We start from the raw sequence: 57671 nt of genomic DNA, 5'->3' as shown, positions 1-57671 counted from the left end.
TGCTCCAGCAGGCGTTCGGTGTCGTTGACCAACGTCTGAAAGTCCGCCATCAGTATTTCTTGAGCCGTCTGTGCTGTCTTGCTGGCCATCAGGTGTTCTCCGTGAAAAAGCGTCCGTGAAAAGTCTGTGCAGGTTTCGAGTGCGGGCCTTGTCTGAAGGTTCACTGCGATTGGCTGGTACAGCTTTTGCTTTGTGCTGGTGCGTTGTGCCGGGCAGGTGCGCTGTATTTGGGCGTCCTGAAGCCCCGGCCTGCGAAAACCATACCTCAAATAATCAAAAAACGCGGAAAAAACCCAAGGGCTCCTCGAGCTTCGTGTTTCGCCCTGCGCCAAAGCGGTTCGCTCTTGGCTCGGATGGCGCCAATCTGGTGCGAAATGCGCGGCAACCGAACTGCTTTGGTGCTTTTCCCTGACTTCAGGTCTGCCGTCTCCATGGAAAACTTGCAAAGCGCTGTGGACACTCTGGTCCATGGTTCCAACACCCTGTTCATTCTGCTCGGCGCGGTCATGGTTCTGGCCATGCACGCCGGTTTCGCCTTTCTCGAGGTCGGTACCGTTCGGCAAAAGAACCAAGTCAATGCCTTGTCGAAAATCCTCAGCGATTTCGCGATTTCGACTTTGGCCTATTTCTTTATAGGCTACTGGGTTTCCTATGGCGTGAGCTTTTTGCAGCCGGCGGCGCAAATCAGTGGCGACCACGGTTATGGCCTGGTGAAGTTCTTCTTCCTGCTGACCTTCGCGGCGGCGATTCCGGCGATCATTTCCGGCGGCATTGCCGAGCGCGCGCGGTTTGCCCCGCAGTTGTGCGCCACTGCCTTGATCGTGGCCTTTGTGTACCCGTTTTTCGAAGGCCTGGTCTGGAACGGTAATTTTGGCCTGCAAGCCTGGCTGCTGGCGCGTTTTGGTGCCAGCTTCCATGATTTCGCCGGCTCTGTGGTGGTGCATGCCATGGGTGGGTGGCTGGCGCTGGCGGCGGTGCTGTTGCTGGGGCCGCGTCAAGGCCGCTACCGCGAGGGGCGGCTTGTGGCATTCGCGCCGTCGAGCATTCCGTTCCTGGCCCTGGGTTCGTGGATCCTGATCGTCGGTTGGTTCGGTTTCAATGTCATGAGCGCGCAGACCCTGCAGGGCGTGAGTGGGCTGGTGGCGGTCAATTCGTTGATGGCGATGGTCGGTGGCACGGTGGCGGCGCTGATCATCGGCCGCAATGACCCGGGCTTCCTGCACAACGGCCCCCTGGCCGGGCTGGTGGCGATCTGCGCCGGGTCCGACCTGATGCACCCGGTGGGGGCGCTGGTGACTGGTCTGGTGGCGGGCGGGTTGTTCGTCTGGTGTTTTATCGCGGCCCAGAGCCAGTGGAAAATCGACGATGTGCTCGGCGTCTGGCCGTTGCACGGCTTGTGTGGGGTCTGGGGCGGAATTGCCTGCGGGATCTTCGGCCAGCAGGCGTTGGGCGGCCTGGGTGGGGTCAGCCTGGTCAGCCAGTTGATCGGTACTGCGTTGGGGGTGGTGGTGGCGTTGATCGGTGGCTTTGCCGTGTATGGCACGATCAAGGCGGTGCATGGCTTGCGCTTGAGCCAGGAAGAGGAGTACTACGGTGCCGACTTGTCGATTCACAAGATCGGTGCGGTGAGTCAGGACTAATCCGCCTCATTTCGCTATGCTCAACCCCCATCTGGGGGCGTGCGGCCAAATCCCGGCCGAGCGGAGAGGTCTATGGAGCGTCTGTATTCACTGCAAGGCTTGAGGGGCGCGGCAGTGCTGGGCGTGGTCTTGTTCCACATGGCGGCGGTCGAGCACAAATACTCCGGTGGCGATACCTTGCTGCCGGGGTGGGTGGATTTTTTCCAGCTGGGGGTGGACCTGTTTTTTGTCATCAGCGGCTTCGTCATGGTGATCGTCACCCGTGGCCGTTTCCAGGACCGGGTCCAGGCCCAGCGTTTCCTGTTCAACCGGGTCTCGCGGATCTACCCCAACTACTGGCTGTACTTCTTTATCACCCTGGGGGTCTATCTGGTCCAGCCGCTGCTGGTCAACAGTTCCCATGGTGGCTCCAACCTGTGGTACTCGTTCCTGCTGCTGCCCAATGACCGGGTGCTGCTGGTGATGGTGGCCTGGTCGCTGGTGTTCGAGTTGTGGTTCTACCTGGTGTTCAGCCTGCTGCTGGGTTTTCACGAGCGCGGCTTGCCGCTGTTGTTGCTGGCCTGGGCGGTGGCGCTGGTGGCGTTCAACCTGCTGGACTCCTGGCGCGACTACTCCTCGGCCCTGAAGATTATGCTGCACCCCTATGCCCTGGAGTTCATTATCGGCAGTGCGGCGGCGCTGTTCTTCTACGGTCGCCACAGTTCAAAAGTGCCGAGCGTCGGGCTCTGGCTGGTTCTGGCGATGGCGTTGGTACCGGGCTTTGCCGTGATCGGGCATTATGAACTGTTTTCCACCGAGGGCTTGCCGAGGATGCTGTTGGTGGGGCTGGTATTCGGTGCCCTGACCTTGTCCCTGGCCTTGCTGGAGCGGCGCCAGTTGATCCGTTGCCCGCGCTTTCTGGTTTTCACCGGTGATATGTCTTACACGATCTATCTCTCGCACTTGCTGGTGCTCGGCGTGGTGGGGAGGGCCTGGCAGATCATCGGCAACTGGCCGAACCATATCGGGGATAATCTGGTGTTCCTGGTCCTGATGATGTTCGCGGTGTGGGGTTACGGTTGGGTCGGCTACAGCTTTTTCGAGAAGCCGGTGCTCGATCGGGCGACGAGTTACTGTAAACGACGGTTTCGCACCGCCTCGTCCCGCAAACCGTCCGATCCGTTGGCGGACGGCAGGTGAGGACGGTGCCTAAAATCCTCAACGGCAATCTGGATGCCTTGAAAGTCCTGCTGGCGATATTTGTCGTAGTACTGCATTGCCATTTCATGGGCGGTAACTACACCGCTGTGGGTTACTTGCTGTGCAATGGCCTGTTCCGCGTGGCGGTGCCGACCTTTTTTATCATCAACGGTTACTACCTGTGGCAGACCCTCGCCTCCGGGCACTCGTTCGGGCTCTGGTTCAAGCGTGGCTTGCAGTTGTATCTGCTCTGGATGCTGGTCTACAGCCCGATCTACGTGAGCTTTGCCGCCCTGGGCAGTGTCGGCGGTGTGCTGGGAATACTGAAGCAGTTCGTGATCGGCTACTTTCACCTCTGGTATCTGGTGGGCATGCTCGGCGGCGGCCTGCTCCTGTACCTGTTGCGCAAACGACCCACCGGACAGTTGGTGGCGCTGGCATCGAGTGCCTTTCTGGTCGGGCTGGTGCTGCAATATGCACGGGTCTATTTCGAGCTGCCCAACGCCTTTCTCCAGCATTTCAACCAGAACGACTATACCGCCCGGAATTTCCTGTTCATGGGCTTTCCGTTCATGGCGCTGGGGTTTCTTATGGCCCGTCACGGGGTGCCGGAACGGGTTACCCGAGTGAAGGTCTGCCTGGCGTTGGCGATCGGTGTGGCGCTGCTGCTTGGCGAAGCCTGGCTGAATTACTCGTATCAGGCCGATGCCCGGCAGAACTTCGATTTCCTGGTGTCGTTGCCGCTGATCACGTCGGCGTTATTCCTGCTGCCATTCGTGTTCTTCCGCGCCTCCACCAGCCCCCTCAACGCCAAGCTTTCCTCGGCGCTCTACTACGTGCACCCATTGTTCCTCTACGGGGCGTTGTCGGCGGGACTGGAGTACGGCAATACCCTGACCGCGGTGGTGCTGCTCCTGGCTTTCGTCGCGGCACCGCTGCTGATCCTTGCCAGCCGGCGCGTGCGGTTCATTCTCTGAGGGCCGTGTGATCGGCTCGACTGGCCCGGGTGGCGGACCTAGAATAAGTCTTTATCTTGTCCCGGACGCCCTTGCCATGCTTCCTGAATGCCAACTGTTCGGCACCCTGGGTTGCCACCTCTGTGAAGTCGCCGAAGCCGTGCTGATGCCTCTGGTCGATCACGGCCTGCTGGTGGAACTGGTGGATATCGCCGACAGCGAAGCCCTGTTCGAAGCCTATGGCTTGCGTATCCCGGTTCTGCGCCGGGTGGACACGGGGGCCGAGCTGGACTGGCCCTTCGAGGTCGAGCAGGTCGTGACCTTTCTGCGCTGATCCTCTTTCCTCGCCTGAGCGGGCGCTTTTGCGCCATTGAGCGCTGGCCGCTGCGCTCGGCCCTTCTGTTTCATCAAATTACCCGCGGTTGCGCTGGAAAAACGACTGTGCTTACGTCGCTGCATGATGTTTGAGGCAGCACGTTCCAGTGCTGCAAGGGAGGAAATGAAATGAAAGGGAGGTCCATTCTGCTGGTCAACCAACTGGGCGGTCGCAAGTTCCTGGCCACCGTGGTGGTTGGCGTAAGCACCGCGGCGTTGACCTGGTATGGAAAGATCGATGGTGGGACCTATGCCATGGTCATCCTCGGCACGGTGGGCTCGTTCATCGGCGGCAACGTCTATGGCAAAGTCCATCCCAGGGAGTCATGAAGGCTGCCGGCAGGCGGCAATCGGTTGGCGGGCCATCAAAAAATAAGTTACTGTATGTTTATACAGTTTTCGTTCCGGTGTTGGGACAGGATGCCCACCCTGGCGTGCGCACCCGGGAACGGAATCCAGAGAGATAAAGAGGGTTAAAGCATGCTCAATGTCGAACAATTGAAATCCAGCGTGAACCGCATGTCCGCTGACGTGGTGCGTGAGGCGGTACTCGAGTTGCGACTCGACGGGCTGGTAACGGAAGGCAAGACACCGTTCAACAAATTGCATTTCAACACCTGTTTCGCGGAAATCGAAGCCCTGTTCCAGCGGGCGGGCTATCACCGGCAACTGGATGTGGTGGGTTACCAGGGCTTGTTGTACGCCCTCTACGATCCGGGACGCTGGGAGGCGGTGGATGTGTTGCGCTGGCTGAAGGACTACACCGAGGCGGCCGGTGCGAAGCGGCTGGGCAGCAAGATCGCCTCGGCCTGAGGCGCGGGCAGGGCGACTGGCACCTGGATTGCGTTATCGCAAGCCTAGGTTCTGCCGGGGTCTTGCGGGATAATGCCGGCTTGCCCAGCCGTCCGAGTCTTGTCATGTCCGCCTTGCCCTTCAATGCCGCCGAGCACCAGGCCAGCACCTTGTACCTGCCACCCGGTTCGTGGGTCACGGTGCTGGACTGCCTGTGCGAACACTTCAAGGCAATCAGTCGCGAGCAGTGGCTCGATCGTATTGCCCGCGGCCGTGTGCTGGACGCCGGGGGCGTGGCCATCAGTGCGCAGTTGCTTTACCGCGAAGGCTTGCGCATCCACTACTTTCGCGAGGTGCCGAACGAGACGCCGATTCCGGTGAGCGAGACGATTCTCTACGCCGATGAACATCTGGTGGTGGCGGACAAGCCGCATTTCCTGCCGGTCACGCCGGCCGGCGAGTATGTCGAGCAGACTTTGTTACGACGGCTGATCCACTGCCTGGACAATCCGCACCTGGTGCCGTTGCACCGGATCGACCGGCACACGGCCGGCCTGGTGTTGTTCTCGGCCAATCCCGCGACTCGTTCGGCCTATCAGTCGCTGTTTCCCACCCGGCAGATTGAAAAACGCTACGAGGCGATTGCCCGGGCCTTGCCGGACCTGTCGTTCCCGCTGGTACACAAAAGCCGCCTGGTGGAAGGCGAGCCGTTTTTCCGCATGCGCGAAGGGGTCGGTACCAGCAATACCGAAACTGCCGTCGAGGTCGCGGAAAAAAATGGCCGGCTGTGGCGCTACGGGTTGTATCCGGTTACGGGCAAGAAACATCAGTTGCGGGTGCACATGGCGGCACTCGGCGCGGGTATCTGCAATGACCCGTTTTATCCGCAGGTGCTCAAGGATGCCGTGGATGACCACGCCAACCCCCTCAAGCTGTTGGCCCAGGGCCTGCGCTTTCGCGATCCGCTCAGCGGCCAGGAGCGCCGCTTCGAGAGCGAGATCGTCCTGCACTGGTGATGCCGGCGGCCGTCAATGGCAGGTCTGGGCCGCGCTCACCGCCGCCCGTAGGCCAAGCAGGTAGCTGTCGACGCCGAAACCGCAGATCTGCCCGCGCGCCACTTCGGCCAGCACCGACGGCTGGTGCAAGGGTTCGTTGCGATGGATATTGGCCATGTACAACTCGATCACCGGGACCGACAAGTGCGCCAGGGCATCGCGAATGTCGTAGCTGCTGTGGGCCCAGGCGCCGGCATTGATCAGCACCGCGTCCACCTGTTCGCGGGCGCCCTGGCGGATACGGATGCACATCGCGCCCTCGCTGTTGGTCTGGAAACTGGTGACATCCACGTCCAACTCCCTGGCCAGCGTGCGCAGGCGTGCGTCGATCTGTTCCAGGGTGATGCCTGCATGGCGGATCGGCTCGCATTTGCCGAACAGGTGATGATTGAGACCGTGCAGCATCAGGACTTTCATGATTCAGCTCCCGGAAGGGGAATGAGCGCGGGTGGGGGATTCTCATAGAATAGGCCGTACCCGAGGGTTATGCCTGTGCGTTGTCGCGCCCGGGCAAAAACGACGAAGCCCGCGCAAGGCGGGCTCCGTGTTGAACGTTCGAGGGTTTACAGCTCTTTGACGGTACGCACCTGATCCTTGTTGATGCGAGTCTTTTTACCGTCCAGTTGCTTGAATTCGTAGAACCCGGAATCCTCGTCGAATTTCGGGGTGTCCACCGCCTGGATTTCGCGCCCATCATTCAAGGTGATCACCGTCGGTGACGAACAACCGGCGAGGGCGGCGAGGGCGGTGGTCAGCAGGAGTGCGGCAAGAGTCCGTTGCGTCATGGTACTTCTCCGGAAAAGGTGTTTTTTGAGGATAGCGTTGATTGATGTCAGCGCTGATGGATTACAACACTGATTGAAGTTTCTGACGGATATAGGCTCAGCAAGTTCCTTACGCAGGCCGATCAGGCGAGTGATTCACCGATTGCAGCAGCGCCGGGGTGTTCAGATTGGCCAATCTGGGATCATCCGGCGGACACTGCAGGGCCTGGGCCTGCAGTTGCAGCATGACCTTGCGCGGGCTGCGTTCGCCCAGGGCCCAGGCGCTTTCGAAGACCCCGGCGTGGGCCGTGGGGATCACGCACACCAACGGTTCCCAGTGTTCACCCTGGCGCAGCATCAGCGGCCGGGTCGGATCGCGGCGAACGGCATCGAGCATGGCCGTGAGCAAGCTGGCATCGATCTGCGGGACGTCGCAGGGCAGCACCAGCAGATGCCCATGGCGAGCCGCCGCCAGGCCGGCGCGAATGCCGGCCAGGGGGCCGGGGAAATCGTCGCTGTCGTCGTTCACCAGCCGGTCGGCATAGGCCGCATAGCGCTCCCGGTTGCGGTTGCAAGAGATGATCAGGTCATCGGTGAACGGCCGCGCCACGGCGTGCAGGTGGGCGATCAGCGGTTGCCCGCGCCAATCCAGCAGGCCTTTGTCCTGGCCGCCCATGCGCTGGCCGCGACCGCCGGCCAGGAGCAGAATGGAAAGGTCGTTCACGGGCATGGAGAGTCTCGACAGCAGCGGTGAAAAGGGACGCTGTGATATAACACCTGGCTGTTCCTCCTTACAACTGGACCGAGCCTATGAAAGCCAAGGCTGACACACCTTTCGTACCGCTGAACATCGCGGTCTTGACCGTCAGTGACACCCGTACCTTTGACACCGATACCTCGGGGCAGGTCTTCGTTGACCGCCTGACCGCCGCCGGACATCGACTGGCCGAGCGGGTATTGCTCAAGGACGACCTCTACCGGATTCGCGCTCAGGTCGCCACCTGGATTGCCGAAGACCTGGTCCAGGTCGTGCTGATCACCGGCGGCACCGGTTTTACCGGGCGCGACAGCACCCCGGAAGCCGTGGCCTGCCTGCTGGATAAACAAGTCGACGGCTTTGGCGAGCTGTTCCGGCAGATCTCCGTGGCGGATATCGGCACCTCCACCGTGCAGTCCCGGGCGCTGGCCGGCCTGGCCAACGGGACCCTGGTCTGCTGCCTGCCGGGCTCGACCAACGCGGTGCGTACCGGCTGGGACGGGATCCTCGCCGAGCAGCTGGACTCGCGTCATCGCCCGTGCAACTTCGTCCCCCATCTGAAACAGGCGGCGCCTTGTGAATCCCGTGGGTAAGCCGGGCAAGCTCGCAGCCCTGATGCCTGTGGAAGTCGCCCTGGCCCGCCTGCTCGAGCTGGCCGAGGCGGCGCCGATCCGTGAGGCGCAGCGCGTAGCCTTGGCTCAGGCCGACGGACGGGTGCTGGCCGAAGACCTGATTTCCGGCCTCGATCTGCCGCCCTGGCCCAACAGCGCCATGGATGGTTACGCCCTGCGCCTGGCCGATTGGCACGGCGAGCCGCTGCCGGTCAGCCAGCGCATTTTTGCCGGGCAGGCCCCGGAACCCTTGCAGCCGGGCACTTGCGCGCGGATCTTCACCGGTGCCCCGGTGCCGCTGGGTGCCGATTGCGTCGAAATGCAGGAAAACGCCGAAGTGCTTGCGGATGGGCGGGTGCGCTTGATCGAAGCGCTGGCGCTTGGGCAGAACATCCGGCCCCAGGGCCAGGAAACCACGCTGGGCGAAGTGGTCCTGAGCGCCGGGACCCGTCTGGGGCCGATCGAGCAGGGATTGGCGGCGTCCCTGGGCTGTGCTGAACTGAACGTGCGGCGGCGGGTGCGGGTGGCCGTGCTGTCCACCGGCGACGAGTTGGTCGAACCGGGCCAGCCGCTGGGGCCGGGACAGATCTACAACAGCAACCGTGTGTTGTTATGCAGTTGGTTGACGCGCCAGGGTTGCGAAGTGCTGGATGCCGGGATTTTGCCGGATGATCTGGAGGCGACCCGCCAGCGCCTGACGCAGTTGGCCGATGTCGACCTGATCCTGTCCACGGGGGGAGTGTCGGTGGGCGAAGCCGATTTCCTCGGGATCGCCTTGCGCGAGGCGGGCGAGCTGGAGCTCTGGAAGCTGGCGATCAAACCGGGCAAGCCGTTGACCTTCGGGCATTTTCGCGGGGTGCCGGTGATCGGCTTGCCGGGCAATCCGGCTTCGACCCTGGTCACCTTTGCGTTGTTGGCCCGGCCTTATCTGTTGCGCCGCCAGGGCGTACAGGCGGTCCAGCCGTTGCGGTTCAAGGTGCCGGCCGGTTTTGTCTGGCCCAAGCCGGGCAATCGCCGCGAATACCTGCGCGGGCGCCTGGAAAACGGCCGGGCGATCATCTACCGCAACCAGAGCTCCGGCGTGCTGCGCAGCGCGGCCTGGGCCGAGGGTTTGGTCGAGGTGTTGGAGGGCAGCACCCTGGTGGAAGGCGACTGGGTGAACTTCATTCCGTTGAGCGAAGTGCTGGGCTAGCCAACGAGGTCTTTGGCGGTCTTGCGGGCCTCTTCGCGGATAAATCCGGCTCCCACTATGTGCGTGTCGAACCCAGAGTTCGCATACGACTGCATATTTGTGGGAGTTGAGCTTGCCCGCGAAGCTCTTGGCGTCCTCCGAACGCTACAACCGCATCAGCCCTCCAGCGAGCCGCCAGCCAGCGCACAGAGCTGGATCGGGTCGAGGATATGCACTTCCTTGCCTTCGGCGGCGATCAACTCGCTGCTCTGAAAACGGGTAAAGACCCGGGACACGGTTTCCACCGCCAATCCCAGGTAGTTGCCGATCTCGTTGCGCGACATGCTCAAGCGGAACTGGTTGGCCGAGAAACCCCGGGCACGGAAACGCGCCGACAGGTTGACCAGGAAGGTGGCGATGCGCTCGTCGGCGGTCTTTTTCGACAGCAACAACATCATCTGCTGGTCGTCGCGAATTTCCCGGCTCATTACCCGCATCAACTGTCGGCGCAGTTGCGGCAGTTGCAGGGCCAATTCGTCCAGGCGCTCGAAGGGGATTTCACAGACCGAGGTGGTTTCCAGTGCCTGGGCCGAGACCGGGTAGGTCTCGGTGTCCATGCCCGACAGGCCGACCAGTTCGCTCGGCAGGTGAAAACCGGTGATCTGCTCTTCGCCGCCGTCGCTCAGGCTGAAGGTCTTCAGCGCGCCGGAGCGCACGGCATAGACTGAGCCGAAGGTGTCGCCCTGGCGAAACAGGAATTCACCTTTCTTCAGTGGTCGGCCGCGCTTGACGATCTCGTCCAGCGCGTCCATGTCCTCCATATTCAGCGAAAGTGGCAGGCAAAGAGGGGCCAGGCTGCAATCCTTGCAATGGGCCTGACTATGGGTGCGCAATTTCACGGGGTCGGACATTTCTTAAATCCTTGTGGGAAAACACACATAAGACGTAAGGGTAACCCAGCAAGGGGCGCTCCGACCAGCCTGTGCCAAAATGGCGCACCCAAGTAGGTAGGGTGATTGCCAAAAAACGCTCGACGTTTCAGATCACCCGTGAAAAGCGCTGACGGTTCTGCTGCTCCAGGTACGCATCGAAGACCATGCACACCGAGCGGACCAACAGGCGTCCCGCCGGCAGGACCGTGAGGCGTTCGTGGTCCAGTTCGATCAGACCGTCCGCGGCCATCTCCGTCAGGCGCGGCCAGAGCGCGGCGAAATAACCGCCGAAGTCGATATTGAACTGGCGCTCGATGCTCGCGAACTCCAGGGTCAGGTTGCAGATGATCTGCTGGATCACTTCCCGGCGCAGGCGGTCGTCGGCGTTGCACAGCAGGCCCCGGCTGGTGGCCAGTTGCGCGCTGGCGAGGGTGTTCTGGTATTGGTTCAGGTCACTGTTGTTCTGGCAGTAGAGGTCGCCGATCTGGCTGATGGCCGAGACGCCCAGGCCGATCAGGTCGCAATGGCCGTGGGTGGTGTAGCCCTGGAAATTGCGCTGCAGGGTCAATTCTTCCTGGGCAATCGCCAGTTCGTCGTCGGGCAGGGCGAAGTGGTCCATGCCGATATAGCGGTAGCCGGCGGCGGTGAGCTGCTCGATGGTGCGGTGGAGCATTTCCAGCTTGTCGGCCGGCGCCGGCAGGTCGGCGCTGTTGATCCGGCGTTGCGGCATGAAGCGCTCGGGCAGGTGGGCGTAGTTGAACACCGACAGGCGGTCCGGTTGCAGGTTGATCACCTCGTCGACGGTCCGGGCGAAATTGTCCGGGGTCTGCTTGGGCAGGCCGTAGATCAGATCGATATTGATCGAACGGAACTGCAGGGTCCGCGCCGCCTCGATGATCGCCCGGGTTTCCTCCAGGCTTTGCAGGCGATTGACCGCCCGCTGCACGTCCGGATCGAGATCCTGGAGACCGACGCTGACCCGGTTGAAACCCAGTTCGCGCAACAGGCCCATGGTCGACCAGTCGGCTTCCCGTGGATCGATTTCGATACCGTAGTCGCCGGAATCGTCATCCAACAGGTTGAAGTGCTGGCGCAGGCAGGTCATCAGTTGCCGCAGTTCGTCGTGGCTGAGAAAGGTCGGGGTGCCGCCGCCCAGGTGCAGTTGCTCGACTTTCTGCGCGGGATTCAGGTGGCAGGCGACCAGTTGGATTTCCTGCTCCAGGCGTTGCAGGTAGGGCAGGGCACGGCCACGGTCCTTGGTGATGACCTTGTTGCAGGCGCAGTAGTAGCAGATGTTCGCGCAGAACGGTATGTGCACGTACAGCGACAGCGGTCGCAGGGCCTTGCGGCTGTCGCGCAGGGCGTGGAGCAGGTCGAAGGTGCCGACCTGGCTGTTGAACTGCACGGCCGTGGGATAGGAGGTGTAGCGCGGTCCCGCGATGTCGTAGCGATGGATCAGATCAGAGTCCCAACGGATGGCGTCGAGCATGCGGGCATTCCCCCGGATTGGCTGCAATGTCCGGAGTCTAGGGGCTGCGCGCAATCGCCATCTTGACCTGTATCAACGGCCGTTAGTGGCCCATCAACCAGTGCTGGTGCGGCCCCGGCAGGGTCCACAGGCCGAACAGGATCACCAGCAGGCCGCCGCTCATGCGCACGCTGCGTTTGCGCAGCACGGCCGTGACCCGTTCCGCCGCCAGCCCGGTGGCCAGCAGCACCGGCCAGGTGCCCAAGCCGAAGGCCAGCATCAGCAGCGCGCTGTCGACGGCATTGCCCTGGCTAGCCGCCCAGAGCAGGGTGCTGTAGACCAGTCCGCACGGTAGCCAGCCCCAGAGCGCCCCCAGCAGCAAGGCGCGAGGCAGGCTCGACACCGGCAGCAGGCGGTTGGCCAGCGGCTGGATATGTCGCCACAGGCCACGGCCGAGGCTTTCAATACGGGTCAGGCCGCTCCACCAGCCGGCCAGGTACAGGCCCATGCTGATCAGCAACAAGCCGGCGATCACCCGTAGGAACAGCGCCGCCGGGCTGCTGGCCACGGCCCAGCCGGCCAGGCCGATCAGCAGGCCGGCGCAGGCATAGCTGAGAATCCGTCCCAGGTTGTAGGCCAGTAGCAGACGAAAGCGCCGGCTGCGTTGCTCCGCAGGAATCGCCAGGGTCAGGGCGCCCATCAGGCCACCGCACATGCCCAGGCAATGACCACCGCCGAGCAGGCCGAGAATCAGCGCCGAGACCAGCAGGGGCGCGAGCTCAAGCATGGGGCGGGGCCTTGTCGTGCTTGTCCGTGGTGGCTTTGCTTTCTTCGACGGCGGCGGTGTGCTTGGGATCCTGGTCGTCGAACAGGATGCTGTGGGCCGGGCCTTCGAGGTCGTCATACTGGCCGCTGTCCACCGCCCAGAAAAAGATATAGACGGCGATCGCCACGATCAGCAGCGCGGCGGGGATCATGATGTAGAGAGCTGGCATGGGAACTCCATGCCCGCGCGGCTCAGGCCGGCAACGGGCGGATATCTGGCGTGGCATTGAGCGCCGGAGCGCCGGGCAGGCGGGTCAGGCGCAAGGCGTTGAGGACCACGGTCAGCGAGCTGATGGACATGCCGACCGCGGCCCACACCGGGGTGATCCAGCCGAGGGCGGCGAACGGCAACATCAGCCCATTGTACAGGCTGGCCCAGATCAGGTTCTCGATGATGATCCGTCGGGTTCGGCGGGCCAGGTTGATGGCTTGCACCAGGGCGCCCAGGCGATTGGACAGCAGCACCGCGTCGGCACTGGTCTTGGCCAGGTCGGTGGCCGTGCCCATGGCCACGCTGATATCGGCGGCGGCCAGGACCGGGACGTCATTCACGCCGTCACCGAGCATCAGCACCTTGCGCCCCTGGCGATGCAAGTCCCGCAGTACCTGCAATTTGTCGTCCGGGCGCAAGCCGCCACGGGCTTCATCGATGCCCAGTTCGGCGGCGACACTGGCGACCATCGGCGAGCTGTCGCCGGACAGCAGCAGCGTGCGCCAGCCCCGCGCCCGGCAGGCTGCCAACAACGCGGGGGCGTCGTCACGCAGGCGGTCGTCGAGGACAAACCAGGCCAGTGGTCCCTGGCTGTCGCCCAACAGCAGCCATTGTCCGGCTTCGTCCGGCGTCGGTGGCAGTGGACAGGCGCCGAGTTCGCAGACAAAGGCCGCCTGGCCGATCCGCAGCAACTGCTCGCCGACCCGGCCTTCAAGACCCAGGCCAGGCGTGCTCTGGACCTCCTCGGCGGCCTGTGGGGCGCGGCCGAAGGCCCGGGCAATCGGGTGTTCGGAGCGGTTTTCCAGGGCGGCGGCGAGTCTCAGGCAGCGCTCGCTGTCCAGTTCGCGGAGCGGGTGGATGGCGCGCAGGGTCAGGCGGCCTTCGGTGAGGGTGCCGGTCTTGTCGAAAATCACCGTGTCGACCTGATTCAGGCCTTCGAGCACATGGCCGCGGGTCAACAGCATGCCGAGCTTGTGCAGGGTGCCGGTGGCGGCGGTCAGGGCGGTGGGGGTGGCCAGCGACAGGGCGCACGGGCAGGTGGCGACCAGCATCGCCAGCACGATCCAGAACGCCCGGGTCGGGTCCAACTGCCACCAGATCAGGCCGATGACCGCCGCGGCGATCAGCGAGAACAGCAGGAACCACTGCGCGGCGCGGTCGGCGATCTGCGCCAGGCGCGGTTTTTCGCTCTGGGCGCGGTCGAGCAGGCGGACGATGGCGGACAGGCGGGTGTCCTGGCCGAGGGCCAGGACCTCGACGGTCAATGCGCTCTCGACGTTCAGGGTGCCGGCGGTGACCGCGTCCCCGACGGTGCGCGGCTGCGGCAGGTACTCACCGGTCAGCAGGGATTCATCGATGCTCGACTGACCTTCGACAATCCGTCCGTCAGACGGCAGCACGGCGCCGGGATGCACCAGTACCCGTTCGCCCAGGCGCAGTTCGCTGAGCAGGATACGTTCGCTCTGGCCGTCGGCCCCCAGACGCAGGCAGGACGCCGGCAGCAGGTTGACCAGTTGTGCGGTGGCGGCGGCGGTGCGTTCGCGGGCACGGCGTTCCAGGTAGCGGCCGGCGAGCAGGAACAGGGCGAACATGCCCACGGCGTCGAAATAGAGTTCGCCGACCCCGGTGATGGCGGTCCAGATCCCGGCACAGTAGGCACTGCCGATGGCCAGCGAGACCGAGACATCCATGGTCAGGTGACGGGTGCGCAAGTCGCGAAAGGCGCCGCGAAAGAACGGCGCACAGCTATAGAACACAATGGGCGTGGTCAGGAACAACGCTACCCAGCGCAGGATGGTGTGCAGCTCCGGGCTGAGGTCGATATTGAATTCCGGCCAGGTCGCCATGGTCGCCATCATCGCCTGGAACCACAGTAGGCCGGCCAGGCCCAGTTGGCGCAGGGATTTGCGGTTTTCGCTGGCGAGTTGTTCGCTGGCCTGATCGGCCTGGTGGGGATGCGCGGCATAGCCGATATGGCGCAGTTCGCCGAGGATCTGGCTCAACGGCAGTTGGCTGTCGGCCCAGCGCACTTGCAGGCGGTGATTGGACAGGTTCAGCCGCGCCTCGGCCACGGCGGGCAGGCCGAGCAGGTGTTTCTCGATCAGCCAGCCACAGGCGGCGCAACTGATGCCTTCCATCAGCAGGGTGGCTTCGGCGAGTTCGCCGTCGTGGCGGACAAAGGGTTTTTGCACATCGGCGCGGTCGTACAGCGCCAGTTCGTCCAGCAGTTGCACCGGCAGGCTCTCGGGGTTGGCCGAGGTTTCGCTGCGATGGCTGTAATAGTGTTCCAGTCCACCGGCGACAATGGCCTGCGCCACCGCCTGGCAACCCGGGCAGCAGAACTCGCGGGGTTCGCCCAGGACGACAGCGGTGAAGCGACTGCCGGAGGGGACGGGCAGGGCGCAGTGGTAGCAGGGAACAGGACTGGTCATGGGCGCCATCGGTCAAGCAATTGTGGCAAGCGGGTTCGCCACAGGCGTTTGTCCGTCAGGGAAGAGGGCATTTATTTAGAGCGTTCTTCTGCGCCTTGCAGCGGTTCGTCGCCCAGCTTCAGGTCCTTGTCCTGGCTGATCTGCTCTTCTTCGAACAGGCGCCAGGTCTTGTCGCCTTCGACCCCGAGCAACTCGACGAAACGCCGACCTTCGATTTTGTCGGCCAGTTGCCCGATATAGCGCCCCGGTTGGCTGGCGCTACGGTTCAGGGTGACCTTGCGGTCCTTCTCCGGCTGGGTCGGCGAGATCAGGTTCAGCTCGACACTGGCCGGTTGGCTGTTGCCCAGCAGGCGCAGGTCGACCTCGCCGGTGACCTCATCCAGATGCACGCTGGCATGCAGCTTCAGGCTCTGGGCCAGCAGTTCGCGGTCCAGGGAGCGGTTGATACCCTTGCCAGCCTCATAGTAGTTGTCATTGACCAGGTTGTCCGGGTTCTTTACCGCAATGGTCACCATCGACAGGGTCAGGGTCACCGAGCAGGCCATGATCCCGATCAGGATCCAGGGCCAGAGGTGCTTGTACCAGGGGCTTGCGGCAGTGGCTGCGGGCATCGTGTCTTTCCTTAACGGATTTGCGGGCCGATGAATCGGCTCTTGGCTTCAATATGAACGCTGTTGTCATCGGCGTCGCGCAAGGTGAATTTCACCTCATTGGTACTCGACGGCAGCTTGTCGGGGGCGCTGGACAGTTCCATCGGCATGCTGAAGATTTCACCGGCGGCCAAGTGGATTTCGCGCTTGCCCTGCAGTTTCAGGTCAGGCAAGCCGCTGGCGTCCAGGACATAGGTGTGGTCGCGTTGGTCCTTGTTCATGATCTTCAGGCTGTAGACGTTTTCGATCCGCCCTTCGGCATTCTCGCGGTACAGCACACGGTCCTTGCTGACATCGAAGCCCACCAGCGGGCGCAGGAAGAAGGCTGTCACCAGCAGGCTGATCATGGTCAGCAGGACCAGCGCATAGCCGATCAGGCGCGGTCGCAGTTTATGGGTTTTCTGCCCGGAAAGATTGTGTTCGGTGGTGTAGCTGATCAGGCCGCGGGGGTACTGCATCTTGTCCATGATGCTATCGCAGGCGTCGATGCAGGCGGCGCAACCGATGCATTCGATCTGCAGGCCGTCGCGGATGTCGATGCCGGTCGGGCAGACCTGCACGCACATTGTGCAGTCGATGCAGTCGCCCAGGCCCTGGGCCTTGTAGTCGGCGCCTTTCTTGCGCGGGCCACGCTCTTCACCCCGACGCGGGTCGTAGGAGACGATCAGGGTGTCCTTGTCGAACATCACGCTCTGGAAGCGCGCATAGGGGCACATGTAGATGCACACCTGTTCGCGCAGCCAGCCGGCGTTGCCGTAGGTGGCGAGGGTGAAGAAGCCGACCCAGAAATACGACCAGCCATCGGCTTCGCCGGTGAAGAAGCTGATGACCAGTTCGCGGATCGGCGAGAAGTAGCCGACAAAGGTCATGCCGGTGACAAAGCCGATCAGCAGCCACAGGCTGTGCTTGGCGAACTTGCGCAGGAATTTGTTGGCGCCCATGGGCGCCTTGTCGAGCTTGATGCGCTGGTTGCGGTCACCTTCGGTGACCTTTTCGCACCACATGAAAATCCAGGTCCAGACGCTTTGCGGGCAGGTATAGCCGCACCAGACCCGTCCGGCATAGACGGTGATGAAGAACAGGCCGAAAGCGGCGATGATCAACAGGCCCGAGAGCAGGATGAAGTCCTGGGGCCAGAAGGTCGCGCCGAAGATGAAGAACTTGCGCTCGGGCAGGTTCCACCATACGGCCTGGTGTCCGCCCCAGCTCAGCCAGACGGTACCGAAGTACAGCAGGAACAGGCCGGCACCACCCACCATCCGCAGGTTGCGGAACAGGCCGGTGAAGGCGCGGGTATAGATTTTCTCTCGCGAAGCGTAGAGGTCGACGGTGGCGTTGGCGGGTTTGGCAGGTGGAGTGACGTCTTGTACCGGAATCTGATTGCTCATCATTGCGTCCCACGGCTGGGGGAAATGCCTCGGTCAGTACGTGCCGACCGCGATCAAAAGAGTAGTGCAGTGGCGCAATGATACGCCGGTCCCTGCGCTCCAAGGGTGCGACCTTTGGTCGCGTTGGGTCTGCGCTCAGTATGGTGTAGCAGATGTAACAAGACATGATCCAAGTCAATTGACTATAGATGATTGATCATGAACGGGGGGGGGGCGAGCGGACTTGCCCCAATGCCGTTCAATTAAGGGGAATGGGATATTGAAAACGCTACCTGACCTGTGGGAGCGGTGCTTGCCCGCGAAGCTTTCAGCGGCCTCAAGGGCCTCTTCGCGAGCAAGCTCTGCTCCCACAAGGATCGTGTTCGGCTCTCTCCCTCGAGCCGACAACATGGTGCTTATTCAGCCGGCTTGTTATCCCCATGGGACAGGCTGTAGACATAGGCGGCGAGCAAGTGAACCTTGTCGTTGCCCTGCAACTGCTCCTGGGCCGGCATCTGGCCCTGGCGGCCATAACGGATGGTTTGTTGCAGCTGCGCGAAGCTCGATCCGTAGATGAACGCCGCCGGGTGCGTCAGGTTTGGCGCGCCCATGGCCGGGGTGCCTTTGCCTTCAGGACCGTGGCAGGCCACGCAGTTGGCGGCGAAGAGTTTCTGCCCCGCCACCGGGTCGGCCTTGGCGCCTTCCGGCAGCTTGCGGCCGTCGAGGTTGGTCAGCACGAACGAAGCGACATCGGCCACGCCTTGCTCACCGATGACCTCGGCCCAGGCCGGCATCACCGCATGACGGCCGCCCATGATGGTGGTCTTGATGGTTTCCGGCTCGCCGCCCCAGCGCCAGTCCTCGTCGGTCAGGTTGGGGAAGCCATAGGCGCCCTTGGCGTCGGAACCGTGGCACACCGAGCAGTTGGAGGCGAACAGGCGCCCCCCCATCTTCAGCGCTTGCGGGTCCTTGGCCACGTCCTCGATGGGCATGGCCGCGTATTTGGCGAAGATCGGTCCGAACTTGGCATCCGACCTGGCCATTTCCTTTTCCCACTCGTGCACGCCGGTCCAGCCGGTCTGGCCGTTGGCGAAGGCGGTCTGCTTCTCGTTGTCCAGGTAGGCGTAGCCTGGCAGCAGGCCCTTCCAGTTGCCCAGGCCCGGATACAGGACCAGGTAGCCGAGGGCGAAGATGATGGTGCCGACGAACAGCATGAACCACCATTTGGGCAACGGATTGTCGTACTCCTCGATACCGTCGAAGGAGTGGCCAACCGTCTCGTCGGTCTGTTCGGCGCGCTGGCCCTTGCGGGTGGACAGCAGCAACCAGGTCAGGGCGAAGATGGTACCCAGACTGAGGACTGTGACGTACAGACTCCAGAACGTAGTCATTCTTTGTTACTCCTAGACGCTTTTTCGACCTGTTTGATGGCTTCGGGGTCATCCGCGAAAGGCAACAGGGTTGCGTCCTCGAATTCCGATTTGCGTCGCGGGCTGAACACCCACAGCGCCAGGCCGATAAAGGCCACCATCACCACCAGGGTGCCCAGGCCACGAATCATCCCGATATCCATCCAGATCACCGTTTGCTTTTGATGATAGTGCCCAGGCCCTGCAAGTAGGCCACCAGCGCGTCCATTTCGGTCTTGCCCTTCACGGCATCCTTGGCCCCGGCGATGTCTTCGTCGGTGTAAGGCACGCCGAGGGTGCGCAGGACTTCCATTTTCTTCGCCGTGTCCTTGCCGTCGAGCTTGTTTTCCACCAGGAACGGATAAGCCGGCATTTTCGACTCGGGCACCACGTTGCGCGGGTTGTACAGGTGCGCGCGGTGCCAGTCATCGGAGTAGCGCCCGCCGACCCGGGCCAGGTCCGGCCCGGTGCGTTTGGAGCCCCAGAGGAACGGATGGTCCCAGACGCTTTCACCGGCCACCGAGTAGTGCCCGTAGCGTTCGGTTTCGGCGCGGAATGGGCGGATCATCTGCGAGTGGCAGCCGACACACCCGTTGGCGATAAAGATGTCGCGGCCTTCCAGCTCCAGCGCCGGGCGCGGCTTCATGCCTTCGACCGGTTTGTTGGTGACGTCCTGGAAGAACAACGGGACGATCTGGGTCAGGCCGCCGATGCTCACGGCGATGACCATGAAGAAGGCCAGCAGGCCGATATTCTTCTCGACTACTTCGTGCTTCATCAGTGAGCTCCAACGACAGCGATCTGAGCGGCGGCTTCAGCTTCAGCCGGGTCCGAGGCGCGAACGGTACGGAACACGTTGTAGGCCATGAGCAGCATGCCGCTGGCGAAGAACGCACCGCCGATGGCACGCACGATATAGCCGGGGTGGCTGGCCTGCAGCGCTTCGACGAACGAGTAGGTCAGGGTGCCGTCGTCGTTGATCGCGCGCCACATCAGGCCCTGGGTGATGCCGTTGACCCACATCGAGGCGATGTAGAGCACGGTGCCGATGGTGGCGAGCCAGAAGTGCGCGTTGATCAGCCCGACACTGTGCATCTGCGGCCGGCCGAAGATTTTCGGGAACATGTGGTACAGCGAGCCGATGGAGATCATCGCCACCCAACCGAGGGCCCCGGCGTGCACGTGGCCGATGGTCCAGTCGGTGTAGTGGGACAATGAGTTGACGGTCTTGATCGCCATCATCGGCCCTTCGAAGGTCGACATGCCGTAGAACGCCAGGGACACCACCAGGAAGCGCAGGATCGGGTCGGTGCGCAGCTTATGCCAGGCGCCGGAGAGGGTCATCATGCCGTTGATCATGCCGCCCCAGCTCGGGGCCAGGAGGATGATCGACATCGCCATGCCCAGGGACTGGGCCCAGTCCGGCAGGGCGGTGTAGTGCAGGTGGTGGGGGCCGGCCCAGATGTACAGGGTGATCAGCGCCCAGAAGTGCACGATGGACAGGCGATAGGAGTAGATCGGCCGTTCGGCCTGTTTCGGTACGAAGTAGTACATCATCCCGAGGAAACCGGTGGTCAGGAAGAAGCCCACCGCGTTGTGCCCGTACCACCACTGGATCATCGCATCGGTCGCCCCGGCATAGGCCGAGTAGGACTTGAAGAAGCTCACCGGCAGGGAGGCATGGTTCACGATGTGCAGCATCGCCGTGACGATGATGAACGCACCGTAGAACCAGTTGCCGACATAGATGTGCTTGGTCTTGCGCTTGACGATGGTGCCGAAGAACACCAGGGCGTAGACCACCCAGACAATCGCCAGCAGGATAGCCAGGGGCCATTCCAGTTCGGCGTATTCCTTGGTGGTGGTGTAACCCAGCGGCAGGGTGATGATGGCGCCGATGATGACCGCCTGCCAACCCCAGAAGTGGAAGGCCGCGAGGCCGTCGGAGATCAGTCGCACCTGGCAGGTTCGCTGCACGACATAGTAGGAGGTGGCAAACAATGCACAACCACCGAAGGCGAAGATCACCAGGTTGGTGTGCAACGGGCGCAAGCGTCCAAAACTCGTCCACGGCAGGCCGAAATTCAACTCCGGCCAGACCAGTTGCGAGGCGATGAAGACACCGAGCCCCATGCCAAGGATCCCCCAGACCACCGTCATGATGGCGAACTGGCGGACTACCTTATAGTTATAAGCAGTCGGACTGATTGCTGTGCTCATTCTAAGGTTCCACGGTTTGGGTATATTTATTAGGAGTAAAATCGGCCGCAAGTATGGATAAAATGTAGGGTCTTTGCAACGCGCCGTGACCCAGGTCAATACCTTGCAAAGCTGATTCTGCGGCCTTTCCATGCTCGATGTAAGGTCAAAGCGCGCCTTCGGAAACACCCGGATCGACCGGTAGGCGACGGGGGTACGCTTTGATCGAAGTTTGCAAAGCTTAGTACCGATTCCCGGGAGTGGGTAGGCGGACCAAAGGAGAGGTGCGACACTGGGTCGCGTACAGGCGGGGAACTGCCGCACCTTGATCGATGCGGCAGGGGATATCCGGTATTTATTGCGCTTTGTTTTCTCCTTGATTGCCGTGGGACAGGCTGAACACATAGGCGGCCAGCAACTGCACCTTGTCATTGCCGAGCATTTCGCTCTGGGCTGGCATTTGGCCTTGGCGACCATGGCGGATGGTCTGCTGCAATTGCGCCAGGCTGCTGCCGTAGATGAACGCCGTCGGCTCGGTCAGGTTCGGTGCGCCCATGGCTGGGGTGCCCTGGCCGGTGGCGCCGTGGCAGGCCACGCAGGTGGTGCTGAAAATCTGCTGGCCGGCCTGCACGTTGGCATCGCTACCTTCGGCCAAGGGTAGATGGCCCAGCTCATGCCTGACATAGGCGGCGACATTCTTCACGCCGGCTTCACCGAGGATTTCGCCCCAGGCCGGCATGGCCGCGATACGTCCCCCCATGATGGTCTGCTTGATGGTGTCGGCACTGCCGCCCCAGCGCCAGCTGTTGTCGGCGAGGTTCGGGAAGCCATAGGCGCCCTTGGCGTCCGAGCCATGGCACACCGAGCAGTTGGAGGCGAACAGGCGCCCGCCCATTTTCAATGCTTGCGGGTCCTTGGCCACTTCTTCCACGGGCATCGCCGCGAATTTGGCGAAGATCGGCCCGAACTTGGCATCGGCCTTGTCCATCTCCTTTTCCCACTCATGAACGCCGGTCCAGCCGTTCTCGTAGCCGGGCAGGATGCCTTTCCAGTTGCCCAGGCCGGGGTAGAGGATCAGGTAGCCGACGGCAAACACCAGGGTCCCGGCGAACAGCATGAACCACCACTGCGGCAGCGGGTTGTCATACTCCTCGATGCCGTCGAAGCTGTGGCCCATGGTCTGGTCGACGCTGCCCTTGGTTTCACCCTTGCGCGTACCGACCAGCAACCAGGTCAGGCCGATCAGGCTGCCGATGGTCAGCACGCAGATATACGCACTCCAGAAGGTGGTCATGGCCGGGTGCTCCTTGTTGCAGTGGGATCTTCAGGGGGGGCGGGAAGCGGCTCGTCATCGGCGAACGGCAGCATGCAGGCCTCGGCGAACTCGGGTGTGCGCTTGGCGTTGAACACCCACAGGGCCAGGCCGACGAAGGCGATAAAGACCACCAGGGTGCCGAGGCCACGGATCATTCCGGTACTCATATCCATGACTCACCTCTTGCTCTTGATCGCAGTGCCGAGCACTTGCAGGTAGGCGACCAGGGCGTCCATCTCGCTCTTGCCCTTGACGCTGGCCACGGCGCCGGCGATATCGTCGTCGGTATAAGGTACGCCGAGGGTACGCATGGCCCGCAGCTTGGTTTCGGTCAGGCTGCTGTCCAGCGGGGTGGAGACCAGCCAGGGGTAGCCCGGCATTTTCGACTCCGGTACCACATTGCGCGGGTTGTACAGGTGCGCGCGGTGCCAGTCATCGGAGTAGCGGCCGCCGACCCGGGCCAGGTCCGGCCCGGTGCGTTTGGAGCCCCAGAGGAACGGATGGTCCCAGACGCTTTCGCCCGCCACCGAGTAGTGGCCATAGCGTTCGGTTTCGGCGCGGAATGGCCGGATCATCTGCGAGTGGCAGCCGACACAACCGTTGGCGATGTAGATGTCGCGACCTTCCAGTTGCAGCGCGGTGTAGGGCTTCATACCCTCGACCGGCTTGTTGGTGACGTCCTGGAAGAACAACGGGACGATCTGGGTCAGGCCACCGATACTTACGGCCAGCACCATCAGCAGCATCAGCAGGCCGACGTTCTTTTCAATCACTTCGTGTTTCATGGCGAGCTCCTCAGGCCATCTGCGCGGCGGCGGTCATGGCGGCGGGTTGCGCGCCGCGCACGGTACGCCAGGTGTTGTAGGCCATCAGCAACATGCCGCTGAAGAAGATTGCCCCGCCGATCAGCCGGACGACGTAGCCAGGGTGGCTGGCCACCAGGGTTTCGACGAAGGAGTAGGTCAGCGTGCCGTCGTCGTTGACCGCGCGCCACATCAGGCCCTGGGCGATGCCGTTGACCCACATCGAGGCGATGTAGAGCACGGTGCCGATGGTGGCGAGCCAGAAGTGCGCGTTGATCAGGCCGATGCTGTGCATCTGCGAGCGGCCGAAGATTTTCGGGATCATGTGGTATAGCGCGCCGATGGAGATCATTGCCACCCAACCGAGGGCCCCGGCGTGAACGTGGCCGATGGTCCAGTCGGTGTAGTGGGAGAGGGCATTGACGGTCTTGATCGCCATCATCGGCCCTTCGAAGGTCGACATGCCGTAGAACGCCAGGGACACCACCAGGAAGCGCAGGATCGGGTCGCTGCGCAGCTTATGCCAGGCCCCCGAGAGGGTCATCATGCCGTTGATCATGCCGCCCCAGCTCGGGGCCAGGAGGATCAGCGACATCACCATGCCGAGGGACTGGGCCCAATCCGGCAGGGCGGTGTAGTGCAGGTGGTGGGGACCGGCCCAGATATACAGGGTGATCAACGCCCAGAAGTGCACGATGGACAGGCGATAGGAATACACCGGGCGCTCGGCCTGTTTCGGCACGAAGTAGTACATCATCCCGAGGAAGCCGGCGGTCAGGAAGAAACCCACTGCGTTGTGCCCGTACCACCACTGGACCATGGCGTCGGTAGCGCCGGAGTAGATCGAGTAGGACTTGGTCAGGCTGACTGGCAGTTCCAGGTTGTTGACGATATGCAGGATCGCCACGGTGATGATGAAAGCGCCGAAGAACCAGTTACCGACATAGATGTGCTTGGTGGTGCGCTTCGCCAACGTGCCGAAGAACACAATGGCGTAAGCGACCCAGACGATGGTGATCAGGATATCGATCGGCCATTCCAGTTCGGCGTATTCCTTGGAGCTGGTGTAGCCCAGCGGCAGGCTGATGGCCGCCAGGAGGATCACCAGTTGCCAGCCCCAGAAGGTGAACGCCGCGATCTTTGGCGCAAACAGCTGGGTCTGGCAGGTACGTTGCACCGAGTAGTAGGAACTGGCGAACAGTGCACAGCCACCGAAGGCGAAGATCACCGCATTGGTGTGCAACGGGCGCAGGCGGCCGAAGCTGGTCCACGGTAGGTTGAAGTTGAGTTCGGGCCAGACCAATTGGGCGGCGAGGAAAACCCCGAGCCCCATGCCGACGATGCCCCATACCACCGTCATAATGGCGAATTGGCGGACCACCTTGTAGTTGTAGGCGGTACTGATTGAAGTGTTCATGGTTCCCCATCCACGGTTCAGACCCGGCCGGCGCTCTTGCATTCGCGGGATCTGGAGTTATAGGCAGACTAAAAGCCAGCCAAGCATGGGCAAATAGCCAGCGGGTGGTATTGACGGGGGTCAATGGGGCAGGCGTGGGAGCGGCGCTTGCCCGTGAATAGGGCCGTGAGCCGGCTAAAAGCTTCGCGGCGATCCGACAAGCTCCGCTCCCACAGGATCTGCGTTTAAGCCTCAAGGCTGGCGCAGGTCCCGGCTCAGCTCAGGCCCAGGCCATAGGCACTGCTCAGATCGAACAGGATCGACTCCTTGCCGCTGGGCAGGTGCACGGTGTAGTACTTGATCGGCGGCACCTGGGTCGCGCGGTCGGTGGACCAGGTCAGGCCGAAATCCCGTGATGTGCTCGACTCCGCCTCCCGCGGGGTGTTTTCCAGCCATTCGCGCTGGACGCCCAGGGGCCAGCGGTTGCCATAGAGGCGATGGATCTGTGCGAGTTCGGCGCGGGCCGGCAGCCGCCGCTGCCCGGCGTTGGCCAAGGCCGACATGTTGGCGAAGCTCCCCAGCCCCAGGGCATGGCAGTGGATCACGCCGCTGACCGACAGGCTGTAGCTTTTGGTCTGTCCGTCGCGGTCACGCACACTGATGCGGGTACTGCCATTGCCACGCACCGTGACCAGGCCGGACGCGTCGACCACGGCAATCGCCGGATTGTCCGAGGTGTAGGTATACCCGGGGGTGCCGCCGCTGGCCTGGCGTTGTACCGAAGTCGTCGGGCCGAAGGCGGGCAACACTGCCGGGTGACTGGGGATCAGGTAGATCTTGCCAGTGAGGGTGACCGGACGCGGGTCGAACACCAGCTCGGGCCGCTCGGCGCCCGACAGCCGTAACTTGACCGTGACCGGTTCGGAACGCTCCGAAAGGTTGCCGGCCCGGTCCCTGATCCGGTAAGTCACCGGCCAATCGGCGTCAGGCCCCAGTGAGACAAGGAAGGCACGGGGAAATTCGATGACAATGGTCTTGAGCTCCATGACCAGCATGCCCGGTCCTTCGACATCGCCCCATAAGGTTGTGACCTGGTCACCGAGCGCGAAACCGTTGTAACTGGCGATGGTGCCCGGCAGCACATTGCCCAACTGGGTCAACTCCGCCGAGGTCAGGCCGTCGTTGATCAGCGCTGGAAAAGCCATGGCGGCGAGCAACGGCTGGCCGGGCTTTTCGCGGTCGACCTCAAGCAGGCTGGGGAACGAATCCGTCCAGGTCTGGCTGACGGTACTGTACGCCCGGTACCTGAGTTCATGCTGGCCGTGGGTGAGCGCCGCGACGGGAATATCCAGGCTCAAGGTGTCGCCGGGATGCTCCCCGGGGGCAATGAACATCGGGCTGCCGAGCAGTTCCGTGCCCCAGAGCAACTGATAGGTCTCATCCGTGGCGGGGTTGGCCCAGACCGGGAAGGTCACCGGGACCGGGGCGTCGAGCGCGCTGACCGGCAAGAGTCCCTGGCCGTCGTCGAGGGCCGCCTCGACCCTTGGCTTTTCCAGTTCCCGGGCATCGGCGGGCAGGCCCCGGGCTTTTTTGCAGTCGCTGATCAGCGCAGGCCCGATGCCCAGGCCGCTGGCCTCATGGATCAGGCCCAGGCCGGCGGTGATCTTGATATAGGGGCGATCCGGCTCGACCACGTCCAGGGTCATATCCAGTACCGCATGCACCAGTCCCAGCGCGCTTTTGGTGGTCGAGGACCAGGTTTTCGGCTTGAGCGGCGACTGCAACGGCCAGCGCTTGCCGTAGGCCGTGCGGATGCTGATCAGTTCGTCCAGCGACGGAACGTCCAGGCCTTTTTGTCGGGCCTTGCGCAGGGTCTCTTCGCTGCTGCCTTCGCCCAGGTTGTAGCACTGGACCACGCCACTGACACTGAGCGGGTAGCTTTTGCGCTGCCCGGCGCGGTCGCTGACACGGATCGTGGTCTGGCCATTGCCGCGTACGCTGACCTTGCCATGGCTGTCGACCACGGCGATCCGCGGGTTGTCGCTGCTGTAGTGATAGCCGGGCACACCGCCGCTGGCCGCGCGCCGGAGGGTCGTGCCGGGGCCGAAGAGCGGCAGCACTTGCGGGTGGCAGGGGATCAGGTAGATCTTGCCGGGCAGGCTGACGGGGCTGCTGTCGAAGAGCAGTTCCGGCGCTCGTTTGCGAGCCCTGACCGTCAATGACAGCCGGGGGAATGTCAAGGCGCCCGATTCGTCGCTGCTGCCGTCGAAGGCGACCTTGAACGTGAAGGTCAGGCCGCTCAGGTCCCTCAGTTGATCGAGCTGCGCCCGTGGTAGCAGGCCTTCGACAAGATCGGTGACAGTGCTGACTTCCTCCGCGTTCCAGAGTGTGAAGCTGAACGGGCGGCCGTCATCCCGGGTTCCCTCGATCCGCAGCCAGATCCGCTGTCCGACCTGGATGTGCGGCCACTTCCTGACTTCGATGTGGGCCGCGCCGGCAAAGGTGTTGAGGTCCAGCAGGAGATTGTCCGCTGCCTCGCGGACGAAGGGTGGCTGCAGTTGTTCGTGGGCGATGGGCAAGATGTCCAGCGGCAGGACCTTCGAGGGCGCCGCGATACCTTGGCGGGTGACGCTATAGCCCACCTCGACACGCTTGCCGATATTGGCGCTGACGGCTGTCACGGGAACGGCAAAGTCGACGCTGCCCTCGGCGCTGCCGGGCTTGGCTTCGAGCGTCGGGCTGCCGTTGCCGGGCGTGCCGCGCCAGTAGGCCTGGATACTGTCGTGAGGCTCCATGGCATAGCTCACCCGGATCGTCGCGCCAGCGAGTGCTTCGAGGGGGAACAGCACGCTGTCATGGGCTTCCAGTACCTCGGGGCGCGGCAGATCCAGGGGGCTGGCGCTGACCGGCAGCAACAGCGGCTGGGAAATGATCGGCTCCGGGGCAAGGGTCTTGACGGCATAGCGCACCACGACCGAGCCACCGGCCAGCCCGCTGAGCTGGTCGTCCGGGATCGTGAAGTCGAGGTCCTTGTCGGTCTCGATGACCGCTTGGCTCTGTTCGTGCAGGACCTCCATGCCGCCGGCGGTGACGCCGAGCCAGATCAGGCTGACGGTCTGGCCCACGGCGCTGAACGAGTAGGCTTCCACCCGGGCAATGACGCCGGTTTGCGTCGGGTCGAGCACGTTGCCGTTCGCTTCGGCCACGGGGATCCGTGGCGGCTTGAGCATCAGGGCGCGGCCGACGATCTGCAACGACAGGCTCTTGGAACGGCGTGTAGGCTGGTTGGGCGCTTCGACGTAGTAGTAGAACCGCGCCTGTCCCTGGATGATCAGGAGAAACTGCTCGTTCGGCACCTCGAAGGACACGAACGCATCGCTGTCGCTGCCAGGCTTGACCGCGCTGTACGCGGGCAGCGTCGCGCCGAGGGCGGTTTCCCGTTCGACCAGCAGACGCAGGGTCTGGGCACTGCTCATGCCTTCATGGCGCAGCACCAGGGTCTGCACGTCGGCGCCATTGAGGGCGTCGAGGTTCAGCTGCATGGCCTGGGCACGCGGGACCACCGGGGCGCGCAGGTCCGGATCGCCGATGCCGACTTCGACCAGGGCCGGGCGCGACCAGCGCGACCAGTTGTTGACTCCGTCGCGGATCTCATAACGCACGAGGATCGCGTCGGAGTTGCCGGCCTCGCGGATAATCGCCGGATCGATCGGTACCAGCACTTCGTCGCTCGGCGCGACCAAGGGCGGGTGCCGCACCAGACGGCCATGCCAGGACACGGTGATGGCATCGCCGGCGGCCATGTTCGTGTAGCGCTTGACCAGCACGCTGACCCCTTCCGGGTCTTCGATCACCCCGGGCGGCAGGATCACCGGCAGTTCGAGCTTGTCGTTGACGGTGGGCGTGGCGGATTGGGTGTCGGGGTCGCCGGGTACGTCGAGCTTGATCCGGACCCGGGTCTCGGCGGTTTCCGGCGCACCGCCGGGGAAGGGCGTGAGCACGTAGCGTACTGTCAGCTCGGGCGCCGACATGATCCAGCGGGTTTCGACCCGCAGGGTCAGATGGCTGGCGCCGGGCTCGCTGCCTTGGGTGTGGCTGGCGACCGGATCGGCATGGTTGCCCCAATACAGGTCGATTCGATCCCGGGGCTTCAGGTCCAACGGGGCGATCACCACGGGCAGCGGTCGTTGCGGGTCGATCACGTCGGTGGCGCCGACGCCGCCGATATTGAAACTGTTGATCAGCGGCGGTACCAGGTCCCGGGTGGCGCGCGGACGTCGCTCGGCGACGGCCCACGGCGGTGTCCAGTTGGCGTCGATCGGGCCTGGTTCTGGCCAGAGCGGGCTGGTTTCCAGCACGCTCAGCTTGCCCGCGCCGGCGACAGCGTTGATCAACCGGGCATGGGGGAGAGTCATGCCGTTGCCGGTGTCGCTGCCCGGTTCGATGGGGGTGCACAAGTCCCGTTGTGCTCTGGAGTCCCTGGGTTCGTACTTGAGCAGGGCTCCTTCCTGGCTGGAGTGGTAGATGCCGTTGAGGAAGAGATTGTCCGCCAGCAGGGTCCGGGTGACGAAGCAGATATCCTCGACGCAGAAGAAGTCGAAACAGGGTGTGTCGTCGGTCTCGTAGCGGGCGGGGTCGAGCGGTTTGGCATAGTGGATACTGTCGAGTGGGGTTTTGCCCAAGGTCAGCTCCAGGCGCTGTTGCTCCAATGCCTGTGTTTTCAGATCGGCCAGGGTCCGGGTGACCTTGATCGCCTGGCCATCGACGAAAGGCTCGAGGGTGACATAGCCGTCGGGGGCGGATGTGCGGTAGATCGCATCGACCAGCAACGCGCCCCGACCGCGACCGATTTGCCCATGGGTATAACGTGCGGCATCGTCCGCGTGAGCGAACAGCGGGCCGAGGGCATAACGTTCGATTGCGCCTGACGCGTTGTCGGAAGGGTCCCAGGTGGCGCTGACCGGGCCTGTCTGCCGCCACAGTGTACCGGGCCGCAAGACCGTCAATTTGCCGCTTGCCGCCACACGACGAACATAGTCGCGGCCGGACAGCGAGCCGTTCTCCAGCTGGTCCTGGGTATCGATGCCGTCGTTGTGAAAGACGTTGCCGAGCAGTACTTCATCGGCATCGGGAACCAGGGGTACCTGATAGTGCAACAAGCTCCCGTCGACACTCGACAGGTAAAGCTGGGTGCTGTTTTGATGTTCCGGCACGATCGCTGTTTCACGGGCGGTCTTGATGGCGTGGGCGAAGTCCCGCGCCGAAATGAAATGCTGGTAGACCGGATCGCCGGGCGGCGCCTCCAAGCGTGGAGCCGCCATATAGAGGCCATCGAGGACAAAACCGGGAATCAGACTGAGGACGGCGATCTCCGGCGGCAGTATGAGCGTTCGGTCGAAGTCCGCGCTGGTATCGAGGGCGGGAGCGGTGGCGACGTATTCCTTTTCGGTTTTCTTGAAAATGAAGCCGAAGCTGCGCCGGGCTCTCTGATTGGCGTGCCTGAGCGCATGGCGCACGGCATCGGCGGCTGCCATGAACACCGGGCTGAACACGGGGGCGTGCCGGGCGATGGGGGCCTGATCGGTTTCGACGTCCACGCCGGCGGCGGTGTCCCGAATCGACAGCACTTTCCCTGGGGTGGTCCAGACTTCGCGACCACTGACCAGCACCCGCAGCTCAGCGACTTTTACCAGACTACGGACGAACCTCAGTACGGCGCCCTTGTCTTGCTCCAGGCCACTCTTGAAGCGCTGCTCGGTGGGATTGTCCAGCAGGTTCAACGGGCTGGCCGCCGAAGGCGAGAGCGCCTTGAACAGTTCGATTTCGTCCGGGGAATGTCGGCTGGTGTAGCGGATCAAGGCCCCGTCCTGGCCCGAGAAGTAGCGCAGAGGAATCGAGCGATCCCTGATCGCCCGGTAGATATCCCAGGTCGGAAACAGATTCAGGTAAAGCCGGCCTTCGCTTTCCGGCAGCGAAAAATCCAGCGCGCCCAGGCGCGAGTTATAGGTCCCGACCAGGCTGTGATCTTCCAGGGGGAAACCGTTGCTGATCGGGAAGATCAACGTGTGGTCGAAGATCTCGGTGGGGGAAACCAGCGGTGCGGTGGCGACAAACAGGCCGTCCGCGCGTTTCAGGATCACCCCGCCATAGACCTTGTCGTAGCGCCGGGGGATCTGTCCATGGGCGTGGCGCGCCGCGTCGTCGGCGCTGGCGAAGAGCGGGCCGAGGGCGCGCCGGCGCAACTGACGATAGGGGTGCCATGCGTTGCTTAACCGCCCCGGTGAGCCCCACAGTTCACTGGGGTGCAGCACGCTCAGTTCGCCGCTCTCGGCCAGCGAGTGGATGAGGTGCAGGGGTGTGAGTATGCCCTTGGTAAGGCGTTCGCCATAGCTCGGAAGGGGCTCGCTGCCGGCCAGCAGCAACTTGTCGAAGGCGATGTCCAGCGACAGGTATTTCAACTGCGCGCCATCGTGGCTACTCAGGTACAAGGGCAGGGCGGGCGTGCCCGGGGCCGGGAGGTACGCTTCGATCTGCTTGAGCGCCGCCAGCAGCTCATCGGGCAGAAAGAAGTTGCGGTACATCCAGATGTCCTTGTACGGCAGGCGTTGCGGATACAGCGCGGCGCTGTAGTAGAAGCCGGCCAGGCGATAACCGGGTGGCAAGGACCGTGCGGCGTCAGGCAGCATGCCTGCGGCAAACAGCGGTTCCCTGACCGTCAGCGGTTCGCTGGCCACGTAGCGATTGTGGCTGTCGCTGATGATGAAGCCGATCTGCCGGTCGCGGCATTGGCCGTTGATCCGTTCATTGGCATACAGGGCGGCGGCATCCGCGCTGTCGAACAGCGGCCCGTAGGCCGGCAGCACCGGGGACGAGGCGTGCTTCGGCGGGTAGGGCGCCCAATCGCCAGGCACCTTGCCTGGCTGACCCCAGTAGGGATCGCCGCGAACCACGTAGAGTCCGCCGGTCTTGGCCAGGGACTTGATGAACTCGCTCGGTAGTAGCTGATCCAGGTTGCTCAGATCGTTTCCGGGCAGCAGGCGCGGGATCAAGGCGTCCTCTTCATCAGAGCCGCTGGGCATGTATTTGATGATATTGGCATTGGTCATCAGGACATAAAACGCCCTGACCCCCTGCGACCGGGCGAGGAGGGTCGTAAGGACCTCGTCGGGGGTAATGCTTTTCTGTCGCAGGCGGCTTTCCTGTTCGGAGAGCGTCGAGGACCGGTCGGGCTGGCCGGCATTTTGCTCCTTGATGGCCGACAGGCTGATGTTGGAGCGGTACACGGCATATAACTGGTATCCGGCGGGGAAGCTGGCAATACCGGTTTCGGTGAGCGGATACGGGCTATCGTTCTTGAAGCGGTTGACCTTGCCGGTGGTCGGCAGCGTGGCGACAAAGGTTGCGTCCTGGCGCTGGAAAATCAACCCGCTGAACGCCTTGTCGGTGCCGCCCTGGATCAACTGCTGGGCATGGCGGGCGGCGTCGTCCGCCGAGAGAAAGGCCGGGCCCAGTTCCGGCAGCACGGCATCGGCGAACGGTGCCCACCGGAGAGGGTCGACCGAGCCCATGCGGCTCCATAGAGAGCTGGTCCGCAGCACCTGCAACTGGCCGGCGGCGGCGAGGGTGCGGACGAATTGACGGCAGGGCAGCGCACCGCTCAACAGTTGCTCGCGATAATGCCTGGCCCGCACCTGCCAGTCCGCCCCTTCGGGCAACAGTGCCTGCTCCAGTTCGCGGTCTTCGGAGCGATAAGCCAGCAATGCACCGTCCGGGGGGCCGTAGAACAACGGCAGTGGGGGCGCGGTGGCCGTTGCGGGACGTGCGCGGCGCGCCTGATAGAGCCCCGCGAGCAGGTCGTAGGGGCTGAAAAAATTCTCATACAGCCAGCGTTCCCTGGGGGGGAGTTGTTCGTGGGCGGTCTCGGCCTGGCAGTAGAGAGCGGCGAGGCTGAAGCCCGCGGGCAACTGCAATTCGCCCAGGGCGTCGCGGCCGAAGACCGCGGCCGGGTCGAAGGGCGCCGGTGCGCCGAGCTGTGCTTGGGTCACGCTGAACTCGGCCTTTTGCGCATGCTTGAGGATAAACGACGACTGTCGATTCGAACCTTTGAAAGCGGCCTGGTCGTGGGCATACTTGACGGCCTCGTCGAGGCTGGCAAAGGCCCGGCTGAGCAGCGGCGTAACGGCCGCCGGGCGCACGGAGGAGACCTGGCTCCGCACTTGAAAGCGGCTGGCGCCGGGTTGTTCGGCGTGGGTGAGGGCGTCTTGAGGCATGGCAATACTCGTCTGGAAATGGACAGGGGAACGTCCCGTGTCGGCGCCGCCGGCCTTGCAGTGTCTGGGCAGGCAGATAAGGTGTTTTCATTTTCAGCAAAAGCGGCGCAGTGATGCGTTACATATCTAGGTTGCCGACGCGGCTCCCCGCGGGTTCGTTGTCGGTGCGGACAGTGAGATGAGAGGCGATATGTCGACCCCGCCAGCAACCCCTTCCCAGGCCCCCTGGGCCATGGAACCGGGCTATCTGTACAACCCCGGCGGAGAGGCTGGTCCGCTCGCCACGCTGATCCTCGCCCACGGCGCCGGCGCGCCGATGGACAGTGATTTCATGAACGCCATGGCCGCACGCCTGGCGACATGCGGCATTGCTGTGCTGCGCTTCGAGTTTCCCTATATGGCGCAACGGCGCCTGGACGGCGGCAAGCGTCCGCCGAATCCTCAGGCCCGCTTGCTGGAGTGTTGGCGTGAGGTGTACGAAGGTGCGCGGCGCGAGGTCCGGGGGGCGCTGTTTATCGGCGGCAAGTCCATGGGCGGGCGCATGGCCAGCCTGTTGGCCGACGACCTCGGTGCCTCTGGATTGGTCTGCCTGGGGTATCCGTTCTACGCAGCGGGCAAGCCGGAAAAACCACGGGTGGCACATCTGGCGGAGCTCGCCACGCCGACCCTGATCGTGCAGGGCGAACGCGATGCTCTGGGCAATCGGCCTGCGGTTGAGGGGTATGCGCTGTCGCCACAGGTCCAGGTGAGCTGGCTGGCAGCGGCCGATCATGATCTCAAGCCGCTGAAGGCCAGCGGTTTCAGCCATGAACAGCATCTGGACACGGCGGCGCAGCAAATCCACGACTTTATCCAGCGTCAGGTGGTGTAAAAACGCCGGTTGCCTGGTTCTGGGCCACCGGCGTGGGCACTTCAGCGCGCGACGAGACTGACCGCAATCTCGCTGGCGGGTGAACGCTTCGACCAGTTGCCGACCACATCGCGGATCTCATAGCGCACTGGCAGGGCGCTGGCATTGCCAGCGGCTTCGATGATCTGCGCCGGGATTGCCACGAGCACCTCCCGGTCGACTTCCGTAGCGTTCAAGGCCGGGTGGTCGATGTTCCGCTCGTCCCAGATAACACTGAGCCGATCGCCTTCGCTCATATGCAGGTAGGGCGCGACGATCACGCGAACCCCCTGCGGGGTAACGATCACGCCCGGTGGTTGGACCTGTGGCCGGCGCAGGGCTTCGTTCTCATAGGGCGTCGCCGGATCGATATCGATACCGCCGGGGGGCTCCAGTTTTACCCGGATCAAGGTGCTATCGGACTCTTCCGTACTGCCACCGGGAAACGACGTGAAGTTGTAACGGACCGGCAGCGGGTCCCTGGCCGATTCAAGGTGGCGGATCTCGACGGACAGGGTCACGAAAGCATTGTCGAGCGGGGCATCCAGGGGATGCTCGTAGCTGACGGTTGGCTCGGCAACGTTTCCCCAGTACAGGTCGATACGATCCCGCGGCTTGAGGTTCAACGGCCCGACCAGTACCGCCAGGGGCTTTTCCGGGTTTTCGACGTCGATGGCACCGACGCCGGCGGGGCTGTTGCTGAGAATCTGCGGGCGATCCAGGTTTCGTGCGCTGATGGGCTTGGACATGACAAGGGCTCCGGGAAAAAGGATGGGCAGCTCACGGGCGAACGGCCGGCGGACAGACGCCGGCCACGCGCATATCGAGATAGGCGCTCTGGCGCTTCGAACGGCCGGTTCCGGTCACGCTGTCGACGCTGAACGTGGCCTCGGCGTGGCCGTAGCAGGTGGCATCCAGTACCGTTCGCGGCACCCGCAGGTCGTAGCCGTTGCGGGTCTGTTCCTCGCTCAGCGGTTCGGAGGTGTGTGGCCATTGGTTCTTCGGATTGCCGCCAATCAGTTGGTCAAAGCCTTCGTAGAGGAAATGGATGACATCGCCCGGCTTGATGTTCAGATACGGGGCTATGTGGACCGGGGCGCCGTCCTGGCCGTTGAGCGCGTTGATTGCGCCATGTTCGTTCAGCTCGGTGAACAGCGGGGCTTGTGGGCCGGCCGGTCCGCCGGGCAGCTCTTCGCGGGAGCGGACGATGATGCTTTGCTCAAGTGATCTCGAGGTATTCGGATTGCCGGCCTGGCTGACGCTGTACCGCACGCGGATATCGCTGCCGGTGCCCACCGGCCGGAATCGGCTGCCCGGGACCGGGCGGTTCAGGTCGCGGGCGGCGGCGATATCGCTGGCGCTGATGGGATAAGGCGGTTCGAACATCGGCTGTGCGCCCCAGGACAGCTGGATCAACTGTCCTTCGCTGAAACCGGGGTTCCAGGCAAGGATGACGCTGGCATCGCGCTCGAAATCATTTTCGTCGATCAGGTTATCCACAGCCCCGGGCGAGGCGCCGCGAATGACTGGCCGCTGCAGTTCGCCGGGGACCGGCAGCCGGGCCCGGACGACGATATCCAGTGGCAATGAATAGCCGATGACATGACCGCCACGGTTGAGGTCATAGCTCAGCCGGATGGCGCCGTCGCCGGCGGCATCGACGGTCTCGAAGGGGACATCGATGCGCAGGATGATCGCTTGGCCGATGGATTCCGGATCGAACGGGCCCAGGGCCTCATCGCCCCAGTGCAGGAGGATCTGGTCGCCGCCCTCCACCAGGTCCGAGGTGGGAATCGATACTTCGATACCGGCTTGCGCCTGCTGGTGGTCGATGGGCCCGATGTAGCCGTCGATGATCGGCGCGGGGAGGTCAGTCACCGGCTCATTGAGCAACAGCAGGAGGTCGGTGGCGGTCGAGTCCTGGGAGACATTCTCGGCCCGGTCGGTGACGGTGTAGAACACCGGCCCGTTGAAATCGCCCAGCGACTCGAGAAAGGCGCGGGGAAATTCGATGATCAGCTCCCGGGGCTCGATATCCTCCTCTTCGACCTTCCCGCCGGGACCTTCGGTCCCCCCCCAGAACGTCCTGATCCGATCGCCGATGGCGAAGCCGCTGTAGCCGTGGACGGTACCTGGAAGTATTTCGCCCAGTTGCGTCAGTTCTTCCGAGGTCAGGCCGTCGTTGACGGCCGTGGGGAAATCGAGGGGCGCGAGGGTAGTGGGATAACCGGGGGCGGTGGTGTCGATTTCGAGGGGGCAGGGAAAGGAGTCGCTGTGTTCCTGGCTGAAAGTATCGGTCACACGATAGGCCAGCTGATACTTCCCCTCGACCAGTGCGTCGAGGGGGATATAAAGTTCCAGCGGGTCGCCGGGCCTGTCCTCGGGGTTGATCGCTTTGCTATTGCCGACAGGCTCCTCGTTCCAGAGCAATTGGTAGGTTTCGCTGGTTGAAGGATTGTCCCAGACCTTGAGGGTGACCAGGACCGGGGCATTCAGTGCACTGAGGGGTAATAAACCATCTTCGAAGGCGTCGGGAACATCCGGTTTATCGAAAATGGGTGTGCGCGAAGTTGTAATGGTCATTGTATTTTCCTTATTTGAATGCGGCCTTGTAGAGAAGGCCGCAGACACACTGAGGCACTTGATAAGTATTTACTTATAAAGGGCTTGTCGGGTTTGCAGATGGATGTAACTTTGCAGCGTCAGTTGCAGCCGACACCGGGTTTGTTCATGCTGACCGGTGCCGAGCCCACCAATGAGTTGGCCGGTTCCTGGTTATGTTCAGGACGCGGTTCGACCCGATAGGTAACTTCTGCATAGCCTTTGCAGATGCTGATCAAGTTGGCCAGCGGAATCAGAAAGGTCAGGCCGGTGTCGATATTGGTCGGGTTGATGGTGTCGGTCTTTTCATAGCGGGCCGCCGGGATCGGGGTGCCATCCAGTTCGAATCCTTCGAACGTCAGGGCAATGTCGTGGTAGAGGCGGATATTGTCATAAGGCCTGACCAGTACCGGCGTGCCGTCCGGACTCAGGCTCGGAATGACATGGCCGGCGTCGGACAGTCGGGTAAACACCGGTTCCAGAAGGCCGAGATCGCCACCGGGCTGTTCCATTTTCGAGCGAACCACCACCGCCTGGCTCGGCGCCAGTGCCGGGTTGGGGTTGCTGTCGCGGGTGACGGTGTAGGTCACCGGGATAGCGGCCCCCGTACCCTCGGCCTTGATCACCGTATTGCCTACCTCGATGTCGAAATCGACGCCGGCATTGAAGTCGGCCTGGGTGATCTGATACCACTGCGGCACCTGCTGCTGGCCCCAGTGCAGGTTGATGTAGTCGTCGACCCGCAGTCCGTTGACCCAGCGGAAGATGGCCCGCGCATCCAGTTCATAGTCGTCCGGGTCGATGACGTTGTCGTCGCGGTTGGGGTTGTCGCTGGTGCCCTGGATCGTCAGCGGTTGCAGGCGTTCCTCCGGCACCGGCAGGGTCAGGTAGACCGCCACCGGCAGGACCAGCGAGGTACCCTTCAGTTCGCCATTGCGGCGCACTTCATAGTGGACATTGACCGTGGCTTCGGGGAAGCGGTTGATAATGTCGAATTGCAGGACCGGAGAAAGAATCGGATCCTGGTCTTCGTCGCCATCCTGGATCGGAATGGCCGGCAACGGGTTGCTGTCGCCCCAATACAGCGTGACCAGGTCGCCGGGCAGGGCGCCGATGTAATGAGGGATATCGACGGTGACACCGGCCTTGGCATCGTTGTAATCGATCAACCCACCCTGTGCCGGGCTGGCCTGTTCGACGATCGGCCGCGGCAAGTCGTTGGGAATCTCGGCCAGCAGCAAGCGGATCTGCCGTGCCAGGGAGCGCGGCGAGACGTTGGTGGCGCGGTCGGTGACGATATAGGTCACATCCGACAGGGCGTTGCCGACCTGGGATTCGACGTTTTCAAGAAAGGCGCGACTGAATGAAATCGGCACTTCTTCCAGCTCGATATCGTTCATCTGCACGGTGGCCGTGGGGCCCGGGATGTCGCCCCAGAACGTCTCGATGAAATCACCTTGGGCCATGGTGCTATAGCTGCTCACGATGACATCGAGGGTATCGCCCAGCGCGGTCAATTCCGCGGAGGTCAGGCCGTCATCGACCTCTTTGGGGAAGGCCATCGGGCCATGGCTCGGCAGGCCGGGACGGGTGGTATCGACTTCGATCAGGGTGTCGAAGGAGGGGGTTGTCTCTTTGCTGATCTTGTCGTAGAGGTCATAACGGAGCTTGTATTTTTTATCGGTTGGATTCAGCGGGTCATTCTTTTCAACCAGCAGCTCCACGGGAATATCCAGGCTCAGGTATTCATCCGGATTTGCCAGGTCTTCGTCCAGGACGTCGGTGGGTGTGCCAACGGCATTGTCATCCCAGAACAATTGATAGGTCTGGTCGGTCGTGGCGTCGTCCCATAATTTAAAGGTAACGGGAAGTGGCGCGTTGAGTGCACTCAAGGGCAATAAGCCGTCCGGAAATGCGCTCGCTACATCAGGTTTATCCAGATTCTTGTGACCGGCGCGGATGTAACTATTTTGCGTGAGTATAAGGCGCTTCTTGTTTGTGCACATATTGCTGTTCCTGATTGGAAATGAATGAAGGCAGGGCAACTGACCGTGTCGGATGTTGATGGGTCAGGGCCGTGTTACTTCAGGTTTTATCGATAGGCGTTTTCCTATTCGGGACTCACGTAATAGAGGTGTCGGAAAGGTGTCAAGCACTATTCTTTGGTTTTTTCAGGCCTCGAAGTTTTTGAAAGGATCCACTTTGTGTGGGAAGGTACTGTGTGAATTTTAGGAAAGTTCTGACTTTTTTGACGGCCTTTTTTAATATTAAATCGTGCTCGAGCCTTATCAAACTATTACTTCTTTTAGTGGAGAAGAAGTAATGTTGCGCACGACTGATCGATTGACCCCGTTTTGCTATCGATATAAAGGCCTCGGGAAAGCGGCTTGCCTCATGGGGGCGGTATTGGGTTCCCCGCTGAGCCTGGGCCAAGAGGCTTCGGACAATGAACCTCTGGGGATGGTGGACAATCGCCGAGAAACGGTGACGGCCGAGAGCGAGGTGACTTCATGGCAGGTGATCAACCGGGGGGTGTTGGAAATTGCCGAGGGTGGCGCGGCTACCAGTATCAGGGTTCAGGGAGTCGGATCCCAGGTGATAGTCAACGGTGGCCAGGTCAGCGAAGGGATCGAGTTGATTGCGGCAAAGGCAACCCTTAGTGAAGCGGATGTCAGCAACGCTACCGGGACGGCGCTCTTGCTGAGCACCCTGACATCGAATGGTGCGAAAACCCCCTCGAGGGCCGATATCCAGGGCAGCACGCTTTCCGGGGCTGGAATAGGGGTTGCGGTGGCGGCGTTGGGGCAGCTCAGCCTCGATAATACCCGGGTGTTCGGCAGCGACTATGGCGGTGTGGGCGGTGTGGGTATCCGCTTGCTCGGGGCTACGCTGAACATGACCAACAACAGCTATGTGCAGGGTGATTCAATCGGCTTGCAACTCGACGGTCGAACGGCGGCGCCGGGCGGGCCGATCATTCCCCAGGAAGCCGAAATCGTTGTCGACAATTCAACGATTGAAGGTCTGACCGGCCCGGCCATCTCGGCGGACCAGGCCACGATTGCGAAAATCACCGTGCAGAACGGTGCGAGCCTGCTGGCCGGCAACGGTATCTTGCTGGACGTGTCGGGCGCCAGCACCATGGGTTTCACCGCTGATAGCAGTTTGTTGCGTGGTGACCTGGTGGCCGACGACAGCAGCACCCTGGATGTCACCCTGCAAAACGGTGCTCGACTGTTCGGCAACCTGGTCAACACCAACAGCGTGGCGATCAACAGTCGAGCGAACTGGACGCTGACCGGCGATGCCGAGGTCAAATCGCTGTCCATGGACGGGGGGAGCGTGACCCTGGGGTCGGCCGAACAGTTCTACACCTTGTCCTTGGGCGAGCTGTCCGGGAGCGGCATGTTCAATATGCACGTCAACCTGCAGGACAACATGGGTGATCGCTTGGACATCAATGGCCAGGCCCACGGCAATTTCCTGCTGAATGTGCAGAACACCGGGCTGGAGCCCAATTCCCCGGAAATCACGCCCTTGCACGTCGTACATACCGAAGGCGGCGATGCGCTGTTCGAGGTGGTCGGTGGCAGCGTCGACCTGGGCGTCTACTCCTATCAGCTGGAAAAGCAGGGCGACGATTGGTTTATCGTCGGCACTGGCAAGACCATCAGCCCCTCGACCGAAGCCTCGCTGGCGTTATTCAGCGTCGGGCCGACCATCTGGTACGGTGAGCTGGCTACCTTGCGCAGCCGCATGGGTGAAATCCGCACCAGTGGCGAGGGCGGTGGCTGGATCCGCGGCTACGGCAACCAGTACAACGTCACCGCCGAGGCGGGCTTCGGCTACAAGCAGCGGCAGAAAGGCCTGTCTTTCGGGGTCGATCTGCCGGTACCGGTGAGTGATGGACAGTTGCTGGTCGGGGTCATGGCTGGGCACAGTCGTTCCGACCTGAGCCTGAGCCGTGGTACCTCCGCCACGGTGGACAGCTACTCCCTCGGGGCCTACGGCACCTGGTTGCGCGAGGACGGCTACTACCTCGACGGCGTGCTCAAGTTGAACCGTTTCGATAACCAGGCCGATGTCTCGATGACCAACGGCACCAAGGCCAAGGGTGACTACGACAACTTCGCCTACGGCGGGTCGCTGGAGTTCGGCAAACACATCAAGTTGCGTGACGATATGTTTGTAGAACCTTACGCGCAGCTGTCCTCGGTGCTGGTCAAGGGGGATAACCACCAGTTGGACAACGGCCTGAGAGTGGATAACGGCCGGACCGTTTCCGTGCTCGGCAAGGCTGGCGCGACTCTGGGGCGAAATCTCGAACTGCGCGACGGCAGTTTGCTGCAACCTTACTTGCGGGTGGCCATGGCCCATGAATTTTCCCGCAACGACAATACGGTGAAGGTCAATGACACGGCCTTTGACAACAGCCTGTTCGGCACCCGTGGCGAACTGGGTGTCGGGGTTTCCGCGGCGCTTTCGAAGGACCTGCAGTTGCACGCCGACTTCGACTACATGAAGGGCGAGCACATCGAGCAGCCCTGGGGTGTCAATCTCGGCCTGCGCTACGCCTTCTGATCCCTGTCGTCATGGATGACAGCCGCTATCGAAGCCCCCGACGACGGATCGCCGAGGGCTTTTTCATGACGGGCGTTCAACGCGCCATGACGCTCGCGCGTGACGAGATATAGACATCGGCGGGCAATGAGATGACCCGTCCCAGCTCGCTGATCACCTCGTAGCGCGCGCGGCCACGACCGTGCCCGATGGCCATCAGGCGCGCCAGTGGCACTCGCAACCGGCAGCCGTTACGTAGCTCGTGCTCGCCGACCAGGCGTTCGGCGCTGAAGCTCGCGGCCTCGATCTCGTTGCCTCCGGTCAGCGCGTCAAAACCGCAAAAGCGCAGGACGATGCGGTCGCCGAGTTTCATGTTGCGATAGGGGCTGACCAGCAGCACCGTGCCCTCGGGATCCTTGCGCGGGTCCACTACATTCAGCACATTGGCCGCGGTGAACACCGGCTCCATCAGGCCGGCCGAGCCGCCCGGCAACTGCATCTGGAAAATCACTGCGACCGATTGCTTGGGCGAGTAGGAGGTGTTCGGGTTACCTTCCCGGGTCACGGTGTACTGCACGCTGATATCGACCCCGCAGCCTTGCTCGGCAATCAGGCTGTTGGGCACGTTGATCACCAGATAGCAGGCGGCCTCGACATCGCGCTGGGTAATCGGATGTACCAGCGGCTGGCCGGATTGTCCCCAGAACAGGTTGATCCGGTCGCCGACCTGGAACGCTCTGCGCCAGGCGATGACCGCGTCGGCCGAGAGTTGCGCGTTGTCTTCATCGAGGTAGTTGTCCAGCCGCCGGCCATGCGGATTCTTGCCCTTGATCAGCGGTGCGGCCAGGGCCTCGTTGACCAGTGTCTGCGGGGTCGGGTCCTGCGGGCCGGGTAGTTGCAAGAAAACCTCGAGTTCCAGCTCCGGTGAGGTAAACACCTTGCTATTACGGCGCACCTGGTAGTTCACCCGGGCCGGGCCGTCGCCGTGGCGGGAAATCACCAGATACCGCGCGACGACGTTCAGCAGCAAGGGCTTGTCCAGTTCGTGGGCGGTGATGACGCGTCGGGCAGCGGCCCGTTCACCGTTCCAGAGCACGCAGATCTCATCGCCGATGGCGACATGCTGGTAGCTGGGCACCGCAATCTTCACGCCGACGCGAGCATGGGCATCATGCACCTGGCCGTTTTCGATCTGCAGGGCGAAGGGCGCTTGCAGATTGGTCGGTACTTGCTGCAACTGTAACTTGAGCATCACCGCTTGCGAGCGCACGGAGGTATTGCCGGCGCGATCACGGATGCTGTAGCTGAGGGCGAACTCGCCGTTGCCCAGGTGTTCGAGGAAGTGTCGGTCAACGCTGAGTTGGACTTTATCGCTGCCCAGTTCATCGGCTTGTACCTTATGGCTGGGGCCGGCGTGTTCGCCCCAGTAACTTTGGATGACATCGCCCCACTGCATGTCGAAGTAGCCGGGGACCGTGACAGTGAGTTGGTTGCCCAGGGCGACGAGTTCGCTGTTGCTCAGGCCGTCGAGGGCGAGGGGAGGAAGGATAAGAGCGGCCAGGAGTGTGCCACCGGGTGGGCTGCGATCAATGGCAAGAGGAGTGGTTTGCGACAGATAGGCGATGGTGTCGGGGCCTGTGGTTATCCGATAACCGAGCTGATGGGTCCCTTCGGCGGCGAGCGTGGCGACCGGGATTTGCGCATACAACAGATCGCCAGGTTGCAGCGGCGGCGCCAGTTTCATGGGTTCGCCAATCAATGCGTTGTCCCAGGTGAGCTGGTAGAAGTCGTCGGGTCGCGCATTCGGCCAGAGGGGCAAGGAGACGGTGATCGGGGTGTCCAGTTCGCTGGCCGGCAGCAGTCCATCCTCCGGGGCGGCTTGCTCGACACGGGGAGCGATAAGGTCCTCTTTCATGAAGCGAGACTGTTGGGTATTCACTAGATCCATCATAAGGATAGTCCTGCTATCTAATTGAGTGTTGTCAGGTAGTTTCACGGTCAGACTATTTACCGATTATTGTGAGTGTTTTGCATCGGTACGTGCGGCTCTGGCAAATAAGGCATGAAAGTCTCAAGTAGGCGTGGTAACTATCTATGCGGTGTCATGCCAGATCTTTAACGAATAGTAACCGTCAGGACTTGTCAAGGGTTTTGCAGAGTGTGGGTTTGAGGGTTGTATGTGGAGTCAGTTAAAGGTCTGTATTGATTGGGAAGTTTCTTACTTTAAAAGAAGAATCAGCGGGGTTTTCTTTGGGCAATAAAAAACCCGATGACTATTCATCATCGGGTTCTGTACAACGTTTTAACCGTTACCGATTAAAACGCGCCACCAACGAATATTGCGTATTGGCGGTGCGGGTCAACTCTTCGCTCAAGTGCGCCGAGTCGTGGGCCTGTTCCGAAGTCTGGTCGGCCAGTTGGGCAATGGTGCTGATATTGCGGCTGATCTCTTCGGCCACTGAGCTTTGCTCTTCGGTGGCGGCGGCGATCTGGGTGGTCATGTCGGTGATATTGGCCACCGCTTCGCTGATCCCGACCAGCGCCGCATCGGCTTCCATGACCCGCTCCACGCCTTCCTGGGCCTGGCGGTGGCCGGCGTCCATGGTTTGCACGGCGTTGCCAGCAGTCTGTTGCAGCTTGGCGATCAGGGCGTGGATCTGCCCGGTGGATTCGCTGGTGCGCTGCGCCAGTTGTCGCACTTCATCGGCGACCACCGCGAAACCACGCCCCATTTCCCCGGCGCGGGCCGCTTCAATGGCTGCGTTCAAGGCCAGCAGGTTGGTCTGGTCGGCAATCCCCTTGATCACATCGACCACGCCGCCGATCTCGTCGCTGTCCTTGGCCAGTTGCGTGACCGTGCTGCCGGTCTCGCCGACCACCACCGACAGGCGCTCGATGGCCTCGCGGGTTTCCCCGGCGATATCGCGACCGCGACTGGTCAGGCGATTGGCTTCCTGGGTCGCATCGGCCGTGCGCTGGACGTGGCTGGCGACTTCCTGGGTGGTGGCGGCCATCTGATTGACCGCGGTGGCCACCTGCTCGGTTTCCTGGCGCTGGCGATCCAGGCCGGTGGAGCTCTTCTGCGCCAGTTCGTCGGACCTCTTCGCCTGGTGAGTCAGGTGCTTGGCGGTGTCCTGCAAGCGGGTCAGGCAGGTTTTCAGGCGTGCTTCCTGGCTCAGGATGGACATTTCCAGACGAGCCTGGGCACCACGGCTGTCGGTGTACATCTGCGCGATCAGCGGGTCGGAGGTGGTCTGTTCGGCCAGGAGCAACAGGCGCTTGAGGCCGCGTTGCTGCCAGCTCAGGCCCATCAGGCCGAGCGGCACCGAGATCGCCGCGGCAAGGGCGAAGCCCCAGTGGGAGTTGAGCCAGACGCCGATCAGGAAGCTGACCTGGCTGACCAGGATGAATGGCAGCCAGTCCTGCAGCACCGGCAGCCATTTATCGCGCCGTGGTACGGCCGACTTGCCCTGGTTGATGCGCTGGTACAACGCCTCGGCACGGCGGATCTGCTCGGGGGTGGGCTTGACCCGCACCGACTCGTAGCCGATCACCTGGTTGCCTTCGAAAACGGGCGTCACATAGGCATTGACCCAATAATGGTCGCCATTCTTGCAGCGGTTCTTGACAATGCCCATCCATGGCAGGCCTTGTTTCAGAGTGTTCCACATATGCGCAAACACCGCCGAGGGAACGTCCGGGTGCCGCACCAGGTTGTGCGGTGCGCGGATCAGTTCTTCACGGGAAAATCCACTGATCTCGACGAAAGCGTCGTTGCAGTAGGTGATCACGCCTTTGGCGTCGGTAGTGGAAATCAACCGTTGCTGAGCGGGGAAGGTGCGTTCTCGTTGGGTAATGGGTTGGTTATTACGCATGGTTTCTCTATCCGCAAGGCTTTGACGGAATATCGGCAGGGTTGGGGAAATATTGAATACATTTTTCAACACTGAGGGGCGGGTCGCATCTAGCCGTTAGTGGACTTGACCTCAAGGTGAATCGCTTGCAGCAACAAAGGCTTGAGCCTAGCAGTGTACGAAAAGTGGCGCCTTATTTCGTTGACTTTAATTGGCACTCGAGTACCACACTTGTCCCCCCACATAAAAAACACCGGCCGGGGCCGGTGTTTTATCAGACTAACGGCAGTGCACCGATCAGGAAGCGATCAATTGCCGCAAGACATAATGCAGAATCCCCCCGGCCTTGAAGTATTCCACTTCGTTCAGGGTATCGATCCGGCACAGCACCTCGATTTTCTCCTGGCTGCCGTTTTCACGGGTCAGAGTCAGCGGCAGGTTCATCCGCGGTTGCAGGTCGGCGCCGCTCAGCCCGCCGATACTCAAGGTTTCCTTGCCGGTGAGCTGCAGGCTCTTGCGGTTCTGGTCGAGCTTGAACTGCAATGGCAGCACGCCCATGCCCACCAGGTTGGAACGGTGGATACGCTCGAAACTCTCGGCGATCACCGCCTTGACCCCCAGCAGGTTGGTGCCCTTGGCAGCCCAGTCACGGCTCGAGCCGGTGCCGTACTCCTGGCCGGCAATCACCACCAGGGGCGTCCCTTCGGCCTGATAGCGCATGGCCGCGTCGTAGATCGGCAGCTTCTCGCCGGACGGCACATGGAAGGTGTTGCCGCCTTCCTCGCCACCGAGCATTTCGTTGCGGATACGGATATTGGCGAAGGTGCCGCGCATCATCACCTCGTGGTTGCCGCGGCGTGAGCCGTAGGAGTTGAAGTCCCGCGGTTCCACGCCCAGTTCGCACAGGTAACGACCGGCGGGGCTGTCGGCCTTGATATTGCCGGCGGGGGAGATGTGGTCGGTGGTCACCGAGTCGCCGAGCAGGGCCAGTATCCGTGCGCCCTGGATGTCTTCGATCAGCGGCGGGGGCCCGGCGATATCGTCGAAGAACGGTGGGTGCTGGATATAGGTCGAATCCTTCTGCCAGACATAGGTGGCGGCCTGGGGCACTGCAATTGCCTGCCACTGGGCGTCGCCGGCGAAGACTTCGGCATACTCCTTGTGGAACATGGCGGTATCGACCTGGGCCACCGCCTCGGCGATTTCCTTCTGGCTCGGCCAGATATCCCGCAGGTACACCGGCTTGCCGTCCTGGTCTTCACCCAGCGGTTCGCGACTGATATCGATGCGCACGCTGCCGGCCAGGGCATAGGCCACCACCAGCGGCGGCGAGGCCAGCCAGTTGGTCTTGACCAGCGGATGCACCCGGCCCTCGAAGTTGCGGTTGCCGGACAGCACCGAGGCGACGGTGAGATCGGACTGGGTAATGGCTTTTTCAATCGGCTCGGGCAACGGCCCGGAGTTGCCGATGCAGGTGGTGCAGCCATAGCCCACCAGGGCGAAGCCCAGTTCGTCGAGGTAACGGGTCAGGCCGGCGGCCTTGTAGTAGTCGGTCACCACCTTGGAACCGGGGGCCAGGGAGCTCTTGACCCAGGGTTTGCGTTTCAGGCCTTTTTCCACGGCCTTCTTTGCCACCAGACCGGCGGCCATCATCACGCTGGGATTGGAGGTGTTGGTACAGGAGGTAATGGCGGCGATGACTACGGCGCCATTCTTCAGCCGATAGGTCTGGCCTTCGTAGCTATAGTCGGCTTCGCCGACCATATCCGCATTGCCCACCGCGACACCGCCGCCACCTTCGCTTTCCAGGCGGCCTTCGTCCTTGTGCGCCGGTTTGAATTGCAGCGCCATGAAGTCGCTGAAGGCTTGCGCGACATCCGGCAGCGACACCCGGTCCTGCGGGCGCTTGGGCCCGGCCAGGCTGGCTTCGACGCTGGCCATGTCCAGGGCCAGGCTGTCGCTGAAGGCCGGTTCATGGCCCGCCAGCCGCCACAGGCCCTGGGCCTTGCTGTAGGCCTCGACCAGCTTGACGGTTTCGCTTGGCCGGCCGGACAGGCGCAGGTAATCCAGCGTCACCTCGTCCACCGGGAAGAAACCGCAGGTGGCGCCGTATTCCGGGGCCATGTTGGCGATGGTCGCGCGATCCGCCAGGGGCAGTTCGGCCAGGCCGTCGCCGTAGAACTCGACAAACTTGCCGACCACGCCTTTCTTGCGCAGCATCTGGGTCACCGTCAGCACTAGGTCGGTGGCGGTGATGCCTTCCTTGAGCTTGCCGGTGAGCTTGAAGCCGATTACTTCGGGAATCAGCATCGATACCGGCTGGCCGAGCATCGCCGCTTCCGCCTCGATGCCGCCGACGCCCCAGCCGAGCACGCCGAGGCCGTTGATCATGGTGGTGTGGGAGTCAGTGCCGACCAGCGTGTCGGGGAAGGCATAGGTGCGGCCGTCCTCATCCTTGGTCCAGACGGTACGGCCGAGGTACTCGAGGTTGACCTGATGGCAGATCCCGGTGCCCGGCGGCACCACGCTGAAATTGTCGAAGGCGTTCTGGCCCCAGCGCAGGAAGGCGTAGCGTTCACCGTTGCGCTGCATTTCGATATCGACGTTCTCGCCGAAGGCCGCCGGGGTGGCGAACTTGTCGACCATCACCGAGTGGTCGATCACCAGATCGACCGGGGAGAGCGGGTTGATCCGCTGCGGATCGCCGCCGGCCTTGGCCACGGCGGCACGCATGGCGGCCAGGTCGACCACTGCCGGTACCCCGGTGAAGTCCTGCATCAGCACCCGGGCCGGACGGTACTGGATTTCCCGGTCGGAGCTGCGCGTCTTGAGCCAGGCGGCGATGGCTTTGAGGTCGGCGCCGGTGACAGTCTTGCCGTCTTCCCAGCGCAGCAGGTTTTCCAACAGGACCTTGAGCGACATCGGCAACTTGTCCAGGTTGCCGAGGGACTTGGCGGCATCCGGGAGACTGAAATAGTGGTAGGTCCTGGCGCCTACCGCCAGGGTTTTAAGGGTTTTCAGGCTATCGAGGGAGGACATGAAATGACTCCTTGAGGCCCGCACGGCACGGGCCGGGTGGAACGAACAGAGCCTTAAACCTAGCTCCGATTGGGAAAACTGGCTAATTACTGGACTCTATGGGCAAGTCCAAGGTTCCGAACTCGGCTATGATGCGCCGGTTTGTGGCGAGGGGGCTTGTCGGAATGCCGCACCGCCCCGTACGGCTGCGAAGTAGTCGTAAATCCCTGATTGTGTACTGTCTGGAACAATGCATTTGTCGATTTTAGGGCCGCTGCGCGCCCCAGCGGGGGCAAGCCCCCTCGCCATAGCGCAGACTGTCTAGGAGTTATCCATGAACACCCTCTTTATGCATTGCCGTCCCGGCTTCGAAGGTGAAGTCTGCTCGGAGATTTCCGAGCACGCCGCGCACCTGGACGTCCCGGGCTACGCCAAGGCCAAGGCCAACAGCGCCTGCGCCGAGTTCGTCTGCGGTGACGACGACGGCGCGCGTCGACTGATGGCCGGCTTGCGGTTCGCCGAGCTGATCTTTCCCCGGCAATGGGCGCGTGGGCGCTTTATCGACCTGCCGGAAACCGATCGCATCAGTGTGATCCTCGCCGAGCTGGCGCAATGGCCGATCTGCGGCAGTCTCTGGCTGGAAGTGGTCGATACCAATGACGGCAAGGAACTGTCGAACTTCTGCAAGAAATTCGAAGGCCCGTTGCGCAAGGCCCTGACCCAGGCCGGCAAGCTGGTGGAGGATGCGCACAAGCCGCGCCTGCTGCTGACCTTCAAGAGCGGGCGGGAAGTCTTTCTCGGTCTGGCCGAGGCGGACAATTCGGCGATGTGGCCGATGGGCATTCCCCGGCTCAAGTTCCCCAGGAGCGCCCCGAGCCGTTCGACCCTCAAGCTGGAAGAGGCCTGGCACCACTTTATCCCCCGCGGCCAGTGGGACGAGCGCCTGCACAGCGACATGACGGGTGTCGACCTTGGCGCCGCGCCCGGCGGCTGGACCTGGCAACTGGTCAACCGGGGCATGCTGGTGACGGCCATCGATAACGGCCCCATGGCCGAAAGCCTGATGGACACCGGCCTGGTCCAACACTTGATGGCGGATGGCTTCACCTTCAAGCCGAAACAGCCGGTGGACTGGATGGTCTGCGATATTGTCGAGAAACCGGCGCGCAACGCCGCCTTGCTCGAGACCTGGATCGGCGAGGGGCATTGCCGCGAGGCGGTGGTCAATCTCAAGTTGCCGATGAAACAGCGTTATGCCGAAGTCCGGCGGTTGCTGGAGCGTATCGAAGAGGGTTTCAAGGCCCGCGGCATCCGGGTGGCCATCGGTTGCAAGCAGCTGTACCACGACCGTGAGGAAGTGACTTGCCACCTGCGTCGACTGGATGTGAAAAAAGCTAGATAATGCCGGCCTGGTTTCAGGAGTGAAGAATGACCCAGCCCCACGACCCCGCCGTTGACGGCACCCTCGACGCCACCGGGCTCAATTGCCCGGAGCCGGTGATGATGTTGCACCAGCACATCCGCGACCTGCCGCCTGGGGGGCTGCTCAAGGTGATCGCCACCGATCCGTCGACCCGTCGTGACATTCCCAAGTTCTGTGTCTTCCTTGACCATGAACTGGTGGAACAGCGCGAAGAGGCCGGTATCTACCTGTACTGGATTCGCAAGAAGCTCGACTAGGAACGCCGAGCGCTTGTTGTGGGAGCGGAGCTTGCCCGCGAAGTTCTTGGCGGTCTTGAGGGCCCCTTCGCGGGCAAGCTCCGCTCCCACAGAAGCTCCGCTCCTATAGCGACCGCGCCGAGTGCATCCGGATTCTTCGGCGCGCGCTGCGCACCAAGCGGATCGAGAGCATCACCGCCGCGCACGACAAGCCCACGATCAAACCCTGCCACAACCCGCTGGGGCCATTGGGCGGACCCAGCCAGTCGGTCAGGCCCAGGGCGTAACCTACCGGCAAACCGATGCCCCAATAAGCAAACAACGTCAGGATCATGGTCACCCGGGTGTCCTGGTAACCACGCAAGGCCCCGGCCGCCGTGACCTGGATCACATCCGAGATCTGGAACAGCGCCGAGTACACGATCAACATGGTCGCCACCTGGATCACCCGCGGATCATTGGTGTAGATGGTCGCCAGGTGCTCGCGGAACAGCAGCATCAGGCTCGCCGACACACAGCCATAGGCCAGCGCCGTGGCCACGCCCACCCCGGCGGTGAAGCGCGCCTCACGGGGCTGTTCGCGGCCCAGGGCCTGGCCGACCCGCACGGTAATGGCCATGCTCAGGGAATAGGGGACCATGAACACCAGCGAGCTGATATTCAGGGCAATCTGATGCCCGGCCACCACCGTGGCCCCGAGGCTGCCGATCAGCAGGGCGATCACCGAAAAGATACTGGCCTCGGCGAATATCGCAATGCCGATGGGCAGGCCGATATTCAGCAAACGCTTGATCACCGCCCACTGCGGCCACTCGAAATGGCTGAACACCTGGCTCGGCCGATAGACCTTGGCCCAGCGTACCCAGCCGGCCATGCCGAACAGCATGCACCACATCACGATCGCCGTGGCCCAGCCGCAGCCCGGTCCGCCCATGGCCGGTACGCCGAAATGCCCGTAGATGAACACGTAGTTCAACGGAATATTCAGCGCCAACCCGCACAGGCCGAGGACCATGCTCGGGCGGGTGCGACCCATGCCGTCGCTGCAGCAGCGCAGCACGTGATAGAGCGCCACCGTCGGCAGGCCCGTGCCGATACCGCGCAGATAGTCCATGCACGGGCCGATCAGCTCGGGGTCGACCTTCATCAGGTGCAGGACCGGCTCGGCATTGTAGAGGATCACCCCCGCCGCCAGGCCCACCACCAGCGCCAGCCACAGGGCCTGGCGCACCAGCGGGCCGATCTCGGCGGGGGTTCCGGCGCCATGACGCTGGGCGACCTTGGGCGTGGTTGCCAGCAGGATGCCGGTCATCAGCAGGAACACCGGCACCCAGATCGAATTGCCCAGCGCCACCGCCGCCAGGTCGCGCGGGCTCACCCGGCCGGCCATCACCGCGTCGACGAAGCCCATGGCGGTGTGCGCCAGCTGGGCGATAATGATCGGCAGGGCCAGGCCCAGCAGGTTGCGCAGTTCCAGGCGCACCCGGGCGGGGCGACTCAGCGGGGGGCTAGCAGGTGTTGCAGTGAGGCTGTTCACCAATGATGTATCCAGGCGTGACGCGAAAAACCGTCGATTCTACCGGTTGACGCAAGGGTCAGGTAATCGCCGGTTGTAGCTCATTTGTAAGGTCGACGCTCCCGCCAGGACCATGGAGGGACGCTTGGCTGGCCCTCGGATGCTGACTGCGCCTACACTGCGCCCTTGTCCAAGGAGCCTGCCATGCTGATTGTTGCCGACGAAAATATTCCCCTGATCGATGCCTTCTTTGCCGGTTTCGGCGAGATCCGCCGCTTGCCTGGCCGCGGCATTGACCGGGCGGCGGTGGCCGAGGCGGATGTGCTGCTGGTGCGTTCGGTGACCCAGGTCAGCCGCGAGTTGCTCGAAGGCAGCCCGGTGCGTTTCGTCGGCACCTGCACCATCGGCACCGATCACCTCGACCTGGACTATTTCCGGGAGGCCGGCATTCACTGGTCCAGCGCTCCCGGTTGCAATGCCCGTGGGGTGGTCGACTATGTGCTGGGCAGCTTGCTGACCCTGGCGGAAATCGAAGGCGTCGACCTGACCGCACGCACCTATGGGGTGATTGGCGCGGGTGAAGTCGGCGGACGCCTGATCAAGGTCCTGCGAGGGCTGGGTTGGAACGTCCTGGTCTGCGACCCGCCGCGCCAGGCGGCTGGAGGCGGCGATTATGTCGGCCTGGAGCAGATCATCGAGCAGTGCGACGTGATCAGCCTGCACACGCCCTTGACCCGTACGGGCGAGCAACCCACCTGGCATCTGCTCGATCGCCAGCGCCTGGAGCAGCTCAAGCCCGGTACCTGGCTGATCAACGCCGCACGCGGCCCGGTGGTGGACAACACCGCGTTACGCGAAGTGCTGCTGGCCCGTGACGACCTGCAGGCGGTGCTGGATGTCTGGGAGGCCGAGCCGGAAGTGGATGTCGCGCTGGCCGAGTTGTGCGTGCTGGGTTCGCCGCATATCGCCGGGTATAGCCTCGACGGCAAGCAACGCGGTACTGCGCAGATCTATCAGGCATTCTGCGCCTTCCTCGACCAGGTGCCCACGATCGCTCTCGATGAACTGCTGCCCAAGCCCTGGCTGGCACAGGTCACCCTCAATGCCGGCAGCGATCCGGCCTGGGCCATGGCGATGATCTGTCGTGGGGTCTACGATCCGCGGCGCGACGATGCGGATTTGCGCCGCAGCCTGACTGGCAGCGTGACCGAGCAGAAAGTCGCGTTCGACCTGCTGCGCAAACACTATCCCGAGCGTCGGGAAATCGAAGGCTTGCCGGTGAAGATCAACGGCGATGACGCGGCGTTGCGCCAGTTGGTGCTGGCCCTGGGCGCCGTGCTGCTATAAGCGAAATGTGTGGGATTTCCGGCGGTTTGCATCGTCTGTCCGACCATCATCGTCGGCCAGCCGGCTTGCGCGGGTCTGCGCCTCATCACAAAATATCGTGCTGCCACTACCTATGTGGGCACCGGCTTGCCGGCGATGGGGCCCTTGAGACTGGCATCGTCACCGGCTACCCACAAGGTAGTGCGGCGTTTTCAACTCAGCAGGCACAAAAAACCCGGCAGCAAGTCCGGGTCAAGGGGGAGTTCGGGCTGTCAGTCTTGCTCGGCAGGCTTGACCAAGCGCTGTTCCAGTTCGCGGCAAGCGTCCTGGATCATTTCTTCGGTGATCGGTACTTCACGACCCTGGGCGTCGATAATCGCGCAACCCAACTTCTGCGGACAGGGACGAATCACCGGAATCTGGTTGCTGCTGCTGTCTTGCAAGTCCATGGCCTGTCTCCTCGCTCAGGTTTCGTCATCAGGTTCATCTAGAGATTATAGGCGTCGCATGACCAGCCTGTTACAACACGCTACAAGCAAGGCGACGTCTCCAGTGCAACAGAAACCGCCCGTCACCGCCAGAGAGGCTTTAGACCAATACTTTCTAGGGATTAGCATGCACGGTCATAATTAATCCGATTGATTGCGTTTTGCACAAGTTTCCTCCCGGTTCGGTGTAGGCTCTGTCTTCATCGCCTAACGGATTCCTTGCCAATGCTCTCTGCCCGCCATCGCCGTGCCATTCGCCTGGCCAGCCGTTTTGTCGCCCCCTATCGCTGGCAGGCGCTCGGTGCCCTGGTGGCGCTGATCGTTACCGCCGGCATTACCCTGTCCATGGGCCAGGGCATCCGCCTGTTGGTGGACAAGGGTTTCATGACCCAGTCGCCGCAGTTGCTCAACCAGTCCATCGGCTTGTTCATGCTGCTGGTCCTGGGCCTGGCGGTGGGCACTTTCGCACGGTTCTACCTGGTGTCCTGGATCGGCGAGCGGGTGGTGGCGGATATTCGTCGGCAGGTGTTCAACCACTTGATCTACCTGCACCCGGGGTTCTACGAGAACAACCGCAGTTCGGAAATCCAGTCGCGCCTGACCGCCGACACCACGCTGTTGCAGTCGGTGATCGGCTCGTCGCTCTCGCTGTTCCTGCGCAACGCCTTGATGGTCATTGGCGGGGTGGTGCTGCTGTTTATCACCAACCCCAAACTCACCAGCATCGTGGTTGTCGCCTTGCCGCTGGTGCTGGCGCCGATCCTGATCTTCGGCCGCCGGGTGCGCGGCCTGTCGCGCCTGAGCCAGGATCGGATCGCCGATGTCGGCAGCTACGTCAGCGAAACCCTCGGCCAGATCAAGACCGTGCAGGCCTACAACCACCAGGCCCAGGATGAACAGCGCTTCGCGGTGACCGTCGAGCAGGCTTTCGAGACGGCGCGCAAGCGCATCGTGCAACGGGCCTGGTTGATTACCCTGGTGATCGTGCTGGTGCTGGGCGCGGTGGCGGTGATGCTCTGGGTCGGTGGCATGGATGTGATGGCCGGGAAGATTTCCGGCGGCGAACTGGCGGCCTTTGTCTTCTACAGCCTGATCGTCGGCAGCGCCTTCGGTACCCTCAGCGAAGTGATCGGTGAGTTGCAGCGGGCCGCCGGGGCCGGGGAACGGATCGGCGAATTGTTGCAGTCGAGCAATGAAATCACCGCGCCGGTCGGCGGCGGGGTGAAGCTGGCCGAGCGGGTCAGCGGCAACCTGGTGCTGGAGAATCTGCGTTTCAGCTACCCCTCACGTCCGGACAGTCATGCCATAGACGGCTTGAACCTGACGGTCAGGGCCGGGGAAACCCTGGCCCTGGTCGGGCCGTCAGGGGCGGGCAAGTCCACGGTGTTCGACCTGTTGCTGCGTTTCTACGATCCGCAACAGGGTCGTCTGCTGCTCGACGGTCAGCCGCTGACCGAACTGGACCCGCAGGACCTGCGCCGTTGCTTTGCGCTGGTCTCGCAAAGCCCGGCGCTGTTTTTCGGCAGCGTCGAGGAAAATATCCGCTACGGCAATCCGGCGGCCACTGATGCCCAGGTCCGCGAGGCGGCGCGTATCGCCCATGCTCACGAGTTTATCGAGCAAATGCCCGAGGGCTACCGCACGCACCTGGGGGATGGTGGGTTGGGGCTGTCCGGTGGCCAACGGCAACGCCTGGCGATTGCCCGGGCGTTGCTGGTGGACGCGCCGATCCTGCTGCTGGACGAGGCCACCAGTGCCCTCGATGCCCAGAGCGAACACTTGATCCAGCAAGCGCTGCCGAGCCTGATGCACGGGCGCACCACCCTGGTGATCGCCCACCGCCTGGCCACGGTGCAGAACGCCGACCGGATCGCGGTGATGGATCAGGGCAAGCTGGTGGCGATCGGCACCCACGCCCAGCTGATCGCGAGCAACCCGCTGTACGCGCGGCTGGCGGCATTGCAGTTCAATGCGCGGGGCGCGGAATTCGTGCCGGGGGACACGGCGACTGAAGCTTGACCGATCAAGTAGCACGGCATAAAAAACGGCGCCCATAGGCGCCGTTCGGGTGTCTTGCCGCCCGGACTCAGCGGTATTCGCACAGGTAAGCGGTGTCCACGGCGACTTTCAGCTGGAACTTGCTGTTGGCCGGCACGTTGAACTGGCTGCCGGTTTCGAAGGTTTCCCAGGTGCTGCTGTCCGGCAGCTTGACGGTCAGGGAGCCGGAGATCACGTGCATGATCTCGCGCTGGGCGGTACCGAATTCGTATTCGCCCGCGGCCATCACGCCGATGGTGGCGGCGCCTTCGGCTTGTGCGAAGGCAATCGACTTGACGGTGCCGTCGAAGTACTCGTTGACTTTAAACATGGGCGATTCCTCGAAATGAGCTGAAAAATTTGGCCGACCAGTATGCCCAAGGCGTTTTGCCTCGTCACGCGTTGAAGAAGGTGCTGCGGATTTCATCAGCGCCGAGGCCCCCTGTGGGAGCGGAGCTTGCCCGCGAAGAGGCCCTCAGGACCGCCAAGAGCTTCGCGGGCAAGCTCCGCTCCCACAGGGGCCGCCACAGGGCCGCTGTCATCAGCTCGGCAGGCTCAGCGGCAGCAGGCGCGCGGTATTGCGTGCATCCTCCAGCGCCCGGTGCTGCTGGCCATTGAATTGCAGCCCGGCCAGTTGCAAGGCGCCGTTCAGGCCCAGCGGCCGCTCCAGGCGCCGGGCCTTGGCGAAGCGCTGCTTGAGGTTGATATGCGGCACCTGGTCCAGGGCACTCGACACGCCGAGCTGCCGCCAGTCCTGTTCCAGTTGCCGGCGGTCGTAGTCGCCCCAGCTGGCCCAGCCTTCCAGTCGGCCCTGATGCTGGCCCAGCCAGCGCTCGAACAACGGCCAGACCTCGCCCAGTGGCGCGGCACCGTCGATCTGGGCCTGGCTGATATGGGTCAGCTCGCGGCAGAACAGGGTCAGCAAGGGCCGGCGCAGGGGCCTGACAAAACGCTGGAAGTGGTCCAGCTCGCGGCCTTCACGGTTGACCAGGGTGGCGCCGATTTCGATGATTTCCATCTCCGCCAGCGGCCAGCCCCCATCGTCCGTCGTGGCTTCCAGATCAATCACCAGCCAGTGGGCCATCGCAAGCTCCGAATACAGCATCCTAGTCGGACTCAAGCGTAGCCAAAGGCGCTTGATCCGCCTAGCGGCTTATTCGACTTCCAGCAGGATCTGGCGGTTTTTCACCTGATCGCCCTGGATTACGCGCACCTGGCGGACCACGCCATCCATCCCGGCCTTGAGTGGGTGCTCCATTTTCATGGCTTCCAGGACCAGCAGCAGTTGGCCTTTGCAGACCGTATCGCCTTCGCTGACCAGCACCTGGACGATGGCGCCGTCCATCGGTGCCTGCAGCGTGCCGCCAGCGACAGCACCCGGAGCTTGCACCGGCGTGTGGGTGCGGTCGCGCAGGTGCAGGCTGCCCGGGCTGGTGAAGAGCCAGAGCTGGTCGCCGTCGAGGCGGTAGGCGTAGCGCCGGAGCACACCGTCGATCTGCACCCGTACCCAGCGTGCATCGCGTTCCAGTATGCGCAATTCGACGCGCTCATCGCCCCGTTGGACCCGCAGGGCCTCGCCGGGGCGGTCGCTGAGCAGCAGGTCGAAGCGGGCGTCTTCCAGCGCCAGTCGATAGGGACGCGGGACACTGGCGGTGTTGCGCCAACCCGAAAGCCCCGGCGCATGCCGGTCAGCCGGCTGCCGATAGAACAGCGCGCTGGCCAGGGCCAGCTCTACCGTCGAGGGGGCATGGCTCGGGTGTTCGCAGAAATGTTCGTCGATAAAGGCGGTACTGAACCGGCCCTCGATAAAGCGCGGATGCTTCAGCATCTGGGCCAGCAGACGCTGATTGCTGGCAATCCCCAGCAACACGCAATCCTCGACCACCCGCAACAACCTGCGCCGGGCTTCTTCGCGGGTCGCGCCGTGGGCGATCAGCTTGCCCAGCAGCGGATCGTAGAACGGGCTGATGGTGTCGCCCTCGAGCAGGCCGTGATCGATCCGTACGCCGGCCATCGGCGCCGGTTCCCAACCAAGGACCTGCCCGGTTTGCGGCAGGAAATCGTGGGTCGGATCTTCCGCATACAGGCGTACTTCAATGGCATGGCCCTTGAATTCGACCTGTTCCTGGCGCAACGGTAGCGGCAGGCCGGCGGCGACATTGATCTGCCAGGCCACCAGGTCGAGGCCGGTGATCATTTCGCTGATCGGGTGTTCGACCTGCAAGCGGGTGTTCATCTCGAGGAAATAGAACTGGCCGCGGGTGTCGAGCAGGAACTCCACGGTGCCGGCGCCGACATAGTTCACCGCACGGCCGGCCTTCAATGCCGCTTCGCCCATGGCCTGGCGCAGTTCGGCGGTCATCACCGGGCAGGGTGCCTCCTCGATGACTTTCTGGTGACGGCGCTGGATCGAGCAGTCCCGTTCGCCGAGGTGGATCAGTTGGCCCTGCTGGTCGCCGAACAGCTGGATTTCCACATGACGCGGTTCGACCAGCGCCTGTTCCAGGATCAGTTCGTCGCTGCCGAAGGCGTTCAGCGCTTCCGAGCGGGCGCAATGGATCTGTTGCGCCAGTTCCTCGGGTCGTTGCACCCGGCGCATGCCGCGTCCGCCGCCGCCGGCGCTGGCCTTGATCATCAGCGGATAACCGAGGCGTTCGGCTTCGCGGGCCAGGGTTGCGTCATCCTGTTCGGCGCCGTGGTAGCCGGCGATGCATGGCACGCCGGCGGCGAGCATGGTGATTTTCGACAGGCGCTTGCTGCCCATCAGGGCGATGGCAGCGGGGCTGGGGCCGATAAAGGTCAGGCCGACGTCCAGGCAGGCCTGGGCGAAGGCGGCGTTTTCCGAGAGCAGGCCGTAGCCGGGGTGGAGTGCATCGGCGCCGGTTTTACGGGCGGCGTCGAGCAGGGCGGCGCTGTTCAGGTAGGACTGGGCGACCGGGGGAGGGCCGATGCAGACCGCTTCGTCGGCCAGGTGGACATGGCGGGCTTGGGCATCGGCTTCGCTGAATACGGCGACGGTGCGATAGCCCAGGGTCTGGGCGCCGAGGATGATCCGGCAGGCGATTTCACCGCGGTTGGCGATCAGGATTTTATGGAAGGCGGGCATGGGGTTCATCCTCGGGTGAATGTGTTGTCAGTGAGGCCGC

The 57671-nt window shown here is 62.8% G+C and carries 46 protein-coding genes (1 of these 46 running past the window's edge); 15 read left to right on the top strand and 31 right to left on the bottom strand.

The features are described 5' to 3' along the window. A protein-coding gene (locus tag M5B99_RS07265) for a DUF883 family protein (protein ID WP_248803394.1) crosses the window boundary here: on the bottom strand, positions 1 to 89 show its 5' portion. The gene continues 226 nt to the left of window position 1, outside the view; the window shows 89 of its 315 coding nt (coding positions 1-89); the start codon lies at positions 87 to 89; its stop codon lies beyond the left edge, outside the window. A gap of 342 nt (positions 90 to 431) precedes the next feature. Here M5B99_RS07265 and M5B99_RS07260 point away from each other — a divergent pair, with 342 nt between their 5' ends. The 7 genes from M5B99_RS07260 to M5B99_RS07230 all read left to right on the top strand — a co-directional run bounded on the left by M5B99_RS07260 (position 432) and on the right by M5B99_RS07230 (position 5958). Further along, positions 432 to 1640, top strand: coding sequence for an ammonium transporter (locus M5B99_RS07260; RefSeq protein ID WP_248803393.1), 1209 nt, complete (start codon positions 432 to 434; stop codon positions 1638 to 1640). A gap of 72 nt (positions 1641 to 1712) precedes the next feature. Continuing rightward, complete coding sequence (locus M5B99_RS07255; protein WP_248803392.1) at positions 1713 to 2819, top strand: acyltransferase family protein; 1107 nt, start codon at positions 1713 to 1715, stop codon at positions 2817 to 2819. Between the two features lie 5 nt (positions 2820 to 2824). Next, positions 2825 to 3796: an acyltransferase family protein gene (locus M5B99_RS07250; protein WP_248803391.1), complete on the top strand. Its 972-nt coding sequence runs from the start codon at positions 2825 to 2827 to the stop codon at positions 3794 to 3796. A gap of 76 nt (positions 3797 to 3872) precedes the next feature. Continuing rightward, positions 3873 to 4109, top strand: a complete 237-nt coding sequence (locus tag M5B99_RS07245; protein WP_248803390.1) for a glutaredoxin family protein — start codon at positions 3873 to 3875, stop codon at positions 4107 to 4109. A 170-nt stretch (positions 4110 to 4279) separates the two neighbouring features. Beyond that, positions 4280 to 4480, top strand: a complete 201-nt coding sequence (locus M5B99_RS07240) for a hypothetical protein (RefSeq protein WP_100940593.1) — start codon at positions 4280 to 4282, stop codon at positions 4478 to 4480. 150 nt (positions 4481 to 4630) lie between these two features. Then, positions 4631 to 4963 carry a transcriptional regulator gene (locus M5B99_RS07235; RefSeq protein WP_248803389.1) on the top strand — a complete coding sequence of 111 codons (333 nt, stop codon included), beginning with the start codon at positions 4631 to 4633 and terminating at the stop codon, positions 4961 to 4963. Positions 4964 to 5067: 104 nt separating this feature from the next. Beyond that, on the top strand, positions 5068 to 5958 hold the full coding sequence (locus M5B99_RS07230; RefSeq protein WP_248803388.1) for a pseudouridine synthase: 891 nt from the start codon (positions 5068 to 5070) through the stop codon (positions 5956 to 5958). Between the two features lie 12 nt (positions 5959 to 5970). Here M5B99_RS07230 and M5B99_RS07225 read toward each other — a convergent pair whose 3' ends face one another. The 3 genes from M5B99_RS07225 to mobA form a co-directional block, all read right to left on the bottom strand. Then, a complete protein-coding gene (locus M5B99_RS07225) occupies positions 5971 to 6414 on the bottom strand; it encodes a type II 3-dehydroquinate dehydratase (RefSeq protein WP_248803387.1) in 444 nt (147 codons plus the stop codon). 146 nt (positions 6415 to 6560) lie between these two features. Continuing rightward, the gene (locus tag M5B99_RS07220) at positions 6561 to 6782 is read right to left on the bottom strand and encodes a YgdI/YgdR family lipoprotein (RefSeq protein ID WP_248803386.1); all 222 of its coding nucleotides are present in this window, start codon (positions 6780 to 6782) and stop codon (positions 6561 to 6563) included. Between the two features lie 109 nt (positions 6783 to 6891). Then, the gene (gene mobA / locus M5B99_RS07215) at positions 6892 to 7491 is read right to left on the bottom strand and encodes a molybdenum cofactor guanylyltransferase MobA (RefSeq protein ID WP_248803385.1); all 600 of its coding nucleotides are present in this window, start codon (positions 7489 to 7491) and stop codon (positions 6892 to 6894) included. 80 nt (positions 7492 to 7571) lie between these two features. On the opposite strand from mobA, the gene moaB reads away from it, so the two are divergent. Both moaB and glp read left to right on the top strand, forming a co-directional pair. Next, positions 7572 to 8111: a molybdenum cofactor biosynthesis protein B gene (gene moaB / locus M5B99_RS07210; protein ID WP_248803384.1), complete on the top strand. Its 540-nt coding sequence runs from the start codon at positions 7572 to 7574 to the stop codon at positions 8109 to 8111. A 22-nt stretch (positions 8112 to 8133) separates the two neighbouring features. Further along, positions 8134 to 9321 carry a gephyrin-like molybdotransferase Glp gene (glp, locus tag M5B99_RS07205; RefSeq protein ID WP_248803498.1) on the top strand — a complete coding sequence of 396 codons (1188 nt, stop codon included), beginning with the start codon at positions 8134 to 8136 and terminating at the stop codon, positions 9319 to 9321. 155 nt (positions 9322 to 9476) lie between these two features. Here glp and fnr read toward each other — a convergent pair whose 3' ends face one another. The 16 genes from fnr to M5B99_RS07125 all read right to left on the bottom strand — a co-directional run bounded on the left by fnr (position 9477) and on the right by M5B99_RS07125 (position 32577). Next, positions 9477 to 10211 carry a fumarate/nitrate reduction transcriptional regulator Fnr gene (fnr, locus tag M5B99_RS07200; RefSeq protein ID WP_248803383.1) on the bottom strand — a complete coding sequence of 245 codons (735 nt, stop codon included), beginning with the start codon at positions 10209 to 10211 and terminating at the stop codon, positions 9477 to 9479. Positions 10212 to 10338: 127 nt separating this feature from the next. Further along, entirely contained in the window at positions 10339 to 11721 is a 1383-nt protein-coding gene (hemN, locus tag M5B99_RS07195) for an oxygen-independent coproporphyrinogen III oxidase (protein WP_248803382.1), read from the bottom strand. An 82-nt stretch (positions 11722 to 11803) separates the two neighbouring features. Further along, positions 11804 to 12487, bottom strand: coding sequence for a sulfite exporter TauE/SafE family protein (locus M5B99_RS07190; RefSeq protein ID WP_248803381.1), 684 nt, complete (start codon positions 12485 to 12487; stop codon positions 11804 to 11806). Further along, the gene (gene ccoS / locus M5B99_RS07185; protein WP_248803380.1) at positions 12480 to 12695 is read right to left on the bottom strand and encodes a cbb3-type cytochrome oxidase assembly protein CcoS; all 216 of its coding nucleotides are present in this window, start codon (positions 12693 to 12695) and stop codon (positions 12480 to 12482) included. Before ccoS ends, M5B99_RS07190 begins: the two co-directional genes overlap by 8 nt. A gap of 22 nt (positions 12696 to 12717) precedes the next feature. Beyond that, on the bottom strand, positions 12718 to 15168 hold the full coding sequence (locus tag M5B99_RS07180; protein ID WP_248803379.1) for a heavy metal translocating P-type ATPase: 2451 nt from the start codon (positions 15166 to 15168) through the stop codon (positions 12718 to 12720). Positions 15169 to 15239: 71 nt separating this feature from the next. Continuing rightward, positions 15240 to 15779: a FixH family protein gene (locus tag M5B99_RS07175; RefSeq protein WP_248803378.1), complete on the bottom strand. Its 540-nt coding sequence runs from the start codon at positions 15777 to 15779 to the stop codon at positions 15240 to 15242. A gap of 11 nt (positions 15780 to 15790) precedes the next feature. Beyond that, positions 15791 to 17206: a cytochrome c oxidase accessory protein CcoG gene (gene ccoG, locus M5B99_RS07170; protein WP_248803377.1), complete on the bottom strand. Its 1416-nt coding sequence runs from the start codon at positions 17204 to 17206 to the stop codon at positions 15791 to 15793. A 395-nt stretch (positions 17207 to 17601) separates the two neighbouring features. After that, on the bottom strand, positions 17602 to 18576 hold the full coding sequence (ccoP, locus tag M5B99_RS07165; protein WP_248803376.1) for a cytochrome-c oxidase, cbb3-type subunit III: 975 nt from the start codon (positions 18574 to 18576) through the stop codon (positions 17602 to 17604). Continuing rightward, positions 18573 to 18758: a cbb3-type cytochrome oxidase subunit 3 gene (locus M5B99_RS07160; protein ID WP_100940961.1), complete on the bottom strand. Its 186-nt coding sequence runs from the start codon at positions 18756 to 18758 to the stop codon at positions 18573 to 18575. Before M5B99_RS07160 ends, ccoP (M5B99_RS07165) begins: the two co-directional genes overlap by 4 nt. 5 nt (positions 18759 to 18763) lie before the next feature. Continuing rightward, a complete protein-coding gene (ccoO, locus tag M5B99_RS07155; RefSeq protein WP_100940578.1) occupies positions 18764 to 19372 on the bottom strand; it encodes a cytochrome-c oxidase, cbb3-type subunit II in 609 nt (202 codons plus the stop codon). Further along, positions 19372 to 20814, bottom strand: a complete 1443-nt coding sequence (gene ccoN / locus M5B99_RS07150) for a cytochrome-c oxidase, cbb3-type subunit I (protein WP_248803375.1) — start codon at positions 20812 to 20814, stop codon at positions 19372 to 19374. The genes ccoO (M5B99_RS07155) and ccoN (M5B99_RS07150) overlap by 1 nt, the downstream gene beginning before the upstream one ends. A gap of 334 nt (positions 20815 to 21148) precedes the next feature. Beyond that, complete coding sequence (ccoP, locus tag M5B99_RS07145; protein WP_248803374.1) at positions 21149 to 22087, bottom strand: cytochrome-c oxidase, cbb3-type subunit III; 939 nt, start codon at positions 22085 to 22087, stop codon at positions 21149 to 21151. Continuing rightward, the gene (locus M5B99_RS07140; RefSeq protein ID WP_248803373.1) at positions 22084 to 22281 is read right to left on the bottom strand and encodes a cbb3-type cytochrome oxidase subunit 3; all 198 of its coding nucleotides are present in this window, start codon (positions 22279 to 22281) and stop codon (positions 22084 to 22086) included. The genes ccoP (M5B99_RS07145) and M5B99_RS07140 overlap by 4 nt, the downstream gene beginning before the upstream one ends. A 3-nt stretch (positions 22282 to 22284) precedes the next feature. Continuing rightward, positions 22285 to 22893, bottom strand: a complete 609-nt coding sequence (gene ccoO, locus M5B99_RS07135) for a cytochrome-c oxidase, cbb3-type subunit II (RefSeq protein ID WP_248803372.1) — start codon at positions 22891 to 22893, stop codon at positions 22285 to 22287. A 10-nt stretch (positions 22894 to 22903) separates the two neighbouring features. Then, the gene (ccoN, locus tag M5B99_RS07130; RefSeq protein ID WP_248803371.1) at positions 22904 to 24328 is read right to left on the bottom strand and encodes a cytochrome-c oxidase, cbb3-type subunit I; all 1425 of its coding nucleotides are present in this window, start codon (positions 24326 to 24328) and stop codon (positions 22904 to 22906) included. A 254-nt stretch (positions 24329 to 24582) separates the two neighbouring features. Further along, on the bottom strand, positions 24583 to 32577 hold the full coding sequence (locus M5B99_RS07125) for an Ig-like domain-containing protein (RefSeq protein WP_248803370.1): 7995 nt from the start codon (positions 32575 to 32577) through the stop codon (positions 24583 to 24585). Positions 32578 to 32809: 232 nt separating this feature from the next. Between M5B99_RS07125 and M5B99_RS07120 the strand changes: the two genes are divergently transcribed. Next, positions 32810 to 33448, top strand: coding sequence for an alpha/beta family hydrolase (locus M5B99_RS07120; protein ID WP_412548702.1), 639 nt, complete (start codon positions 32810 to 32812; stop codon positions 33446 to 33448). 41 nt (positions 33449 to 33489) lie between these two features. On the opposite strand, the gene M5B99_RS07115 is transcribed toward M5B99_RS07120, so the two are convergent. The 3 genes from M5B99_RS07115 to M5B99_RS07105 form a co-directional block, all read right to left on the bottom strand. Continuing rightward, on the bottom strand, positions 33490 to 34215 hold the full coding sequence (locus M5B99_RS07115) for a hypothetical protein (RefSeq protein ID WP_248803368.1): 726 nt from the start codon (positions 34213 to 34215) through the stop codon (positions 33490 to 33492). A 31-nt stretch (positions 34216 to 34246) separates the two neighbouring features. After that, the gene (locus M5B99_RS07110; protein WP_248803367.1) at positions 34247 to 36049 is read right to left on the bottom strand and encodes an addiction module component; all 1803 of its coding nucleotides are present in this window, start codon (positions 36047 to 36049) and stop codon (positions 34247 to 34249) included. A gap of 119 nt (positions 36050 to 36168) precedes the next feature. Next, positions 36169 to 37959 carry a hypothetical protein gene (locus tag M5B99_RS07105; RefSeq protein ID WP_248803366.1) on the bottom strand — a complete coding sequence of 597 codons (1791 nt, stop codon included), beginning with the start codon at positions 37957 to 37959 and terminating at the stop codon, positions 36169 to 36171. 502 nt (positions 37960 to 38461) lie between these two features. Between M5B99_RS07105 and M5B99_RS07100 the strand changes: the two genes are divergently transcribed. After that, positions 38462 to 40648: an autotransporter outer membrane beta-barrel domain-containing protein gene (locus tag M5B99_RS07100; RefSeq protein ID WP_248803365.1), complete on the top strand. Its 2187-nt coding sequence runs from the start codon at positions 38462 to 38464 to the stop codon at positions 40646 to 40648. A gap of 76 nt (positions 40649 to 40724) precedes the next feature. On the opposite strand, the gene M5B99_RS07095 is transcribed toward M5B99_RS07100, so the two are convergent. From M5B99_RS07095 to acnA, 3 genes are all read right to left on the bottom strand, one after another. Beyond that, positions 40725 to 42578 (bottom strand): hypothetical protein, encoded by a 1854-nt coding sequence (locus M5B99_RS07095; protein WP_248803364.1) that lies wholly within the window; start codon positions 42576 to 42578, stop codon positions 40725 to 40727. Between the two features lie 358 nt (positions 42579 to 42936). Beyond that, complete coding sequence (locus tag M5B99_RS07090; protein WP_248803363.1) at positions 42937 to 44502, bottom strand: methyl-accepting chemotaxis protein; 1566 nt, start codon at positions 44500 to 44502, stop codon at positions 42937 to 42939. 276 nt (positions 44503 to 44778) lie between these two features. Next, complete coding sequence (acnA, locus tag M5B99_RS07085; protein ID WP_248803362.1) at positions 44779 to 47520, bottom strand: aconitate hydratase AcnA; 2742 nt, start codon at positions 47518 to 47520, stop codon at positions 44779 to 44781. Between the two features lie 313 nt (positions 47521 to 47833). Here acnA and rlmM point away from each other — a divergent pair, with 313 nt between their 5' ends. After that, positions 47834 to 48901, top strand: a complete 1068-nt coding sequence (gene rlmM / locus M5B99_RS07080; protein WP_248803361.1) for a 23S rRNA (cytidine(2498)-2'-O)-methyltransferase RlmM — start codon at positions 47834 to 47836, stop codon at positions 48899 to 48901. A 26-nt stretch (positions 48902 to 48927) separates the two neighbouring features. Continuing rightward, complete coding sequence (gene tusA / locus M5B99_RS07075) at positions 48928 to 49179, top strand: sulfurtransferase TusA (protein ID WP_248803360.1); 252 nt, start codon at positions 48928 to 48930, stop codon at positions 49177 to 49179. A 103-nt stretch (positions 49180 to 49282) separates the two neighbouring features. Here the strand turns inward: tusA and M5B99_RS07070 are convergent, their stop codons facing one another. Next, the gene (locus M5B99_RS07070) at positions 49283 to 50695 is read right to left on the bottom strand and encodes an MATE family efflux transporter (protein ID WP_248803359.1); all 1413 of its coding nucleotides are present in this window, start codon (positions 50693 to 50695) and stop codon (positions 49283 to 49285) included. Positions 50696 to 50878: 183 nt separating this feature from the next. On the opposite strand from M5B99_RS07070, the gene pdxB reads away from it, so the two are divergent. Beyond that, positions 50879 to 52021 (top strand): 4-phosphoerythronate dehydrogenase PdxB, encoded by a 1143-nt coding sequence (gene pdxB, locus M5B99_RS07065; protein WP_248803358.1) that lies wholly within the window; start codon positions 50879 to 50881, stop codon positions 52019 to 52021. A 251-nt stretch (positions 52022 to 52272) separates the two neighbouring features. On the opposite strand, the gene M5B99_RS07060 is transcribed toward pdxB, so the two are convergent. Beyond that, on the bottom strand, positions 52273 to 52449 hold the full coding sequence (locus M5B99_RS07060) for a PA1571 family protein (RefSeq protein ID WP_248803357.1): 177 nt from the start codon (positions 52447 to 52449) through the stop codon (positions 52273 to 52275). Positions 52450 to 52713: 264 nt separating this feature from the next. On the opposite strand from M5B99_RS07060, the gene M5B99_RS07055 reads away from it, so the two are divergent. After that, positions 52714 to 54507 carry an ABC transporter transmembrane domain-containing protein gene (locus M5B99_RS07055; RefSeq protein ID WP_412548701.1) on the top strand — a complete coding sequence of 598 codons (1794 nt, stop codon included), beginning with the start codon at positions 52714 to 52716 and terminating at the stop codon, positions 54505 to 54507. Positions 54508 to 54574: 67 nt separating this feature from the next. Here M5B99_RS07055 and M5B99_RS07050 read toward each other — a convergent pair whose 3' ends face one another. From M5B99_RS07050 to M5B99_RS07040, 3 genes are all read right to left on the bottom strand, one after another. Then, on the bottom strand, positions 54575 to 54856 hold the full coding sequence (locus tag M5B99_RS07050) for a pyrimidine/purine nucleoside phosphorylase (protein WP_100940553.1): 282 nt from the start codon (positions 54854 to 54856) through the stop codon (positions 54575 to 54577). Between the two features lie 210 nt (positions 54857 to 55066). Continuing rightward, a complete protein-coding gene (locus tag M5B99_RS07045) occupies positions 55067 to 55609 on the bottom strand; it encodes an exonuclease domain-containing protein (RefSeq protein ID WP_248803355.1) in 543 nt (180 codons plus the stop codon). A 69-nt stretch (positions 55610 to 55678) separates the two neighbouring features. Then, complete coding sequence (locus M5B99_RS07040) at positions 55679 to 57631, bottom strand: acetyl/propionyl/methylcrotonyl-CoA carboxylase subunit alpha (RefSeq protein ID WP_248803354.1); 1953 nt, start codon at positions 57629 to 57631, stop codon at positions 55679 to 55681. Positions 57632 to 57671: the final 40 nt, after the last annotated feature.

It is taken from the genome of Pseudomonas sp. MWU13-2100, assembly GCF_023242365.1.
Taxonomy (GTDB): domain Bacteria; phylum Pseudomonadota; class Gammaproteobacteria; order Pseudomonadales; family Pseudomonadaceae; genus Aquipseudomonas.
The sequence above is the reverse complement of the archived record's forward strand: the minus strand, read 5'-3'. Positions and strand labels throughout refer to the sequence as shown.

What these genes read in the sequence shown, in the direction of transcription:
- M5B99_RS07180 (WP_248803379.1), bottom strand. Translation starts at nt 15,168, where the DNA reads ATGACCAGTCCTGTTCCCTGCTACCACTGCGCCCTGCCCGTCCCCTCC.
- M5B99_RS07140 (WP_248803373.1), bottom strand. Translation starts at nt 22,281, where the DNA reads ATGGATATGAGTACCGGAATGATCCGTGGCCTCGGCACCCTGGTGGTC.
- M5B99_RS07120 (WP_412548702.1), top strand. Translation starts at nt 32,810, where the DNA reads ATGGAACCGGGCTATCTGTACAACCCCGGCGGAGAGGCTGGTCCGCTC.
- fnr (WP_248803383.1), bottom strand. Translation starts at nt 10,211, where the DNA reads ATGTCCGACCCCGTGAAATTGCGCACCCATAGTCAGGCCCATTGCAAG.
- M5B99_RS07125 (WP_248803370.1), bottom strand. Translation starts at nt 32,577, where the DNA reads ATGCCTCAAGACGCCCTCACCCACGCCGAACAACCCGGCGCCAGCCGC.
- ccoP (WP_248803376.1), bottom strand. Translation starts at nt 18,576, where the DNA reads ATGACTACGTTCTGGAGTCTGTACGTCACAGTCCTCAGTCTGGGTACC.
- M5B99_RS07115 (WP_248803368.1), bottom strand. Translation starts at nt 34,215, where the DNA reads ATGTCCAAGCCCATCAGCGCACGAAACCTGGATCGCCCGCAGATTCTC.
- M5B99_RS07110 (WP_248803367.1), bottom strand. Translation starts at nt 36,049, where the DNA reads ATGACCATTACAACTTCGCGCACACCCATTTTCGATAAACCGGATGTT.
- M5B99_RS07050 (WP_100940553.1), bottom strand. Translation starts at nt 54,856, where the DNA reads ATGTTTAAAGTCAACGAGTACTTCGACGGCACCGTCAAGTCGATTGCC.
- M5B99_RS07220 (WP_248803386.1), bottom strand. Translation starts at nt 6,782, where the DNA reads ATGACGCAACGGACTCTTGCCGCACTCCTGCTGACCACCGCCCTCGCC.
- ccoG (WP_248803377.1), bottom strand. Translation starts at nt 17,206, where the DNA reads ATGAGCAATCAGATTCCGGTACAAGACGTCACTCCACCTGCCAAACCC.
- M5B99_RS07255 (WP_248803392.1), top strand. Translation starts at nt 1,713, where the DNA reads ATGGAGCGTCTGTATTCACTGCAAGGCTTGAGGGGCGCGGCAGTGCTG.
- M5B99_RS07260 (WP_248803393.1), top strand. Translation starts at nt 432, where the DNA reads ATGGAAAACTTGCAAAGCGCTGTGGACACTCTGGTCCATGGTTCCAAC.
- ccoS (WP_248803380.1), bottom strand. Translation starts at nt 12,695, where the DNA reads ATGCCAGCTCTCTACATCATGATCCCCGCCGCGCTGCTGATCGTGGCG.
- ccoO (WP_100940578.1), bottom strand. Translation starts at nt 19,372, where the DNA reads ATGAAGCACGAAGTAGTCGAGAAGAATATCGGCCTGCTGGCCTTCTTC.
- M5B99_RS07225 (WP_248803387.1), bottom strand. Translation starts at nt 6,414, where the DNA reads ATGAAAGTCCTGATGCTGCACGGTCTCAATCATCACCTGTTCGGCAAA.
- M5B99_RS07100 (WP_248803365.1), top strand. Translation starts at nt 38,462, where the DNA reads ATGGGGGCGGTATTGGGTTCCCCGCTGAGCCTGGGCCAAGAGGCTTCG.
- ccoN (WP_248803371.1), bottom strand. Translation starts at nt 24,328, where the DNA reads ATGAACACTTCAATCAGTACCGCCTACAACTACAAGGTGGTCCGCCAA.
- M5B99_RS07240 (WP_100940593.1), top strand. Translation starts at nt 4,280, where the DNA reads ATGAAAGGGAGGTCCATTCTGCTGGTCAACCAACTGGGCGGTCGCAAG.
- hemN (WP_248803382.1), bottom strand. Translation starts at nt 11,721, where the DNA reads ATGCTCGACGCCATCCGTTGGGACTCTGATCTGATCCATCGCTACGAC.
- M5B99_RS07095 (WP_248803364.1), bottom strand. Translation starts at nt 42,578, where the DNA reads ATGATGGATCTAGTGAATACCCAACAGTCTCGCTTCATGAAAGAGGAC.
- rlmM (WP_248803361.1), top strand. Translation starts at nt 47,834, where the DNA reads ATGAACACCCTCTTTATGCATTGCCGTCCCGGCTTCGAAGGTGAAGTC.
- M5B99_RS07190 (WP_248803381.1), bottom strand. Translation starts at nt 12,487, where the DNA reads ATGCTTGAGCTCGCGCCCCTGCTGGTCTCGGCGCTGATTCTCGGCCTG.
- M5B99_RS07045 (WP_248803355.1), bottom strand. Translation starts at nt 55,609, where the DNA reads ATGGCCCACTGGCTGGTGATTGATCTGGAAGCCACGACGGACGATGGG.
- M5B99_RS07235 (WP_248803389.1), top strand. Translation starts at nt 4,631, where the DNA reads ATGCTCAATGTCGAACAATTGAAATCCAGCGTGAACCGCATGTCCGCT.
- M5B99_RS07055 (WP_412548701.1), top strand. Translation starts at nt 52,714, where the DNA reads ATGCTCTCTGCCCGCCATCGCCGTGCCATTCGCCTGGCCAGCCGTTTT.
- M5B99_RS07090 (WP_248803363.1), bottom strand. Translation starts at nt 44,502, where the DNA reads ATGCGTAATAACCAACCCATTACCCAACGAGAACGCACCTTCCCCGCT.
- M5B99_RS07040 (WP_248803354.1), bottom strand. Translation starts at nt 57,631, where the DNA reads ATGCCCGCCTTCCATAAAATCCTGATCGCCAACCGCGGTGAAATCGCC.
- pdxB (WP_248803358.1), top strand. Translation starts at nt 50,879, where the DNA reads ATGCTGATTGTTGCCGACGAAAATATTCCCCTGATCGATGCCTTCTTT.
- M5B99_RS07230 (WP_248803388.1), top strand. Translation starts at nt 5,068, where the DNA reads ATGTCCGCCTTGCCCTTCAATGCCGCCGAGCACCAGGCCAGCACCTTG.
- ccoO (WP_248803372.1), bottom strand. Translation starts at nt 22,893, where the DNA reads ATGAAACACGAAGTGATTGAAAAGAACGTCGGCCTGCTGATGCTGCTG.
- M5B99_RS07175 (WP_248803378.1), bottom strand. Translation starts at nt 15,779, where the DNA reads ATGCCCGCAGCCACTGCCGCAAGCCCCTGGTACAAGCACCTCTGGCCC.
- mobA (WP_248803385.1), bottom strand. Translation starts at nt 7,491, where the DNA reads ATGCCCGTGAACGACCTTTCCATTCTGCTCCTGGCCGGCGGTCGCGGC.
- ccoN (WP_248803375.1), bottom strand. Translation starts at nt 20,814, where the DNA reads ATGAGCACAGCAATCAGTCCGACTGCTTATAACTATAAGGTAGTCCGC.
- M5B99_RS07060 (WP_248803357.1), bottom strand. Translation starts at nt 52,449, where the DNA reads ATGGACTTGCAAGACAGCAGCAGCAACCAGATTCCGGTGATTCGTCCC.
- acnA (WP_248803362.1), bottom strand. Translation starts at nt 47,520, where the DNA reads ATGTCCTCCCTCGATAGCCTGAAAACCCTTAAAACCCTGGCGGTAGGC.
- M5B99_RS07160 (WP_100940961.1), bottom strand. Translation starts at nt 18,758, where the DNA reads ATGGATATCGGGATGATTCGTGGCCTGGGCACCCTGGTGGTGATGGTG.
- M5B99_RS07245 (WP_248803390.1), top strand. Translation starts at nt 3,873, where the DNA reads ATGCTTCCTGAATGCCAACTGTTCGGCACCCTGGGTTGCCACCTCTGT.
- glp (WP_248803498.1), top strand. Translation starts at nt 8,134, where the DNA reads ATGCCTGTGGAAGTCGCCCTGGCCCGCCTGCTCGAGCTGGCCGAGGCG.
- ccoP (WP_248803374.1), bottom strand. Translation starts at nt 22,087, where the DNA reads ATGACCACCTTCTGGAGTGCGTATATCTGCGTGCTGACCATCGGCAGC.
- tusA (WP_248803360.1), top strand. Translation starts at nt 48,928, where the DNA reads ATGACCCAGCCCCACGACCCCGCCGTTGACGGCACCCTCGACGCCACC.
- moaB (WP_248803384.1), top strand. Translation starts at nt 7,572, where the DNA reads ATGAAAGCCAAGGCTGACACACCTTTCGTACCGCTGAACATCGCGGTC.